Source organism: Nitrospirota bacterium (assembly GCA_015233895.1).
Lineage (GTDB): Bacteria > Nitrospirota > Thermodesulfovibrionia > Thermodesulfovibrionales > Magnetobacteriaceae > Magnetomonas.
On the sequence record JADFXG010000002.1, the window covers coordinates 1 to 57,671 of the forward strand.

Below are 57,671 nucleotides of genomic sequence, written 5' to 3' on the forward strand. Positions count from 1 at the left end.
CTCATTGTGTCATGCCTCCTTTTTGTTATAACTGATAATATAATTCAGTTAGGCAGTTTCTGAAAATATACTTTCCAAAAAATGCTCTCTAATTAGACTTCATGACACAGTTTTTTGAACACTCTCTCCGAATTTGGCGGTGAAATCCCTCAATGGCGTTTGTCTTATAGGTAAGAGTTCGGATTTCCTGAGGATACTTGAAATAGTTTGAAAGCAATTGTAAAATCGTTCTTATTTTCTTTTCTTAGGTCTCTTTTTTATTATAAGTTTTGAAGCCACAACATCACTGTCTTTTAGCCCTGACAGTACCTCGGTCTTTTGTTGTCCGCGTATTCCAATTTTTACATCTGCCTTTTCTATTGCGCCGCCTGTTTTTACCAAATATACCACATACTTGCCGTCCTCATACTTCACTGAGCCATTTGGCACTGTTAGTACGTTTTGCTTTGTCTCAGTCACAATTTTAACGTGAGTTGTCATCTCTGGCCTCAACAATGTTGCAGTTTCTTTAGGTAGCATCACAATTGCCTGAAAATACACGATATTATCCTTAACCAGCGGCTGAGGGTCTATCCTGTCTATTGTTCCTTTAAAGGTTTTATCAGGATACGTGTCCACTGTAAATTCCGCTTCAAGCCCTTTTCGTATGCGCCCGATGTCGGTCTCATCCACGTATATCCACATGTCAAGTTTTCCCGGGGAGAGCACCGTAACAAGGTTTGCCACCTGTAAGCCTGTCACAACGGTCTCCCCCTCCTGACCGCTTACCTCCGTAACTACGCCATCTATCGGTGAGATTATGTTTGTGTAGGAAAGCCTAATCTCAGCCCTTTGCAAACTGTGCTTAAGCAAAGCCAAATCGCCTTCCGCTACCTTTATGTCTCCAACACACTCTATCTTTGTACGCTTTCGAGTATCACTTGATTTAGCCGCATCCAAATCTGCCTGAATAAACTCGGATTTTGCCCTGTCATAATCATTTTTGGCAATGTAGCCCTTCTCAAGCAGCGCCTCTTGCCGCTCATACTGCAACTTAGCCAGATCGGACTTTGCCCTCTTTTGCTTAAAATCGTCGTTTGCCTCATTCATTTTTTGCGGGTAACTTTCCCTGAGTTTCGTTAGAGTTGCCTGTACCTTTGCTATGTTCATCTGCAACTCCTCTATCTCTTTCTTTGTATCTCTGTCGTCTATTTTGGCTATCAACTCGCCCTTTTTTACCTCACGTCCTACACGGGCATACATTGAGATAATCTCACCTGTAGTTCTTGCGCCTATCTTTACAACAGCACCCACCTGCGGCTTGATTATTCCTGTTTGCACTACTACATTTTCTAAAGATGAACGCTCTGCTTTAGCTGTTTCAAGTACTTCATACCATGAGGGAGGCTGCCAGATTATCCAGATTAATATTGATACGAAAACGGCAAGGACACTAACCGAGAGCTTCTTATGTGTTTTTATCCAGCCTTTGTATTTCAAAGTTCTTTAAAGCCTCCTCCATAGCTCTCTTTAGCGGGATTTTATGGGAGACGGCAACCCGTTTGCAATCCTCATACTCAGGGGATACCGTGATAACACGGCCATCATGCCCAATGGCTGTCTTTACTTTAATGTAACCGTATGGGGTAATCACCATCTTCATTTCCCGTTTCAATACTCGCCGTGAAAGTTCCCAGCTCCTAAGTCCAAACGTTGTAGTTTCGGCAAATATTATATCGCTTAAGGTATTTTCTATGCTATGAGAGCATATCACTGTAAGCTTTGTCGCTGGCCGGCTTTTTTTCATTACTATTGGAGTGAAATACACATCAAGCGCTCCGGCATCAAAGAGTCTTTCCATCAGGTAGCCATAAATCTCTCCTGGCATGTCATCTATATTACTCTCAATGACAAGCACCCTCTCTCCTATATTATTTTCATGCGTCTCCCCAACAAAAACACGTAAAACATTTGGTCTGCTGGAGAGATCCTTTTCGCCACAACCATACCCTACTGAGGTAACAGTCATATCCGGCATCGGTGTAAATCCATTGGCCATCGTCTTTGCTATTGCTGCCCCGGTTGGTGTGGATAGTTCCATATCATCACAATCGGAGTATATAGGGACTCCCTTTAAAAGCTCTGCCGTTACCGGAGCAGGCACCGGCAGCGTTCCATGTGAGGTCATAACAGTGCCCCCTCCCACGTTTATTTTGGAAAACCGGATTTCCTCAACTCCAAGGTACTGAATCCCTGCAACAAAACTCGTTATGTCAACCATACAATCAACTGCTCCAAGCTCGTGCAAGTGCACCTCATCATACGATTTACCGTGCACTTTTCCCTCAGCTTTAAAAAGGGATTCAAAGATGGTCAGCGACCTATTTCTTATATTATCAGAAAGTGTGGAATTTCGGTAGATTTCGTTTATGTCACCCCATGTTCTTTCGGCTCCGGTTTCAACAGTCCGGACGTCAAACTTAACCCCCCTTATGCCGCCTCTCATAATAGGCCTTGACGTAATCTCAAATTCCTGCAATGGAAGCCCTTTTAATGTGCCACTAAGATACTCTGTCGGCACACCGGCATCTATCAGAGCGCCGCTTAGCATATCCCCGCTGACACCGGACTTACACTCTATATAACAAGTTTTCATAGTGACTCCTTCGTGGCATATTATAACACATTGGGAATGTATCGGAATAGTTTCATGTGGCGGTGTAGGGTTATTGATGCTTTTTTAGCATGTCATTATGAAGAGATTAAGCGAAAAACCACAGTAGGGCAGAGAAAACCATTACAATAGTCTCTCTACCCCAAAAAAAGGTGGCAATGTTTATTCTTTAGGTGGAATCTCTATGAAACTTCCGCCAAAATACGTAAATATCAGAGTTCCGGCATCCACAAGCTCGCGCAATGCAGCCTTTACCTCATCCTTTTCTATCCCTTGATCTGCCGAGACTTTCTTAAGAATGTCGGTCTGTTTCAGCTTCTTTTTGCCGGTTGAGTCTTCTACCAGTTTATATACTATCTTTTTTAATTCCTCTTTATCCATAGACACCTCAACAATTATTTTTTTGTAACGAAAGGGAAGGAAAATATTCCCTTCCCTTTCAGTTCGCTATTTCAATCTGATTGTTAACTAAATTCTACGTCCACTTAAATGCTGCTGAAGTTCTGAATGTCTGACGCGCAAATGTGAAATCGTCAATATGCTGGATTTTGAATTCAAGGCCGGTCTCTTTAAAGAAACTCTCCCACCCGATTCTATCTACCCATTCGCCGACTCTCTCGTGCTTTTTTGCGCCCTTTATGTAGGCATTTAAGATAGTCTTAACGGCGGCAACAACCTTTGGCCACCTCGGCGGCTCATTAGGTATCCAGGGCACAGCAAGACGTGAAAACTTAGGTGCTGACCTAAGATTTGATACTTTACCGCCTACAACTATGGCTACGCCATCGTTTTCCGCATCAGATATCGGCATTGCAGGGCAAACTGAGTAACAGTTACCGCAGTACATGCACTTTTCAAGTTTTATCTTTACGCTCTTTTTAGACGGGTCAGGGCTTATGGCGCTTGTCGGACATGCACCGATTGTGGAGGGAATTTCACAAGCGTTTTTAAGGTTTTCATGGTCTATTCTTGGCGGAGTCTTGTGAACTCCCACGAGGGCTATGTCTGAACAGTGTACGGCTCCGCACATGTTAACACAACATGCTACGGCAAGTCTTACTCTGTTTTGAAGCTCTTTAGTGGTAAAGTACTCATGCAGCTCATCCATGAGAGCTTTAACAAGGCCGGATGCGTCAGTAGCCGCTGAATGGCAGTGAACCCATCCCTGAGTGTGAACAACGTTACTGATTCTTGGCCCGATACCGCCCAGCATGTAACCTCTTGATGTTAAGTCAGCCATAAGAGCCTTTGCTTTTTCCTCGGTGGTTGCAAAAAATTCAACGTTGTTCCTTGAGGTAAAGCGAAGGAAGCCGTCTGAGTGTTTCTTTGCTACTTCACAGTACTCTCTTATTGTAGTAGTGGCTATAAGTCTTGGGGAGGCCACTCTTACGGTGTAGATTTTATCGCCGCTCTCTGACACATGGACCATAAGTCCTGCGTTGATTATCTCGTGATATTTCCATTTGCCATAGTTTTTCTTTATTACTGGATGCAAAAACTTTTCATAATGGGGTGGGCCTATGTCTGTCTGTCTGTCTGGTATTGCTGACATAATTATTAACTCCTCCTTAATTTATAATTAAAGTTTTACTTACTTTTTCAAACATTAAAAGCTGTTGTTATTTAGCCAGATCTTCCTCTGACCAGAAGAAAAATGGATCACGTCTTGGCTCTTTAACCATAGCAGGGTGAGGATCAAGACCAACCTCTTTCAGGAATTTCGGGAACGATACTCTTTCGATAAGCTCACCGATTCTCTCACGGTTTTTACCATTTTCATCCCACCATTCCCATATCTTGTCAATCAGGTCGTAAAACTCCTTATACGGTGGCTCCATCTTTATAAAGGGAACGATTACCCACGACATAAGTGCTCCGGTTACGATAGGTGCCTTGCTTCCCAGAAGAAGAGTTGCTCCCTTTTCGGTTCCGGGTCTCAGAGCCTTAGGCATTCTGGCTAAACAGTGCATACATCTGTTGCACTGAGAATTATTAATCAATAACTCGTTGCCGTTAAAAGACATACATTCGGTCGGACACATGTCAATAACTTCGGACTGTATGTTCATTTTCTTGGAATACTCTTTCACCTCGGCCTGATCTATGCGAATATCGCCTTTCCACGTACCAATAATTGACATGTCAGCTCTGGCTATAGAAGCTATACAGTCAACGGGACAGCCTGCCGCTTTGAACTTAAACTTATACGGGAAAGCCGGCCTGTGCATTTCGTCCTGATAGTGCTGAGTTATATCATTGGTTATTGCCATTGTGTCAATGTTTGCCCACTCACAACGGGACATACCGAGACAGCAGCTCGGTGTTCTCATAGCTGAACCGGAACCGCCCAAATCCCACCCTCTGGATGAAACCTCAGCAAAAAACGGCTCAAGATACTCTGTACGGGTTCCAAGCATAACCATATCGCCAGTGGAACCATGCATATTAGTTAGTCCTGAACCATACTTATCCCAAAGATCACAGATCTCTTTTAACGAATCAGCCTCATAGTAAAACCCTGACGGGCTGTTTATTCTTACAGTGTGGAAATGGGCAACGCCCGGGAACTTGGCCGGTATATCTGAATACCTTCCGATAACTCCTCCGCCGTAACCTCTTACTCCAACTATTCCACCATGCTTCCAGTGGGTTACCTTCTCCTTGTAACACAGCTCAGTATGCCCCAAGAGATCTGATGCCATGCTTGCCAGATCTTCCGGCTGTCCTGTCAGGGCTGCTGCTTTTTCTATTTCCGTTACAAAACTCGGGAAAGCTCCCTTTTTGAGCTCATCCAGTAACGGTGTTTCGTACTTCTTACCCATAATTACCTCCTGCTATGATGTTTATTAATGTGAAAGAGATTCCTTTATAAAACCCCTTTGCGTCAATAACCCATTTTCAAACAATCGCCAAACTTTATTAAATATAGCGCCTGTTGGTCAAATAAAAAATACTAATAATTCTATAAGCTACATCTATAGTCACAGTTTCCACCAGAACCTACCTGTTTATAACATTTTTTCAAACACCGCTTGTGACTATAACTCGTGTGTCTGTTCACCCCCTTTCATAATCTCAATCGCTATAATAAAATATTTTCAGATATTATACAACAATGCACAAAAAAATTTCTTTTTACAAATAAAAATTTTTTGTTTATTTTTTCGATTTGTAAGGCTAAGGAAAAAAAAGGCCGCTGACCCTTGCTTTTGACAAATGATTTATTATTGATGGGGTCAAAAAAGTGAAATAAACAATGTTTTTTCAATAATTCAAGACTTCTGGGAGAATGCTATAATAATTTGAAAATAGGATCAAGGCAAACCATATCGAAAGAAAAAATGTAGTTCTTCTTTGAATATCGGTTGACTGTATAAAGACCTGCAGCTATGTGTTTAAAGCGTAAGGAGGAAGTTTTCAAAATCAGCCGACAGCTTTTCCCAGTGATAATCGCAAGCCCACTGTCTGCCTGTGCGGCCAAGAGTGTGTCTTAATTCTGTGTCTTTTATTAAATTTATAATTTGTGCTGCCAAACTTTTATAATCCCCGCTTTTAAACGAAACACAGAGACCGGCTTTAACCGCAGCCTCAAGTTCCTCAATATCACTTACTACTACAGCCCTGCCAGCCGCTAATGCCTCTGTAACTGTTATTGGCTGCACCTCATACTGTGAGGGCAACACAACAATAAAAGCATTGCTTAAATACTCAAGCTTTTGCTCTTTTTCCACCCATCCGGGAAGTGAAATATTCTTTCTGATTTTTTCGTCTAATCCTGAAAGTATGGTGTTGAGTTTTTCCATGTCTCTGCCATCCCCTGCTATTACTAATTTAATCTCAGGGTAAGACTTGTAAACATCCTCATAGGCTTTGATAAGCAAGTCAAGCCTCTTCGTGTGAATATCAATACGTCCCAGATATAAAATATAGCTATCCTCACCCATAGGGGCTTTTAAAAGCGTTTCATCAATACCGTTAGGGATAACTGCCATATTTATATCTTTCGGCAAATTAAGTCTCCTTGCAGTTACAGCATTGACAAGTATAAGGTTTTTATAGAGTTTTGGGAAAATGTGTTCAAACACGAAAAGTGTAAGAGCATAAATTGGGTTATATTTTCCGAAATACCGCCATCCGGTAAACCCCTGAATTTGAGCTACTAAAGGGCGTTTTCTGTAAGAGTACAAAAATGTTGGAATCGCAGGTGAAAACTCCTCTATTATTACGTCATACTTATGGCCGTTTAGCCGCACATAGATGGAGGCAAAGAGCGCATAAGAAAGAAGCGCCACAGTGAGGCTATTGCTTTCTATTCCGCAGAAAACATGCTTTATTCCATTGATAACACCGTCTTTAGCGCCCTTATATTTTTTGCAAAGCAGTGTGATGTCATGCCGCTTACCTATAAACTTGTATAACTCATAGGCCCTTACGCCAACCCCTCCGATTCCAAAATAATCCCCTTTACTTTCATACAGTAAATGCAGTATTTTCAAAACATGCCACCCCAAAATGTTTTATTCTCAGATATTTCCGTCATTTCTTATTATTTTGGTGTACTGTTTCATTATCTAACAATATGATACTCCTTTTTCTCAGATAATGCATGGCTGGTTCAGAACCGAGGCTGGCTGCCTTTTTCATATCTGCAAGAGCCTTTTCATCGTCTGCTTTTTTAGCATAAGACTCGGCACGGTAGTAGTAAGCCTCTGCACTGTCCGGCATTAACTCTATTGTTTTGGTAAAATCAGCAATAGCCTTATCATACTCTCCTTTTTCCTTATAAAAAGTGGCCCGATAGAAGTAAGCCTCAGCATACTTTGGATTTATCACTATTGCATTAGTAAAATCAATAATAGCCTTATCTATATCCCCTTTGCTTTGAAATAAAGATGCCCGATAAAAGTATGCTACGGCATCCTTTGGGTTTGCCTCAATTGCTTTGGTATAATCAGCTATTGCCGCATCCTTATCCTTGGTGGTTGCAGTTTTATTATCGGTAGTTGCGGCCTTATCATCGGTGGTTGCAGTTTTGCCATCACCTTCTCTGTCGTAGAAGGAACAGCCACTACTCACATACTGAACAGTATTTTTTTCTTTTGGCTCCTCAGGGGGATGATTATTTGTGCCAATTACAATTAACACCACAAAGACAGCCACTGCGGCTATGGTGGCTACCAGTAAGGGGAGTTTGCTCTTTACGTCTGCTTTGCTTATAACTTTACTCTCAGAGTGAATATTTATTTCATTGCTGTTTTCGCCAGTTTTACCCTTTGCGTTGTCTGTTATATCATGATGATGAGTGTACATTCGTCTGAAGTAGCTATCACCATAATCAGAATTTAATTCAACAGCACTTTTATAGTCTGCCATAGCCTTGTCTTTACGTTCTTGTTTGAGATAGACTAACCCACGGTTAAAATACGCCAAAGCGTAATCAGGGTCTAACTCTATAGCCTTGGTATAATCAGCGACGGCTCTTTTTCGGTTTCCCCTTGCTGCATAAGCATCAGCTCGATTTACATAAGAAATAGTAAACGATGGATCCATTTCAATGGCTTTGGTGTAGCTTTCAATCGCTTTATCGTAATCGCCATCCGTGTAGTGCATATTTCCGGCGTGGTTGTATTTCTCAGCATCTTTTTTTAAGAAATCAAAGAAACCCATTCCATTACCCTCACTGAATTCTTACGTACAATCTGCAATTTTGCATGTGATACAATTGCCACAGATTGGGTATTTATAACCATGTTGACTAAGCTTTCTATGCGCCAATGTAATACCCATCTCCTTAACCAGCCTCCTTTTGGCAAATACATCCACCCCTTGCCAATATTGCGGTCTAAACGGGTTATTTGAATAATAGCACATCCAAAAAATAAAATCAATTGCACATAGCTTTCATTCTAATACCGAGTTGCAATCTAAATTATAATATAAAGGAGGAGATTACGACGTCGCTACGCTCCTCGTAATGACAGATAGGGATGCTCATGTATAGCCTCACGCCGTCATTGCGAACCGCCACAGGGGGTCAGGGGAATCCCCTCAGGGGAGAGCAATCTCCTCTTTTGAGCGCAACTTGGTATAAGGCTTTGTCAAAGCCGTCTAAACTACGTTGTTTTTGATTGTATATGTAGGTTGTGCTCTTTGCAGAACTAAGGTATAGTTTAGCGCAATAAAACAATGCTGCTTGTAACTGTAATCACAAGCTCATAACCCCCTCAGAACGTATCAGAGCCGCATCATTTCATGAAGTTTTAAAACAGCCTTTACTGAAAAGGCTGTTCTCTTTCCATCTGTTCTATTTTTTCAACCTTTTCCTTACATTCCACACAGTGTACCGCATAGGGAAGCACTTTTAATCTCCCCTCGCTAATTTCCTGTCCGCAGTCCTCACATATGCCGTACGTGCCGTTGTGGATTTTCCTTAAAGCCTCATCTATCTTATTTAACTTCAACTTGTGGTGATGAAGTTTCTGTAAAATAATATCCTCTGTCACATCAACAACCGACCAGTCACCATCGTCAAGGGCCGCATCTATTAACTGTCTTTCATCACCCTTTACGAAATTAGAAATCTCCGTTTTAGCCTCCATAATGAGTGACTGTCTCTCTTCTAGGAGAATCTTTTTGACTCTTTTAAGTTTTTCTGCTCTTTCGTTCTCCATGCTGCCCCCCTCTTTGGTGTCTTGACTCATTCTTTTGGTGGCTCCTCATTGACTTTGTCACTCACACCCTCTTTAAAGACCTCCACTATGCTCTTTACCTGTATTGATGCACCTTTGAGAGCCTTCTGAATGTCAGGAAGCTTTGCATCTTCCACCTTTAGCATAAAATTACTTTGCAACGCTACACCTCCATTATTTCTTTTTCCTTGTGGGATGTTATATCATCAATTTGTTTAATAAAGGAATCAGTCAATTTCTGATTCTCAGCCTGAGAGCGCTTTGTCTCATCCTCACTGATGTGCTGGTCTTTTTCCAGTTTCTTTAACTCTTCATTAATGTCACGCCGGATGTTTCTGATTGATACCTTTGCCTCTTCAGCTTTTTTCTTTATCACCTTTACCAGTTGTTTTCTTCTTTCCTCAGTAAGCGGCGGAATCTTTATTCTGACCATCTTACCGTCATTTCCAGGCGTTAAATCGAGATCGGACTTCAGTATCGCCTTTTCAATCATGGGGATTACTTTTTGCTCCCACGGTTGAATGGAAATCGTCTGAGGGTCAGGCACTCCGAGGGTTGCCACCTTATGCAGTGCCGTAGGAGTTCCATAGTAGTCAACCATTATACCATCAACCAGCCCAAGCGAAGCACGTCCAGTTCTCACTCCGGCATAATCCTTCTTTAAATGGCCTATCACTCCCGCCATTTTTTCATCAGCCTTCTTTTCTAACTCTTTTAACATTACACTGACCCTCCTACAAGAGTACCAACTTTATCGCCAAGGACAGCTCTTTTTAAAGCCCCCTGATTTTTTAAATCAAGCACTATTATTGGCAGTTCATTATCCTTGCACAGGGTTATGGCTGTTAAATCCATAACCTTCAAACCCTGACTAATCACATCTGCATAAGGTATTGTATCATATTTTTTGGCATTTGGGTCCTTTACCGGGTCTGCAGTGTAAACGCCATCCACTTTTGTTGCCTTTATTATTATGTCAGAGTTTATTTCCATCGCCCGAAGGGCTGCCGCCGTATCTGTGGTAAAGTATGGATTACCGGTACCGGCTGCAAAAATCACCACCCTGCCCTTTTCCAGATGCCGTATAGCTTTTCTCCTTATGTAAGGCTCTGCAAGCTCCCGCATCTCTATTGCAGACTGTACGCGTGTGGGAATTTCTATTTTTTCAAGGGCATTTTGAATTGCCAAAGCGTTTATTACAGTTGCAAGCATACCCATATAGTCAGCAGTTGCACGGTCTATACCCTCTACGGAGGCTTGCACGCCTCTAAAAATATTTCCGCCCCCAATTACAATTGCCACATCTATCTTTAAATCATATATTGCCTTAATCTCATGCGCCACATAGAGCACAGTTTGAGAGGATATGCCAAAGCTACCCTCGCCAAGGAGTGCTTCACCGCTAAGCTTTACCAGTACCCTGTTATATTTAGCCGTCTGTTCCATTATTCTTCTGCCGGCTCTCCGGTGGCAATTGTCTCACCAAGTTGAAATCTCACAAAGCGCCGTACTACTATATTTTCGCCAAGCTTTGCAATTTTTTCCACGAGGAGATCATTGATGGTTTTTTTCTGGTCAGGGTCTTTTACAAATATCTGCTTTAGAAGGCACCGCTCGGAATAAAATTTTTCAAGCTTACCCTCCACTATTTTATCCACAACGTTGGCAGGCTTGTTTGCGACCTGTGCCTTGTATATTTCCCGCTCTCTCTCTATTACCTCTGCCGATATTTCTGCCGTGTCTATGTAATCGGGGCTTGACGCCGCTATGTGCATTGCTATGTCTTTGGCAAGCTCTTTATAGTCATCAGTTTTGGCAACAAAATCGGTTTCGCAGTTAAGCTCTATCATCACTCCTATTTTATCCATATGGATGTATGAGTAGATTACGCCCTCTGAGGCTTTCCTGCCGGATTTCTTTGCTGCCGTGGCCAAGCCTCTTTTTCTGAGCACATCGAGCGCTTTCTCGAAATCCCCTCCGGCCTCCGTCAGCGCCTTCTTACAATCCATCATACCGGCTCCGGTTTTCTCTCTTAAATCTTTAACAAGGCTGGCTGATATTTCCATAGCTATCTTACTCCCTCCCTTCTTCTGCTTCATCCTGCATGATTTTTTCCTCTATCTTGACATCCTCTGCCTGTTCCACCAGCTCCTTGTTCAACATGGCCTTACCCTCTAAGATTGCATCCGCTATCTTTGACGTAACAAGTTTAACTGCCCTTATGGCATCGTCATTACCAGGTACTACGTAATCTATAAGGTCAGGGTCACAATTTGTATCCACTATTGATACAACCGGTAAGGAGAGTTTTCTTGCCTCCATTACGGCTATGTTTTCACGTCTTGGGTCAACAACAAACACAGCGCCGGGAATCTTTTTCATGTCCTTGATTCCGCCCAGATTTTTCTGGAGTTTCATACGGATTTTTTCCAGTGCTGCCACCTCTTTTTTTGGCAGTACGTCAAAGGTTCCGTCCGCTTTCATTGTCTCTATTTTTTTGAGTTTTTCGATACTCTTTTTGATTGTTATAAAGTTAGTGAGCATTCCGCCAAGCCATCTCTGGTTTATGTAATAAGCACCAGATCTTGCCGCCTCCTCCGCTATTGCATCCTGTGCCTGCTTTTTTGTGCCCACAAACAGAACGTCCTTACCTGTAGATGCGACATCTTTTACAAAATTATAGGCCTCCTCCATTCCCTTCACAGTCTTTTGCAGGTCTATTATGTAGATTCCGTTTCTCTCCCCAAAAATGAACTTCTTCATCTTAGGGTTCCATCTCTTTACCTGATGGCCAAAATGTACTCCGGCCTCAAGAAGTTCCTTCATTGATACTACCATACGCGGCTAACCTCCTAAACAACGGTTTTTTTCCTCCGCCAGAATTTTTCGTGCCCTCTCTGAAAGAGAGGGAAACCACCGAAAAACTTTCTCACTTTTACAACCTCTCCGGCGTGCGTTCTAAATCTAAATAACTTAACATATCTATTATTGGTTTTTCAATAGGAGTAAGATTTTTTTCAGATTGAGAAGATATTTTAGACATCTTTATCACTTTTTACACAAATATATGATAAATAAAAGTTAAATAAAAATAAGCAGTTAAATAAATAAAAAAGGAGAATTTTATGGGAAAAGGAGACAATTATATTCAAGATCCAAAAACAGGCAAATTCAACGGAAGCACTAAAAGCAGCAATAATAGCACTAATGCTTCAAAAGGTCAGAAAGGTTCAAGAAAAAGTACGTCTGATAATACAACTTCTAATAAACCAACAACTACAACTGAATATGTACCTCCAAAATTAGGAATGCCAGCGATAAGAACCGGTGTAGGAGGTCGATAAATTTGCAGAGAACAATTTAACAATTCCTTGTTAAGCAACCTTCCTTCATTGGAGTAATCTGTTGGATTGCTCCAATGGGGAAAAGTATACAATATAATAATGCTGTTAAAGTTTCAAAAAGTTGAAAAAAGCTAATTTAATAATATAATATTGTAGTATGGAAGTTCACAAGTGAATAAATTATTATACAGGTGAAAGAGATTCTAAAGAATAAATATTATTTCCTGCTATCCCTTTTAATAGTCTATTTCGTGACAGACGTTTCGTTTATAATCAAAGAAAAACTCCCAATAATTGACGATTACCTTTATGGCAGGCGATTTCCAACTAAAAGCAAGGGTACTACTCCAGTACTGATTGTCGCTATTGATGACGAAACGGTTAAGCGCTATGATTATGTACGTCCTATGTATGCCGATGTAATTGAGGGGATTCTTAAAGGAAAACCAAAAGTACTGGCTATTGATAATTTTTTTTGCCGTATAAGAGATTTAAAAGAAGATCTGAAACTTATAAAGATATTTGAAAATGCTGAATCCAACATAGTGCTTGCTTATTTCAGTCAAGAATTAGACAGCTTTTTATTACGACAAATTAATCCCGAAACACATGAACGTATTTATAAAAACAATAACAAGGTTACTATTGCAAACGTATCAATAGCGATCCCTTCAGAAAACAATGAAATAACTGCCTTTGTTCTAAACCCTGATTATTTTAGTTACGAACAGTATCTGCCTTTTCCTTTGGAGGTGGTAAGTAAATATGTTGGAGGTGCGGTTTATGTCCCGTATGCAGATGCTGGTTTTGACTTTAACACGGCTGGAATAAGACATTGTAAACTTGGCGATATGATGATACCTTCTATGTACGAAAGCATCCCTGACTATTACACTTTTATTAACTATACGGACAGGGAGTTTCCCTCGATACCACTTTGGAGGGTTAACGAGACGGATTCAACGGTTTTCAAAGACAAAATAGTGTTAATAGGGGCAAGTGCACCATTAGCCGGCGATATATTGTCAAGTCCTGTTTCTAAAAAAATACCAGGAGTTTACATCCTTGCCCATGCAATAGACATGTTACTTAACAGGAATTTTATTACCCCTGTAGAGTTAAAACACCAAAAAGTGATGACATTTTTAGCGGCTTTCGTAATTTCCATAATATCATTAACTTTAAAAAGATTACCGGCTTTTTTTGTAACCATTTTTTCCATAATAGTGATAAAGCTTTTAACGGATATTCTGTTTTACCATTATTTGTTATACATGTATTTTGCGCCTTTTTTGTTTGCCATCCTCATTACACATCTAATCGTTATAATTTATACAAACTCGTTAAAATCAGCCTCTTAGGAGTTTGGCTTATAATTAAAACACAAAATTGTAATATCATCGGACTGCACCGCATCGGTTGTAAACTCGGAAAGTTTGGCGACAACATCTTCTACAATGGTTTTTGACGATTTCCCCTGGTTTTTACTGAGCACCGCGATGAGTCTGTCATCGTCAAAAATCTTATTTTCCGTGTCCATAGCCTCAGTCACACCGTCTGTGTAGAGGAAAATGGCATCTCCTTCGGAAAATGTTATCTTATCAGAGTTGTACTCTGACTCCTCCATAATGCCGGCGGGAATACCATCGCTAATCTTAAGCAGTTTGACTTCTCCTGAGTTGTCAATCAGGTAGGGAGGATTATGTCCGCCGTTACTGTAAGAGCATACACCGGTTTTCGTATCTATAATTCCAAGGAACAGTGTTACAAACATAGATTTTTCATTATTTCTGCATAAATCGTTATTGACTACACGGAGGATTTGACCAGTATCTGAATAGATTTTTGCAACAGCACGAATAAGTGTTTTTGTAACGGCCATAAAGAAGGCCGCAGGAACTCCCTTGTCAGTTACATCCCCAATTACAAAGCAAAGGAGAGTATCGTTAATGAAAAAGAAATCATACAGGTCACCGCCAACCTCTTTTGCCGGCTGCATGAAAGCATACAGGTCCACTCCATGTTCCTTGATGTCTGAGAAATTTACAGGCAGCAAACCCATCTGGATATCTCTGGCCAGTTTCATAGCTTCCTGGATTTTATGTTTTTCTATGTTTTCAAAAGCCATAGAGATGTTGTTACAGAATATTTCCACCATGTTTTTGTCTATCTCATTGAGTTGTCTGTGACTGTGTATATAGACCATGTTGTAGGAGTTAGTTTTATTTTTAAAATAGACCACACATGAGTTTTCGGTAAATATGTTTGTTTGCTCTGCCTCAGCACGAAGAAGGAGTTCAAACTCAGCGGGTTCCAACACTTCTTTTGCCGGCTTACCAATTTGCTGTCCATACACACCAGTACCCTTAACTATGGTGATGGCTTTTGAACTCTTGTTAGCAACAAAGGATGAGTCTATGTGATACACTGAACCCTCGTCAAGCCTTAACAGTGAAGTCAGTTGAGTTAAAATACCTGATATGAAATCATCCATTGACTGAACTTCAAAAAGAGTTGGAAATGCGGCTATAATCTGTTCAAGTCCTCTTTTTGTACCATCTATGGTAACAAGATTTCTATAGTCACGCAAAGCAGAGACCATAGTGGTAAACAGTTTTTGTTTGGTAAGTTCATTTTTTGACTTATAGTCGTTGATTTCGTATTGCATGATGACCTTGTCCTCGGGGGCCTGCCCCGGTTGGCCGGTTCTCAGAATTATACGAAGGAGATTATTATTTAGTGTATTACGAATATGTTTTACGACCTGAAGACCAGCGTCATCGGTTTCCATAACGACATCAAGCAGCATAACAGCAGAGTCAGGATTGTTTTCGATAAGGGTTTTTGCCTCAGTGCCGGAGTAGGCCTGTAAAAAAGCGATCTCTTTGTCATCAAACACAACATCCATTAAACTAAGAATAGTCGCATCATGCACACCAGGCTCGTCATCAACTATAATGACTTTCCACTTATCTTTAGCTCTTTTTGCCCCTGGCTCACCCTCTGCCTCTTCAACAAATAAGTCATCAAGGTCATCAACAGGCTCTTTTGTATCATCTGACAAACTATTTGTGTCCATTTATATCTCCTTAACAGAAGTGTATCTGAAATATCAGTTTTTTGTCAAAGTGACAAAAAAGTCTTGACTTTTTTCCAGGTATATGATAAGCTTAATCGCTGCGTTAATAAAATACCATAGTAACATTGGCAAAACTCTCAGTTGATGAGATAAAAAAGAGATCTAAAGGAGGAATCAGTGTCGAAAAAAATAACGGGACATTTTGACGATTTAATTGAGATGGCATCAGAGTTTGTACAAAAGCAAAAGGGAGTGTGGGACCACACAGCATGGACTAATTTTCTTGCCGAAGCAAAGACTATGGGCTATGAGGTAAACGATGAGTTAAAGTCATATCTTGGCACCTTACTTGACTCCATGAAGAGAGTTTACAATGCCGCTGCTGCCACAGAAAGTATCACTAAGCTTATGTCAAGCATGGCGGAAAACACAGTTGATTTCATGAAAAAGACAAAAGGTGTATGGGATCATGACGGCTGGCAGAGCTACCTTAAGGACATTCAGAAAAAGGGTCTGGATTTAAATGACGAGACAACCAAGTACCTCGGTGGCGTGTTGGAGGCATCCAAGGATCTTTATGCATTTCCACCAATTGCCAGCAAAATGATGGCAAAGGCTACTAAGAAGTCTAAAGAAGCCTAAAGACACAGCGGTAGCAGCATAGGTGGCTTTTACAGTTAACGAGAGGGGCCGATAAAAGATGTGTGGTCGTTAAGCAGAGGAAGATTGATATTATGTTATCTATTAGGATAGTTAAAACAGCCGTATGTTTTTTGCTGTTGTCGGTGCTTTTGGTAAGTTGTGGGTTTATTTCAGACGGCCCCTCCGGTTGGGCAGTGAACAATATTAAGCTTCCTGTAGCTAAGGGCCCAGCCTCAAGCGGGTATAAAGAGGGCTTAGCTTGTATTTATGCTGCATTTGGTATGATTTCTATTGGGGACGCCTCAATAGAAAGCGCTACAAGACAGGGCGGCATAAAAGAAATATATACCATTGATACAACTGCGCAGAGCTTCTTTGGCGTTTACACCAGACAATGCACAGTTATTGTAGGAAATTAGAACAAGGTATATATAGCAAATTAATGAAAAGGTTATAACGGCAATGGCAGGGTAGAGAGTGCTGGGTAATGGGCGTTGTACGTCTTACTCTCTCCGGTCTCTGTCATTTGATGTGGTGGTGCAACTAAAACATTTACGATAATTAGTTCGTTACGTATCGCTTAGGATGGCCTTTTTGATACAGTCTGCAAAACGCTGTCTAAGTTCAGGGTCATTGATTACGGCGGTTATTTCCTCAATGTATTCTTTGTCGCTTTCTTTTAAAACTTTTGGCAGGCTTTTTGGGTTCTCTTCCATTATAACTTCAGGAATGTCTCTGACCCGGAACTTTATTTCACTTATTTTGAATTCCTGTAGTTTTGAAATCATCATCCCTCTGTAGAAATGCAGCTCTTTAAGCCAAAGCTCCGATGATACATCTACAGTGAGACGGCCACTTTGAAAGAATACTGGCCGTGTGTTATCGGCAACAGTGCCTTTAAACACCACACCCCATTTGTTTTTTATTCTCTCTAAAGTAAAGCCATCCTGTATTCCAAGATCACTACAAAGAGACTCCAACAAAGAGGCGGATGTTATCATTTAATTGTAATGGTTATATCGCTTTTGTAACAAATCCGGAACGTAAACACCTTGTACACACTACCACTCTTCTGGGGCCTTTACTGGTTATAGCTTTTACTTTCTGAAGGTTAGGTTTAAACCATCTCTTGGTTCTGTTATTCGCATGACTGACGTTGTTCCCAACGGTTTTTGCCTTACCACAAACTGTGCAGGTTGCCAACTTTACATCCTCCTTAAATATTTCTTCGCTCTTTTCTTATATTACTCTTATGTAATCTGTGTATTATAACACAGAAAGAGTATATAAATTCAAGTGCGCTTGATTTTTTGTGTTTAATATGTGTGAAGTAAATGTAATTTCACTAAACAGTTGTTTAAGAGACAGTATAAGAGAAATACTTGGACTCGTAAGTATTCCCGCTTGTATCATAAATTATTTCAAAATAATAGTAGGTTCCTGTTTCAGCCGCATATGGAACATAGATATCCAGATTGCTTGCAGAAAATGTCTGTCCTGATAATATAGTTTGTCCACTGGTTTGAGTCAGCCAGGTGCCGCTTGGTGTGTAAATATAAGCATACATAGAATAGGTAGAGTTTGTATTATTGGTAATGGTTGAGGAAAACGGCCCCAAATTACCCCCACGAGATACTGTTGTTGTCGTTGGTGATGTAATCGTATGCGTCAGTGATGATGTGGATGACGATAATGAACCGGTATAAATATATCCAGGATAAACTCCGGCAGCAAGTTTATTCCCGTCTGACGATGAAGTTATTGTTCGCCAATTTCTGCTACCGGCACTCGATTGAGCACTCCATGTAGCACCTGAGTCTGTTGAGGTATAGATATAGCCACCATAAACTGAAGCAGCGAGTTTGGAGCCATCTGATGAGGACGCTATTCCATACCAATATCCGCTGCCGGCACCTGTTTGCTCAGTCCATGTAACACCTGAATCTGTCGATGTATAGATATAACCATAATAAGCTCCAGCAGCAAGTTTATTCCCATCTGATGAGGACGCTATTACTTGCCAGTTTCTTTTACCGGCACCTGTTCTTTGAGTCCAGGTAACGCCAGAATCTGTTGAGGTATAAATATAGTCACCTGAAATATTAAAATCCTGAAAAACCACAGCAGCGAGTTTGGAGCCATCTGATGAGGACGCTATTCCATACCAATATCTTCTGCCTGCGCTCGTTTGCACTGTCCATGTAACACCTGAATCTGTTGAGGCGTATATAAACCCACCCTCGCTATTAGTATCCTCATAATTAGTCAAAGCCGCGAGTTTGGAGCCATCTGATGAGGACGCCATATTATACCAATATCTTCTACCTGCCCCGGTTTGTATAGTCCATGTAGAGCCGGAGTTTGTTGAGGTATAAATATACCCACCATAACCAATACCATAAATATCAGCAGCAGCGAGTTTTGAACCATCTGATGAGGACGCTATTGACCACCAACTTCCGCTACCGGCGCTCGTTCTCTCTGTCCATGTAGAGCCAGAGTCTGTTGAGGTATAGATATACCCACTATTAGTAGATCCGGCAGCTAGTTTTGAACCATCTGATGAGGACGCTATTACTTGCCAATTTCTGCTGCCAGCACCTGTTTGAGCAGTCCAGGTCCATCCGGCATGGGATAGTGTTGGTAACAGCACTGTCAGCATTATAACCAATACCAACAAAAAGCTTAAAACCCTATTTGATTTAAAGACAACTGCCATATTTCGCCTCTTAAAAATCGTGATTGACGTTCATCACTTGTTTTAATACTTTACTTTAGGCAATCTACTTGTCCCAGTTTCTTACCGCATCCGCTCTCTGGGAAGTCCGGTTAGCATCTCCTGAATACGCTCAACATCAGGATTTACTTATATCACGGTTTCCATCAAGGCTATAGTTTATAATTTTTTAAAGAAAAAAGTAAAGCTGATTATTTCCCCGTGTGTTTCTCATTAAACAGGAGATCACCGCTTAAATTAAAACAAAGCGCTGTAAGGGCAATAGCAAGCCCCGGGAAAATTACCATCCACGGCTCAGAGAGCAGATACGCTCTGTTTTCGCTTATCATGTTGCCCCAGCTTGGAATCGGAGGCTGAGGCCCAAGCCCAAGAAAACTTAACGATGCCTCTGTCAGAATGTAGCCACTGAATTTTAATCCAAACATTGCTATCGCAATCGGCAGACACTGAGGCAGCACATAAAAGGCTATAATACGTCCATTACCTGCGCCTATTGAGCGTGCCGCCTCTATGTATGGCATTTCTTTTATCTTTAACACCTGTCCCCTTACGAGTCTTGCAAAAGCCGCCCACCCCACTATTGATATTGCAGCCATCACAGTGAAAACATTCGGCGGCAACAGCACGGAAATTCCTATAGCTAATAAAAGAGATGGGAAAGAAAGCGTGAGATCCACTATAGCCATTAAGACTGTATCCAGCACACCGCCAAAAAACCCTGAGACTAATCCCACAAAAAACCCTATTGACAATGCTGCTGCTGCTGCAATAAATGAGACTCCAAGGGAAATCCGCCCGCCGTACAGTATGCGGCATAAGACATCGCGTCCTAAGCTGTCTGTGCCGCATGGGTGCTTAAGTGTCGGGCCCTCTTTGATACCCTCTAAATTTATCTTAACCGGATCATATGGAGTTAAAAATCCGGCAAATACCACGGCCAACACTATAACAGATAGAATCACTAAAGGGATTGATTTCACCGTAAGACTCATTACACCCTGACCCTTGGATCAACGTACCGGTAAATAATATCCACTGCTGCATTGATAAAAACGAAAACAAAAGTGCCGGTTATTATACAACCCAACACAACTGGATAGTCCCGTTTTAAGATGCCATCAACCGTAAAACGCCCAATACCGTCCCAGCCAAAAATCGTCTCTGTCAACACAGCGCCATTTAGAAAACTTGCAAAGTCAAGCCCTATCACAGTTATAACCGGTATCAGAGTGTTTTTAAGTATGTGAACAAAGTTAATTCTGAAAGCAGTTAACCCTTTTGCTTTCAACACCTTCACAAATGGCATGTCAATGGTTTCGATAACGGATGCACGTGTGATTCTGGAAATACTGGAAATCACAGGCAGCGACAATGTTATGGCAGGGAGAATCAGGAATTTTAGACCGCCCGTGCCAGAGGGTGGAAGGAGTTTTAGTTTTAAACTTAGAATTAACATTAAAATCAACCCACTCCAAAACACAGGCATACTCATACCGGTTAGAGAGAGTGTGGAAAGCAGTCTGTCAGGCAACCTGCCGTAGTTAAGACCTGCGATAAACCCAAAGAGGATTCCCAAAACTGTTGCCAAAAACACGGCAGAGGCAGCAAGAGCAAGCGTGTTTGGAAGTTTTTTTAGTATCTCATCTAGTACGTCACGGTTTGAATAGTAGGAGCGGCCAAGATTGCCCCTGAAAATAAGACTCACATACCCTGCATACTGAAGAATAACCGGCCTGTCAACTCCCAGAGAGGCTCGTATCCGCTGTAAATCCTCCGGTTTTGCATGCTGACCGACAAGCCCTTCGGCTGGGTCACCGGGGAGCATGTTTATTAGCAAAAACGTAATAAGGGTTATCCCAAAAACCAACAAAACCACAACAGCCGCTTTTTTTATCATAAACCTAAACATATCCCAAACCCATCCTGAAAACAATTATACCATACTCGCTAAATCCGACGTACTTCCTCTACATACTATGCACGGAAACATTAATTTGTTGCACATCAAAAACTAAACCTTTTTCACCCCTCCGGTGTCTAATGTGTGCATGTGTTAACTGCGGATGTCCAAACGCATTATGTAAATAAGTTTTTTGTTGGTATTTTCAAGTTTGAAACAGTGGCAAGGGGGTTAAAACCATGAAATGTAATGTCCTGATTGTGGAGGATGAGTACATAATAGCATACGATTTAAAAATGAGTCTGATGTCGTTAGGTTATGCAGTAGTGGGTGTGGCAAATAACGCACATGATGCTGTCACTTTTGTAAAGACTACCTCGGTAGATATAGTTTTAATGGATGTAATACTTTCTGGTGAGTTTAGCGGGTTGGATGCAGCAAGAGAAATATATCATAAATATAAAATCCCTGTGGTTTATGTGACAGGATGCTCAGGCAATGATATATTCAGAAGCACAATAGAAACTGAACCATTTGGTTATCTTATTAAACCATATACTGAAAAGGAACTCTTTGCATCTATAGAAATTGCAAAAAATAAAAATGAGAAGATATAGTATCTTGTGAAAACCATCAATTTCAGTAAAGATTAACCCTGAGAATTTGTGTTAGTATATACATACTTTTGTTTTGTAGCTTATTTACTAAGATATTAAAAAGGAGTGGGTTATGAAAAGGTTATTATTCTTAATGTTTATACTGCTTATTATGGCATTAAGCGGATGTGGCGGAGGCCCCATAACAGCAGGGTCAACAACATCATCAACAACGACATCCGTGGCACCTTCTGCGGATAACTATACATGGACAGCTCAAACCAGTGCCGGCAGCAGGAACTGGGACTCAATAGCATCATCATCGGACGGAGCCTCACTTGCCGCTTCAGTTTATGGCGGATATATTTATACTTCGACAAATTCCGGTTCCACATGGAGTGTAAAAAGTGCTGCCGGAAGCAGATATTGGTACTCAATAGCGTCATCATCAAACGGGACTGCACTTGCCGCTGCAGTTTATGGCGGATATATATATACCTCTACAGATTCTGGTTCCACATGGACAGCTCAAACCAGTGCCGGCAGCAGAAGCTGGTACTCAATAGCGTCATCATCGGACGGAACAAAACTTGCTGCTGTCGATTATGGCGGATATATTTACGCCTCAACAAATTCCGGCTCCTCATGGACAGCACAAACCTCCGGTGGTATCGAAAACTGGAAATCAATAACATCATCATCGGATGCAACAGTACTTGCTGCGACAGTTTATGGCGGATATATTTATATATCGACAAATTCCGGCTCTACATGGACAGCACAAACAAACGCTGGCACTGGAAATTGGCATTCTATCGCAACATCACCGGATGGAACAGCGTTCGCTGCAACAGTTTATGGCGGATATATTTATACATCAAAAGATTCAGGTTCTACGTGGATAACTCAAACAAATGCCGGCAGCAGAAACTGGTATTCAATCGTGTTATCATCATACGGAACAAAATTCGCTGCTGTTGATTATGGCGGATATATTTATACTGGTATTTCAAACTATTAGCAAGCCGCTTTCATTTGTCTGACACACGTTTGCTTTGTGCTTACTTCTGAATTAGAATCAGAATAATACTACTACGCCAAACAAGCTTTATAAACGGTGCTGTTTTAATCATAGATAAAACTAAACCTTTCTATGCTCTTCTGTGTCTAATGCTTAGATGATAAAGTTAGCAGTTATGAAACACGATGTCCCCTGTCAGGGGTCAAATCAACAAGTGGAGGTAATATGAAAAGGAAAGTAATCAGTATTTTGGTAATGTTGTATTTTGTAATTTTTGCAATGGCTGGCAGTGCCTTAGCTCATACTGACGATGAGGGTAAAAACACCGATAAAAAGTCAGACAAGAAAGAGATGTGGAAAAAGCACAAAGCCATGATGCAAGCAAAGATTGTCAAGGCGCTTGAGCTGGATAAAGAAACCTCTGAAAAGCTTACAGCAATTCTTGACAATTACGGTAAAAAAAGGCATGAGCTTAGACATTCCTTTAAGAGTAATTTTAAAGAGCTAAAAGAAGCTGTAAACAAAAAAGATGAAGCCGCAATGAAAGATATTCTGGATAAAATTGACGAGGCTCATAAAGAACTAAAAACTCTGATGGAATCAGAAAAGGGTGAGATTAATGCTCTTTTGACAGTTCCACAGCAGGCCAAATACGCGCTCGTTAAGGCTGATTTCTTTAAACATATGAAAAAAATGATGTCCGAAAAACATAATATGAAGAAGGACAATCCTAAGTAGCCGCTGTTTCTTCTTTGAGAAGAAATATCCTTTAAGTATATCCAGCAAGGCTAAATAAACTCAAAATACCAGCAGTTAAAAATAAAAGGGTGGAACAAGGGGGGATTTTTCCCCCTGAACCATCTCTTCACTTTCTATTACACCTAAATTTTAACTCTCCAGTTGGTGCCATCAGGTTTATCCTCAAGTATTATGCCCTTTTCCTCAAGCCCTTTTCTTATTTCATCAGCTTTAGCAAAATCTTTTTCTTTTCTGGCTTTTTGCCGCTCACTTATTAGTTTTTCAATTGAGTCCTCTGTAACTTCTATTTTCCTTGTCCTTATAACAGAACGGTACCAGTCCTCCGGTGTTTTTTGAAAGATATTTAAAACGGCTTTTATCTCATTAAGTGTGTTCAGAGCAAGGGTTATCAGCTGATTAGCTCGGCTGCCGGATGGTTTTTTATCAAGGTAACGGTTAATTTCACGAATCAGCTCAAATACGTGGCCAACTGCAAGAGCGCTGTTAAGGTCATCGTCCATTGCCTCATTAAAGTTGGTTTTTGTTACTAAAATAAAACTATTAAAATCCTCTTCAATGCCGGATGGTTTTTCCTTTTTTGAAGGAGAATTTAAAAACTCGGAAACTCGTGACACTGTGCAATAGTACCTGTCTATAGAGGCTTCGGTTTGGGTAAGCTGAGCTGGTGAAAACTCTATAGGACTTCTGTAGTGGGTTGAAATCATAAAGACCCTTAAGACCTCAGCATCAAAGTCAGCAAGAATGTCACGGATTGTAAAAAAATTATTGAGTGATTTTGACATTTTTTCTTTGTCTATTGTTATAAAACCATTGTGAACCCAGCAGTTAACAAAAGGTTTACCGCTAAAAGCCTCAGACTGGGCAATTTCGTTTTCATGATGAGGAAAGATTAAATCTGCGCCACCTCCGTGAATATCAAATGTTGTCCCCAGGTATTTCATAGACATAGCGCTGCATTCAATGTGCCAACCAGGGCGGCCTGGGCCCCACGGACTTTCCCATGAGGGCTCATCAGGTTTTGAGGCTTTCCACAGTGCAAAGTCCATAGGATTTCGCTTTTTCTCATTTACAGCAACACGCGCCCCTGCCTCCATTGTGTCCAAATCACGCTTTGAAAGACTACCGTAACCAGAAAACTTCTCAACTTCAAAATAGACATCCCCGTCCATCTCATACGCATACCCTTTGTCTATCAATCCGGATATTATTGCCTTAATCTCTTCTATATGCTCTGTGGCTTTTGGTTCAATATCGGCACTCCTGACACCCAGTGCCGCCATGTCCTCGTGGTAAGCCTGTGTGAACCTCTCCGTTACCTCTTTCCATGGAATACCAAGCTCTTTTGCTCTGGCTATGATTTTGTCGTCTATATCGGTAAAGTTTTTAACAAACGTAACACTAAATCCACTGTACTTCAAATATCTGCTGAGAACGTCAAACACTATGGCGCTTCGAGCGTGTCCGGCATGACAAAGGTCATAGACCGTAACCCCGCAAACGTATATGTTTATCCGGTTTCCGTCTATCGGTACGAGTGGTTCTTTTTTACCGGTTTTTGTGTTATAGAGTTTCATGTTTTCCCAATCCCATCGTTTTTTGATTCAAGCTTTTTTTGGAGTTCATTAATTAACTGCTCCATATTGTAAAGTCTCCTTTCTACCGGATCGGGCAAATAGTTGTGGTCAAGGGCATCCGTTAATTCAGTTTCAATGTGCTGTTTGTCTTTAACAATTTTACCGGGCACTCCAACCACTATGCTGTGCGCTGGCACTGAGTTTAACACAACGGAGTTTGCTCCGATTTTAACGAAATCTCCTATCTCTATTGGCCCAAGCACTTTTGCTCCTGCGCCCACTACCACGTATTTGCCAAGGGTCGGATGACGCTTTCCCCGCTCCTTACCGGTTCCTCCCAAAGTCACACCCTGATAAATCAGACACCCCTCCCCTATCTCAGTTGTCTCTCCAACTACTACCCCCATACCATGATCTATTACAAATCCGGGGGCAATACGAGCTGCCGGATGGATCTCAACTCCCGTCAGAAATCTCCCTGCCGTGGATATAAACCGCGCTAACAGTACTGGCCCTGAGTTATATAACCTGTGGACTATCCTGTAGATGACTACTGCGTGAAATCCTGAGTGATTTAAAATTACATCTAAAACACCCTTAACGGCAGGGTCCTTTTGCAACAGCGACTTAAAGTCTTCTTTTATTTCAAGAAAAATGTTCATCTATAAGTGTTCAGAGCGTCCATAACTTATGCACAGTTTTTATTATAACAGAGACCCCTGATAAAAGAGTACGGAGTTAACAAAATGGTTGCGGTTAAAATCTGCTATTGCAGATCTATTATAAATTTTTAGGATTGAAAGATTTTAAACTATCTGTAAGCATTCCTTCTATGGTCAATCTTTACAATTAAAATTAAAGACTCAATTTGTATTGTTTTATAAATTATTCTATAATCGCCAACTCTTATAGATTTTAGTTCCTTAAATTTACCTTTTAACTGCTTTCCTGTTTCACTATTATTTTTTAAATTATCAATTGTATCTATAATTTTTATTCTCTCTGCTTTTGGAACTTTAGATAATGACTTATAAGCTTCCCTCTCAATCTTTATTGAGTAACTCATCCTTAACCGACTCCCAATTCAGATACTCAGAATTTGGGTTATTAAGAATTTCAAAAGCACTATCAAAATCTGCTATTTCCTCAAGATAATACTCGATAGCTTCCTGTATTATCAGGCTTTTTGAGCTATTTGTATTTTTAGCTAAATTATCAAGTTTTTGCAACAAAATGGAATCAATGCTAACCGATACAGGCTCTAAAGTTACCGTCATACATACCTCCTTTACTCGCGTTGTTGTTTAAATATACAACACTAAAAGTCAACTGTCAAGCTAATGATGAGCTTCTCTATCCGTGGGTTTTAAACAACTCCAAGCGCAGTAAGTGCTTTTTTATGAATACTCTCATTGGCGGAGGCAAGGATTGTATTTGATTTTTTAACTCCGATTTCTATGTCTTCAATGGGCTGGTTTCTTATGTCGGTTACAATCCCTCCCGCCTCTTTAACCAAAAGATAACCTGCGGCATAGTCAAAAGTTCTTGACATGGACGGAGTCACAAAGACACTAACCGCTCCCATGGATAGATACGCAAGGTTTAACGCTGTAGCTCCAAAACAACGCGTTCTGTAACATAGTGAAAACAAAGGCAAAAGCACAGATAGGTCTTTGCCAGGGTTCTGAGACTCATATAAGATAACACTGACATCATCTCCGGGGCGGGTCATGACGGGTCTGCCGTTTAGGTATGCGCCCTGCCCTTTAAGAGCCCAAAATTCGTCTCCGCTAATCAGGTTTATTATATAGCCCATTACAACACTGCCAACCTTGTCGCCCTCAAGCACGGCTATTGAGGTACAAAACATGGGGAGGCCGGTTACAGCATTTTTAGATCCGTCAATGGGATCAATTAGAATCCGCAAGCCTCCGCCGTTTATTTCCTTTTTCCCGATTTCCTCAGAAATTACGGTAAACGCTCCCCCCAGACTCTCTAAATGTGTGATTATTATGTCCTCTGCTTTTTCATCCATTTTGAAAGTCTTATCGCCGCCTGCTCCTACCTTAAGGACATCTTCAGAGCCCTCAGCAAACCTGTACAATGGTACCATCTCAAGAAGCGCCTTGCCTATCGCCCTTAAGTCACTTATCTCCAAATTGTAAAAATTCATTTTATCTGTAATTCCCAACCTCAACAAATATCCCAAAATCTCTTTCCTTGATAGCAGCTATTACAGCCTGTAGTTCGTCTTTTTTCTTCCCCTTGATTCTGACTGTATCTCCCTGAATCTCAGCGTTAACCTTTAGTTTCATATCCTTAACAAGTTTAACCACCTCTTTGGCTTTTTCTATAGGGATACCCTGTTGAAAATTGGCAACCTGCCGCACACTGCCCCCTGCAGCCTGTTCCACCTTGCCGTAACTAATCGTTTTCAGCACCACATTACGCTTGACAAGTTTGGACTCCAGAATATCCTTAACGCTGTTTAGTTTAAACTCGTCATCAGATGCAATTGTCAAAACCTGTTTACCCTTATCCAGTTCAATCGTGCTCTTGCTGCCCTTAAAGTCAAAACGCTGGGATATTTCCTTTAACGCCTGATTTATAGCGTTTAACACCTCTTGCATGTCCACCTTGCAGCCAACATCAAATGAATACTCATCAGCCATTTGTCTTACCTCCGTTTAAATTATATTATCGAAAGTCAGTCCTTTTAGTGTCGCGGCCCTTTATCCTTAATGGCTAACTCAAGATTCATCCGCGCCGGCATAAAGTTAGGATCAATAGTGAGAGCTTTCTTAAATGCCTCCACAGCTTCTTTGAAAGAGTTCTCATCATCACCGATGTTTAAAACAGCAACACCATAACCGTTATAGGCCAAAGCACTTTTGGGATTTAACTCTATTGCTTTCTTATAGATATTTGCAGCATCATGCGGCTTTTTTAGCGTAAAAAGCACATTACCAAGGTTTACATAAGCCTCAAAAAATGTTGGATTGAGGGTAATCGCCTCGCGCAGGTGCGGCAAACTTTCGTTAAATCTGCCTGCCTGAGCCAAAGATGCCCCCAAGCTGTTATGGGCTATGAAATTATCCTTTGTAACTGAAACCGCATGGTCAAAGAGCGTTATCGTGTTTTTCCAATAACTTGTTTGCCGGTACGATAAAAGTGATAAGACCAGAATCACAGATACGGACAATAAGTACACTGCATATTTTTTAAGTTTATTTTCAAAAAAAGTATCTGGCCACATCATAACGAGAATTATAAAAATACCAATGTATGGGATGTACGTGTATCTGTCTGCCATAGCCTGCGGGCCTACCTGTATGAAACCAATGACCGGAAGCAGAGTTATAACAAACCAAAACCACCCTGTAAAGATAAAAGGTTTCGGTTTAAATGACTTATAGCCAAACAATGTAAACACCGCAAAAGCAGAAATAAGCAGCATTAGAACGAGGGACAGCACAGCTTTTGTAGTTGAAAGATTAAAAGAAAATTGGTACATGGCAGCCAGATTTATAGGCACGAATGCTATCTGCAAGTAGCTGAGGTATGAGATAAGGACATTTTTGAGACGGGTTCCCACAGATATCATCTCTACCGGAGCAAGTGTACCAACTGCCCTTTGTGCAAAAAAAGTAAAGATTGAGGTCGCAACAGAAAAGGCCAAAAAAGGTATTTTTTCTATAATTAATCGCAAGACATTGCCTTTGTTAAGCCTGCCAAATGGCCAGACATCTAACAGTAGAACAATTACAGGAAACGTTATAGCCATAGGCTTAGACATTAAGGAACATGCAAACGCAAACAGAACAATTAAATAACGCTTAACTGAGGGCGCTGTCACATAGTGGTTATAGGCAAGTAATGACAAAAACCAAAAAAAAGCATAAAGAACATCCTTTCTCTCCGACACCCATGCCACTGATTCCACATGAGCCGGATGCACTGCAAACAATGCAGCAATTATAGCGGCCTTGTTACGCAACCCAGTGATTTTTTCAAATACAAAAAACACCAGCACAGTGTTTAACACGTGTAAAATTAAACTTGTAATGTGATGTCCGCCAGGATTCATGCCGTAAATCGTACAATCAAAAAGATGGGTAATCCATGTAAGCGGCTGCCAGTAGTCGGAGGACGATGTGGAAAACGCCCATTTTATTGCCGCAAGTGACAGCCCCTTTTGCACAAAAGCGTTTTCCGTTACATACTTTGTATCATCAAAATTAACAAAATCAAAAGATCTGACCTGAAAAAAAACAAGAAAAGATAACGTGGCTATAAAAAAAACAATTATATCTGTGGAATTAAATATGTTTAGCCATTTGTATTCCTCCGCTTTATCGTTTAACGGACGATTCACCTGACTTTTCCCTGTGGCAGGATATTTATTTTTTTTCTTTTTGTCTTTAACTTTCATCAGAACACCTTATCAAAAAACGCAGATTCTTAACTTTGAAACCTCCTGGTACAAGGCAAATTATTCTATAACTATTTTCGCTAAATGTCAAGCAAAGAGCGGTCAATGTAATCATCATAACTATCCCGGTAACGAATCATTGTTCATCGTTTAGGGTTCGTCCGGTAATCTTTAAAAACAGGTCTTCAAGGTTTGAGTTTCTGATAAAATATTGCCCCACATTAACTGGTTTTGCAGCGGACTCAAGAGCTTTCAGGTCATCGCTATAGAGATTTATGACCTCACGGGAGGCATCTTTTCTGTAAGTAGTCCCGCGGAGGATGCTTTCCACATCTTTAACAACGCTACTGTCATGAATCTCAAGTACATACTTTTCCAGCGTGTCGTCAAGAAGCTTTTTGGGATTACCCTCTATCATTTTTCGTCCGCTGTGCATGATTATCAGTTTGTCGCTAATCTGAAACGCCTCCTCCATGTAGTGTGTGGTCAAAACTATTGTGATGTTTCTTCTTTTCATCTGGCGGAGTTTATCCCATATAAGGTGGCGCACCTGTGGGTCAAGTCCGGTTGTGGGTTCATCAAGAATCAGAAGGCGCGGGTTATTAATCAGAGCGCGGGCAATCATAAGGCGTCTTTTCATACCGCCGGAAAGCTCCCGGATTCGCGATTTACCCTTTTCAGAAAGCTCCATTACCTCAAGCAGCTCTTCAATACGCGCTCGCGCCGCCTTGCGTGGAATACCGTAAAAACCGGCAAATATCAGCAGATTTTCTATAACGTTCATTTCAACATCCAGGTTGTCGTCTTGCGGGACAACACCGGACAGATATTTTATCTCAAGAGGGTTTTGGCGGGGATCATACCCAAGCACATTTAGCACCGTGTCAGGACAGTTGTCGCAACCAGCCTTACCGTAAATCATTTTCATCATAGTGGTTTTACCGGCCCCGTTTGGGCCAAGGAGGGCAAAGCAGATTGACTCCTCAACGTCAAAACTTAAGCCATCTACCGCCTTAACCCTGCCAAAACTCTTATGCACATTCCTTACACTTATCACCATAGTAAGTGTTGATTATACCAAAAGGTAGTATGATAAGGGAAAGGGTTTTGCCCATAACGTCATGGACTTGCTACTATACCTAATGCCTCTGACAGGTCAGTAACAGGTTTTTGGCAGGCATTCCCTGTACAAATATAAATGGCGGGTTTACCATCAATGTCATTCATATCCGCTGTATAATCTGTGGGATTGTCTCTCTCGGTATCAGTGGATTTAAGTACAAACACAGAGTTGGGCAGAAAATGTTGTCCCAGTATCTTAAGCACTTTTAGTGCCTCATCAGTATTGCCTGCAACAACGATTTCATTTCTTTTACCAAGGGCTAATCCCGCAGCCAAAATAAAAAAAGTGTATGCTGCCGGATGTTCACTTATCTTGCCGTAAAAGGCATCTATGAACTTATGAGCTTTTTGTTCGAGTGTATGGGAGGCGGTTAAGCGGCAAAGTTTTAGCATATTATAGAGGGAAATGGAATTACCAGATGGCTGTGCAGCGTCATAGAGTTCCTTTTGGCGTGCTATCAAAGTCTCAGAAGTCTTACTTGTAAAGTAAAATCCGGATGCCTCATCATCCCAGAAATTATCCAAAATAAAATCCATATATTTCCCGGCTTTGGTAAGAAAGGTTGATTCAAAAGTGGTTTCATAAAGCTCAATGAGTGCCCATGTTAAAGCTGCGTAGTCATTAATGGTGGAATCTATGGCACTGTGGCCGTCTCTGAAGCGGTGATACAATGCGCCTGTTTCAGTAGCCATAGCAGTTTCTATAAATAAAACTGCGTCCTTTGCCGCCTTTATGAAACTATCATCATTAAAAGCACGTCCGGCTATTGCTAATGCTGCAGCCATCAGGCCGTTTAAATCTGTAAGTATTTTATCATCCTTACCGGGGGGTATTCTTTTAATTCGTTCGTTGTAGAGTTTCTTAACAGCGCTTTCAAGCAGGTCAGATTCGGCCTGAGTGCCGGGAGTCTTTACCATATAAAGAATATTAAAACCATTTAAAGCGCCTGTTAATTCGTCAACAAAATTCCCTTCCACTTTAACATTAAAGAACTCTGTAACGATTTTAGATTCATCAGGACTTAACAAGTTTATAATATCATCATAGCGCCAGAGATAAAAAAAGCCCTCCTGTCCCTGGCTTTCAGCGTCCTCGGCACAGTAAAAGGCGCCGTCGGAGCTGCGCATATCTCTTAAGACATAAGTCAGGATTTCACGGGCGGTTTTCTCATAAAATGGATTTCTTGTTACCTGATAAGCCTCCGTATAAGCCATAGCCAAAAGTGCCTGGTCATAGAGCATTTTTTCAAAGTGAGGGACATGCCAGCGGCTATCTGTGCTGTAGCGGTGAAAACCATGCCCTATGTGATCATACATTCCACCCAGGCGCATAGCATACAGAGTCTTTTCAACCATATGAAGGGCAGATTTAGTACCAGTCTCAAAATAGTATCTCAGTAAAAATAAAATATTATGGGGGGTTGGAAATTTCGGAGCGTGTGAAAATCCGCCATTTTCATTGTCAAAACTTGTCTCAAGTGCCTGATAGGTTTTAGCGGTTAATTCACTGCTCGTAGTATTATCTCTATATGAATGATGAGCTGGCTCGTTGAGTTTTTCAGTGATTTTTTCAGCTATACTTAAGAGGTCGGAACGTTTTAGTCTCCAGATGTTTTTAATTTGCGGGATAAGCTCTAACATTCCCGGTGTTGAGCCTCTCCCTGTCTTTGGGATATACGTAGCGGCATAAAATGGTCTGCCGTTAGGAAACATCATAATCGTAAGGGGCCAACCTCCTCTTCCTGTTATCATCTGGCAAACTGTCATATAAATGTTGTCTATATCAGGACGCTCCTCCCTGTCTAACTTTATGGAAATAAACGTGTCATTGAGAAGCTTTGCCACCCCGACATCTTCAAAACTCTCCCGTTTCATCACATGGCACCAGTGGCAAGTGGAGTACCCAATCGAAAGAAAAACAGGTTTATCCTCCTCCTTTGCCTTACTAAAAGCCGCCTCAGACCAAGGGTACCAGTTAACAGGGTTTTCAGCGTGTTGAAGCAAATAGGGACTCTTCTCATCCTTTAAGTTGTTCATTTTCCCCCATCTCCACTTGTTTAGCTCAGACTTTAAGTATCTGAGGTGTTCACTAATATTATAAAACAAATGTTTTTAAGTTAATTCTTTTTTTCCAACAAACTTTCGAGGTTTCTTTTTCTATTCTACTAGCCATTTTGACATTATCTTCTCTGCCTCATCTTGTGAATAAATACATCCTTCAGATACATCACTCATGCCTTTTTCAATTTTTTGAAGTACATAAAGATGATATTGTATGTCCTCAAAAGAGCAGTCCTCCGGTAACTGATTAATAAGGCTTACAATTTCCTGTTTTGGAGTCAGCATGGTCTATCCCCTTTCTCCTTATTACTACCACCACTACAATTTTATCTTTTGGGTGACATATTCATCAGGAATCTGATGATTTGTACTAATGCGCCTTTAACCGTTGTGACTTCACTGGTCAGTCCTGTGAGTTTTCCTTCTAAGGTGGACTGCACGTCTTTTGTCTGAGTTTTTACGATTGATAAATCGTTGGAGAGTGATGAGAGTGAGTCTAATTTATTTTCAAGGCCGATTAGAATTCCACTGTTTATGCTTGCTATTTTTTCGTAATCTATCCTTTCAACAGTGAACTTTTCGTAATCTATCTTTTCGTATTCATTTGTTGATTGAACTCTTTGGCTTGCTGCAAGGAAATTTCCTAAAACCGAGACAACATCCCCCATCTGTTTTGAAAGCTCAGTGAGCTTTTCCTCTATTACAGTTGTGTGTTCAGTAGTGTTGATTACAGGCATTGATGAGCTGACAGGAGCGCTCTTACCGGCACCAGAGGCAAGAAGAGCGTTTAACACTGATACCATATTTCCGGTCTGTTTTGAAAGCACAGAGAGTTTATTTTCTAAGCCTGTCTGATTATTCTCAATCCGGTTAATTACTGATGGAATCTCTCTGAGGGCTGAGGCAAGAGGTACCAATAACTTTTCAAAATCCCTCATAGAGCCTTTGCTGACATCGGCTATTTTTTCGTAATCTATAGTCTCAAAATTCAGTTTTGACAGCTCAGCTTTATTTATACCGCCCTTTTGAGCTGCTCCCACAGCAAGAAGCCCCTTTAAGGCTGACAGCATCTCCACAGTGTGTTTTGAAAGCCCGCTGAGTTTACCCTCCACTGCCGCCTGATTTTTCTCAAGCCGGCCTATAAGCGATGGAATGTCTCTAAGAGCAACTGTTAGCGGCACAAACCGGCGTTCAAAGTCCTGCAAGGCATCCCTGTTGGCATTGGTTATTTTGTCGTAGTCTGTTTTCTGAGCGCCAATATTAACAGTGGCGGCAAGCAGAGTGCTAAGAGCCTTTGAAATCCCTGCTATTTGCTTTGAGAGATTGGAAAGCGCCGATTCATTAACAGCATGGCCTATATCAGAGTCTCCTCTAAGTGATGGGGCAGCGTCCCGTGAGACTGATAAAAACGCAGCCAGCCTCTTTTCAAATTCTCTCAGCGTTTCTTTTGTGACATCAGAGATTTTTTCGTAATCTATTTTATCGTGCTCTCTTCTTACATAGTTTATTGCCGGCAGACTCTCTCCTTGTCCATCTGCATTTTGACGGCTGCTAAGAGACTCTAAAACATCCATTAACTGCTCAGACAGTGTGGTTATCTTTTCCTCAATACCAGCCTGATTTTTCTCAAGCTGTTTCTTAAGCATCGATAAGTCACGGAGGATTGTTGAAAACACATCATATTTGGTTTCAAATTCTTTAAAGTTCTTCTTGCCAGAACTAAGGATTCTCTCAATGTCTTTTATCTTTAAATCCAATCTGCCTTTTGTATTTAACTTTACAGCTCTTCTAAAAACAGGACCAACTGAACCCTTTGGCTTCAACACGGTAACAGCATCCGCTGCCTTTGAAACAAGACCCGCAGTAGTGTCATAGACATTTACAATGGCTGAGCCGCTTGCATTTAACGCTTTTGCCAATCCGCCTGCTACAAGCGATCTTCTTTCTGATGTATCATCCATTAACTCCTCCACTCTATAATAACGCTGCTATTCATGTTTTTCCACTACTTCCCCTGTGTCTGTATTGAGCCCAGAAGCCTGATAACATTTATAAGGGCGTCTTTAAATGTTGTCATTTCCGCTGAAAGCCCAGATAGTTTTTCTTCAATATCGCTCTGATGCTGCACAAAAGCGTTCCTCATTGGTGGAATTCCGGATATAAATGACGATACATCATCCAGCCGCTTTTCAAAGTCTTTCAGGGTTTCTTTTGTGGCATCAGCTATTTTTTCGTAATCTATCGCTTCGTAGTCAGTCTTTTGGGCGCTTTGTTTAAGCTCAAATAGCTCTGCTGAAAGAGTTGACAGCTTGGCTTCAATATCGCTCTGATGCTGCACAAAAGCGTTCCTCATTGGTGGAATTCCGGAGATAAATAATGATACATCATCCAGCCGCTTTTCAAAGTCTTTCAGAGTTTCTTTTGTGGCATCGGTGATTTTTTCGTAGTCTATCTTCTCATAATCAATAGCTTCATGGTCTGTTTTTTGTGTACTCTGTTTAAGCTCAGAGAGCTGCTCTGCAAGTGTTGAAAGTTTGGCCTCTATATCGCTTTGGTGCTGTACAAAAGCGTTCCTCATAGGCGGAATTCCTGAGATAAATGCAGATACCGCATCAAGCCGCTTTTCAAAGTCTTTCAGAGTTTCTTTTGTGGCATCGGTGATTTTTTCGTAGTCTATCTTTTCATAATCAATAGCTTCATAGTCTGTTTTTTGTGCACTTTGTTTAAGCTCAGAGAGCTGCTCTGAAAGTGTTGATAGTTTGGCTTCTATATCGCTTTGGTGCTGTACAAAAGCGTTCCTCATTGGCGGAATTCCTGAGATAAACGCCGACACTGCCTCAAGCCGCTTTTCAAAGTCTTTCATCGTTTCCTTATTGGTATCAGCGATTTTTTCATAATCTATTTTCTCTTGTACAGTCATTTCATGGTCAGGCTTCTTTTCTGCGTTTTGTTTAAGCTCAGAGAGCTGCTCTGCAAGTGTTGAAAGTTTCTCTTCTATATCACTCTGGTGCTGTACAAAAGCATTCCTCATAGGCGGAATTTCTGAGATAAATGCAGATACCGCATCCAGCCGCTTTTCAAAGTCTTTCAATGTTTCTTTTGTGGCATCGGTGATTTTTTCATAATCTATCTTTTCATAACCAATAGCTTCTCTGTCGGTTTTTTGTGCGCCTTGTTTAAGCTCAGAGAGCTGCTCTGCAAGGCTCAAAAACATACCCTCTATATCGCTTTGATGCTGCACAAAGGCGTTTCTCATAGGTGGGATTCCGGTTATAAACGCCGACACTGCCTCAAGCCGCTTTTCGAAATCCTTCATCGTTTCCTTGTTGGTATCAGCGATTTTTTCGTAATCTATTTTCTCTTGTACAGTCATTTCATGTCCAGCCTTATGTATGTTTTGTTTAAGTTCGGAAATCATAGTTTCAAGGTGTGACAATTTCCCCTCTATATCAAGTTGGTGCTTTTCAAAAGTATTCCTCATAGGTGGGATTCCGGTTATAAATAAGGAAACTGCCTCAAGCCGCTTTTCAAAATCCTTCATCATTTCCTTCGTAGCAATGGCTCCTGTAAAAGTCCCAAGTTTAGAGGCAAAGTCAACAGTAAGCGCATTTTTCAACTCAGCAACTATCTCCAGAAAAGTTTCTTTAACCTTAGCATGAGTTTTACCTACGCTATCTGTCAGTTCATCTTTAATTGACTCTCTTATGCCATCATAAATCTTGTCAAAAGCCCCTGCCCCTGCGCCTACAGTATTAGTGATGGCTGCTATATCTTGCTGTAAAGTCGCATACTCCTGACTCTTTGTCTCTCTGACATTAGAGATAGCATTTTTTGTTTCCATTTCAAGTCTTCTCAGAATGTTTTTTAGATTCTCCTGAATGCCCTCAACAAATTCTCCCAATAAGCCGTGAATAAATGACTCAACTCCCTCGTTATCTGTTATTACCAATTCCGCTCTCTTTATTTCAGCAACTCCGGCAGTGACCTTTTTAAGCTCATCCTGTATGGCTTTGACGGCTTGTGTAACAGAGGTATCGTCAGATTTCCCACCTTTCCTTAGCAGCAATATAATCACTATTACAAACAGTAACACCACAGTTAACAGCAAAAGCAGCCACTGATTGCTTTGCACAGATGTCTTCAATGGCGAATCAACAACAGTCTCTTCTTTGGGTTTAGACTCAACAGCGGCATGAGGTGTGCTCTCAGGTGTCTGGACATTGGCTGCAGGTATTATGAATTCTTTCTTTAACTCGATGTCCTGTCCCTGATGCTTCAATTTAACAATACACACGTGTTTACCAGTCGGCCCTGAGTAGTTGTAATCTATCAAATATTTAATCCGCTTAGGAATGAAAATAGTTCGCGAAAGAGTCTGAATCTCCTCAAAGCCTGGATTTACCAGCAAAGTGCCTTTTGTCAGTTTTGTAATGTTGTCAAGGGGCTCAAAGTAATGCCGGCTGTTGCCAAAAATCATCACATTGACAGGAATATGAGGTTTTTTAATTTCTTTCATGAGAGTTTCAATCGGTATATCGCTATCTTCATCTTTAGCATCAGTAATAACAAGCATAGATGTCTTTGCCGTTTTAGATTTTTCGGCTAATTTAATTCCCTCTGAAATGCCGCTATAAAGCAGTGTTTTTTTCTCAAGAGCTGTTAGTGAATCTATTTTACTTGTGAGAACAGATTTATCATCAGAGAGATTCTCAATAACTTTTACATAGTTACCAAAAGTCAAAAGAGTCGCATAGTTACCATCGCTAAAAGGAGCCAGCAGGTAGGATGCGTATTTTTTTGCATTTGCAATCGGAATCCCGTTCATGCTTCTGCTGACATCTATTGCCAAAATAAGCGACGTGGACTCATCGTTAACCGATGTTATAGAAAAATCACCAATTGTTTGGCCATCTACGGTAATACTGACGTTTTCCTTTTTTAACGGAACATCAGTTTCGTTAGAGACCACTACAGCCGCAACTTTAGCAAAATCTCTGACCTTTACATCGTTTAATTCAAAAGGAGCTTTCTTAGGATTGGTAGCACCAACAGAGGCAACCACAACTGATACAACTAATACTAACAACACTGCAACTATTGCAGTAAGAACCACCCTCTTTTTCATTTTTATGCTCCACTAAAAGAAACTACAGGGTCAATTAATCATCCGCCAAAACCACAGTTTCAACCGGAGGACTCCGCCAATTTTCTCCCCCCTGCGTAACGTAAAGTATAAACTTTAAGCCCTGTATTTATCAACCAGCGCCACAACCCATTGAAGAAATAATTAATAAATTTCAGTCTATATGATAGTTGTGCATTATTTTAGATAATGAAACTTTACTTTCCACCTCTTTAAAAGCCTTATGTACCTGTTTTAAAATAACATCGTATTCAGTAAACTTTGGCATGATGAGTTTCTTTTTTCTCTCAACTGAGTTTAAAGCATTCTGGATTTCATTAAACTTTGCAACCACTATTTCCTTGTCATCCCTTACCTGAGAAAGCTCATCCCTGAGATGGTTTTTAACGCCAACAGTGTTTTGTAAATCCTCTTCCACTATTTTTATATTTCCCTTATAACGGTTTATCTCCTCAATAATGCGATCCTTTTTGCTGTGTAAATCATCTATAGCACTGCCATAACCCTCCACCCTGGATTGCTCACGCTCAAACTCCTCTTTCGTCCTCTTTATGATAACTTCAAGTCCCTCGGTCTGTCCGGTAAGCGCTCTCAGCCTTTCTTTTAAAACAGCGTTTACTTTAGTCAGCTCTTCTTTACTTTTAGCAAGAATCTTTAGCTCGTCTATAAGTTCATGAACCTCTTCAAACACACTCTTTTCGGAATACATATCATCCATCAGTTCGTCCATGGCTCTTTCACCTAACCCTGAGTCTCATCGTAGCCAGCAAACTTTGCATCCATGCAGTCACGGTATTTCTTTTGTAAATCAGCTATTTTACCCAGATTGATAATCCTCTCGCCCTCCAAAACATTCACCCGGCGCACTGAAGACTCTAACTTACCGGCAAATCTTTCCAGCTTTGACTCTAAAAATCCAATGTCGCCAACAAGGTCAGCCTTTTCGCTCTCAAGCTCTGAAATCCGCATCTTTGCCAACTCAAGCTCTTTAACAGCCCTTTCAGTTTTCACTTTTAAGTCATGAATTGAAACCTGTGCTGCGTTTCTTTCATTAACCATATACTCCACCTCGGCCATCAACTGGCTCTTGGCCGGAGTTTCCTCACGCATTTGCTCAATCAGCGCCTCACGCTCCGCTTTTTCAAGCCTGAGCTCTGATATTACACCTTTTGCGCTTTCAATATCACGCACCAGTGCCGCATTGATGGAAAGCACCTCGTTTAACTCTGCCTCCATTTTTACCAAAGAGACCACTATTTCCTTTACCGTGTTCCCAATGTTAGGTGAGGCTATATCTTCATTAAGCAGCTTGAATATGTTTAACTCTTTCGTCTTAAAAAATCTCTTTGCTACCGGACTCATTAAAGCGTCCCCGCCATTTTCAACAGTTACATCATTACTGTGGGCATCTGTTTCGCTCCTCTGCTCTGGCTCCTCTGACAAGTATAAGTTCTCCATGGTTTCACCTTTTATAATATTTTATTTTAAAATTTCTCTCCACTGTCCTTATCCCTGAGTGAAGACCTTGCAATGCGTCGGCAGTCCACTTAAGCCGTTCGTGAAGAAACTCCAGGTCTTTGTGCTTGCTTGAAATCTTTTGTTCTGCCTCTTCTGTCTTATCTTTGAAAGTCTCAATCTCCCCTTTTGTAAAATCAAGCTCTATGAGGCTTGCACCTATGTCGTTTATTTCTTTGTTGAGTTTATCCGATAACGTATTGTACTTTTCCATCAACTTAACCTTTTCTGACTCTAAGAACTTTATTTCAGAAGCTAATCTGTTTTCCTCAGAAAGCGGCGGCAGGTTTTTCCTCTTTATCGCTTTAATCTTCTCGTCGTACTTTTTAGCCTCTTTCTCTTTTACTAAAACCTCATATTCAAGTTTTTTGATTTCCTTTTCCATATTGTAGTTCATGTCTTCAAGAGTCTCAACCTCTTTAGCAAGTTCCTTCTTCTCACTGCCAAGGCTTTCCGAATAAGCGTTTAGCTCCTCCTGATTTTCAAGGATTTTAGCTATTGCGGCATCCCGGATACTCTCAGAGCTGAAATAACCGTCATCAGACATTATGTCGTAGTTCTCTTCATCCATATCCATCCTACATACCCTCTCCTGAAGTCTCTGATTGTTCGGCAGCTTTCACTGAAGCACCATTAGAAACCGATTCGGCCACTAACGGGGACAACTCCAGCGTCTTTACCCCCTGCCACCATCTCCTTAACTTATCTATCTCCGATGCAAGCACATCCCCTGTGAGATCAACATTGAAAGACACATACTCGCCGGTTATTGTATTTATGGCTTCAAGCGCCTTTTCCCGTATGTCGCGTGATTCATCGGTAAGAGTGCGAATAAGGGGTGAGACGGCTGACTTGTCTTTTATCGTTGAGAGGGCTGTTATGGCCGACTTTTTGACTCCCTCATCTCTGTCGTGAAGCGCTTGTACAAGGGCTGGAACAGTGTCTGAGGAGTCTCTCCAGCCAAGGAATGTGGCCGCTGTTTTTCTGACCTCCTGGTGTTCATCCTTAAGTGCATTTAGCAGCACCGGAATTGCGTTATCGTCTCCGGCAAGCTTGTAAAGCCCCCGCAAAGCTCCCACTCTCACTCTGAAATTTGAAAACCTCGCAGCCTCTTTTAAAAACGGGATAGCAGAAGTGTCGTCCAGATTTATAAGCGCATTTATTATGTCTGAAATAAGGTATGGATTTTTGTAGCCTGCAGCCTCTATCAGTATTGGCACGGCTGCCTTAAACCCAAAGCGTCCAAGCTCAGACACCGCCATTATCTTTATTTCCATCTCAGAGTCAAGAATGTCCCCGGCAATTTTAGCAAATATCTCCCGTTCAGAGTCCGTTAAAAACTCCTTGCTCCTTATTGCACGCTGTATGGCTGCCTCTACGGAGGCCGCTACTTTGCTCTCATCCGGTTTACCTTTTTTATTTAACGAGCTGGTTGCAGATTTTGATTGGTGTCTCTGCGCCTCTTCCTGGTTTTCAAGCTCTTTGAGCTCTGCCTGTCGGGTTTTTAACCGCTCTATCTCACGTTCGTAGTCTTTAACCTGTCTGACAATCGCCCCTATGCTTTCCGATTCGGCATCCTCTCCCTCAGCACTAAGTCTCCCGACCTCAGCGTAGAGTTTCTTTACTTTACCCTCGTAATCTTTAATTTTAGCATCAAGGCTCTTTTTCTCACCCGGCTTTGTAAGTCTCAGAGAAGAGAACATATTGTCCGGAAACTTTGGCAGAGCTGGCATTCTGGGCGTAATGTTGACCACAGAGTTTGCCGCTTTTGAGACAAGGTCTGCCGTTGTGTCGTACATGTTTAAAATAGCAGAGCCGCTTGCGTTTAACGCCCTTGCAAACCCATCAAGTATAGATGATTTCCCTTGTGTTGATTTATCGTCCATTTAGTATATACCTCCCTTACCTGAGATTCAATAACAGTTTCAACGCCATGAAAATTAACAGAAAAGCTATAATCTTTTTTATAACTTCACCATTGGTACGTTTTGCAGCCTTTGCGCCAAAAAGAGCGCCCAGTATTGTTCCAACTCCTATAAATATAGCGTAATCAAAGTCTATTGTGTGAAACCCTATAAAGGCCAGCACGCCAAAGAAACTGGTTATCACTATAATGAAGTGGCTGGTAGCGGCAGCAACGTGTATCGGTATGCCAATAAAGCCCATCAGCGGCACGTGCAGAAGGCCTCCGCCTATTCCCAAAAGCCCCGAAAGAATACCTACTATAAAACTTCCGCCAAACCCGACTGAAAGATCCGGCGCATACGTGTGCGTTTGCCCATATGAGTCGTAAAGCACTCGTTTTTTGGGACGCTCCAGGTTTTTTTCACAAATCAGCGAAAAATCCTCCATAAATATCATACTGTAGGAAAGCGCTATTAATAAAACAGAAAATATTACAGAAAACACAAGAAAATTCAACGCTTGTGTCAGAAACGCTCCTATTATCACACCCACAACAGCTATCACTGAAAACTTCACTCCAAGCTCGTAATCTATTCGTTTTTGATCTATATAGGAAAACGTACCGGAAAGCGCATTTAAAAACACCACCGCAGTAGAAGTACCTATTGCGTGCTGTGGCGTAAACTTATAAAAAATCAACAGAATCGGCACCAGTAAAAATCCGCCGCCAGCCCCTATCATTGTGCCTAAAAATCCCACAAAAACCCCAACTACCACTACCTTAAGCACATCCAGAAATCCGTCAAGCGTCAGGTGCTGAGGCACCACAAGCACCCTCGCACAGCCCGTGATAAGCATGATGAGCACAATAACCGCTGCTAATTTTAGTATCGTCTTTCTCAAGGCTGTAATAACTCACCAAAAATATTTTTTATATCTAAAAGACAACTCTCATACCTATCCAATATGGATTTCAGAGCCTTATGGTTAAGCTGCAAAAACTCCTCTATTGGCACACTAAACTCTGTCAGCCGCTCTGTTACCCCTATTTCAAGCTCCCTGAGAGAGACCTCCTCTTTAAAAACCCTAAGCTCCTCCTGTTTTGCGTTATGTTCGTTTACGGTTTTTTCATAATCAGAGCCTACCATGCTGTATTGTTTTATCTGAAGTTCGGTTTGTTCAATTTTCTCTTCCTCTTCAGCCTTTGTGCTTTCAAGTACCGCGATTGCTTCTGTCATTGAATCCTTATTCGACAGGAGTTGTGCAACCGCCTTTTGTAACTCCTCTATAGTTTCATAGCCGGTTATCTCAGCTATCTCCTGTTCAAGATGTTCTTTCTTTGTAGTAAAGTTTATGCGCCCTTGCTCAGCCTTATCACGTACTACCGTCCGTGCTGAAAGTATCTCTGCGCTTTTTGTTATTTCTTTGATAGCCGTGTCGGCTGCTTTTTGAATTTCAGTTGTCGCTCTTTGTGCCTCATCCTTATACCGCTGTAGTTCTTTCATATTCTCAAAAGCCGGTATTACGGATTTTTGAAAGGCAAGGATTTCACGTAATTGTGCTGTTTCAGCGGTTAGCTCATCAAACCTCTTTTGGGTCTCTGAAACTATATTTTCAGTACGGGTTTTCTCAGCAGATATTTTTTCGTGTGTCTGCTTAAGATGTTTAGCTTTGCCCTCAGATATGCTGACCTCTTTCTTAAGATTAAAAATCATAGCATCACGGTCTATCAGCTCAGCGGCCTTCTGTTCAATATTAGAAAACTTTTCTATCTCCCGGTCTAAGTACTCTTTTTCTTTGGTAAGATGTGCAATTTGGCCATTCATCTCCGTGGAAAGCCTGTCGTGCTCTTTCAGGGATTTCACGGTTTCTTTGTTTTTAAGCTCTGCTCTTTCAATTCGCTCCTTATAGTAGTCCAGTTCTTTGGTAATTTCATGTATCTCGGCTTCTAAGTTAGCCTTACGCATTTTATGAACAACATTTTCGCCAAAAATCCCTATCAGCCGATGAATATCCTCTTTTGTATAGGTTATGTCCTGTTCCACGAACTTCCCCATAGTTATATCCTCAATATATTTATAGTTTCTTCAAACAGCTTTTCCATCGTCTCTATTTCAGCCTCTATGTACTTATTTTCCTGAAAATACGACTTAATCCCTTTAAAGACCCCCTCGTTGTCTCTGATAATTAACTCGATTCTCGCCTTTTCACGGTTCAGAGCGCCTATCTCATTGATAAAATCCTTCAACTCTCTTTTCAGATTTTCTGTCTGAAGTTTCTTCTCTTTGTTTTTTGCTTTTTCAGCTTCTAACTTAGATGTTAACTCCTCTTGTGTACTGTTCAGTGATTCAAGTGAGAACTCTATCGCCCTCTTTTTGGCTGCAAGCTCCGTTAATTCTGTTAATAAGGTCTCCTGCTGCTCAATATACTCCTTAGACTCCTGACGCTTTTTCTCTAAAGATGCTAACTCTTTGGTTAATGACTCCACAGTGCTTCTAAGCTCAGGTAATATACTTTCGTCTTCACTAATTTTTGCATTAACTGAAGTTGTCTCTTCAACTATATTGGCTTGTTTTTCAGTCAGAGCTTGAAGCTCCTTTTCCATCTCTGCTTTCTTAACAAATATATCCGAAACATTTTTGATTTCTGAAATCTCAGAGGTAAGCGTGGCTTCCTCTTTCTCTAAGCCCGCAATATCTGACTTAAATGTCTCCAAACGCTCGGCACCATAAGATATTACCTCGCCAAAACTGCTAATCTCAGCTTCATAGGTTTCTATGGATTTAACTGCATTTTCTGACCGTTCTTTTAACTCCCGTATTTCAGTCTCTTGTCTTGCATACTCCTCAGCAACCTTGCTCATAGAACCAATGGAGGACAGCCTCTTTCTATAGATAAACACATCGGTTTGAAGAGACTTAACCAGCTTTTCACGGGAGGAATTTTCCACCACAGCTTCTTTTATGCGTGTCTGTCCATTTTCATTATCAGCTATCAGGCTCAGGAGCTTTGCCATCAAGTCCTTTAGCTTAGCCTTGTACATGACACGATCCTGTATGAGCTCATCAGCCTCTTTTGAAAACATCTCAATATTCTGAAATTTTATCTGGTTTTGATTTTCCATGTTATATGCCCTGCATTAGCTTTTCCCATTGATCCTGAAGGCGGTTTAATTTCTCCTCAATGTTTTTCTTTTCCTCAAGTGCGGAGGAGAGCTCGGCCTCAGCGGTGGTAAGTTTGTGTGTTAAATCTTTAATCGTATTTTCAAGCCCCTCGACCTTTGATGTATCCATTATTACAGCTTTTAATTCCTTTTTCAGCTTTTCATTTTCCAGCTCAAGGCGCTGAACCTGCTGTCCTTTTATAATGGTAATTATATTTTGCAGATTTTCATCAGACTGAGTCCTTACAGAAGCAAACACATTCCTCTTTTCATTTAAAACTGTCTCCATGTTTGTCACGGTATCGGCAAGCTTTTCCAGAAGAGCCAGCCTGTGGCTGTCATCCAAGGTTTTTATCTTAGTCTTTAATGCAGTTGCAGTATCCGACATTTCTCTCTCTCTCCCTGTTCCGTTAATTTCTGTTTTACACAGTTTAACCACTACTATTTAACCCCCGGAGTAGTCTTTGCCCTTACCACGGACTCAAAAACCGGCATTTCCTTAAATCTGAAAACGAGGTTAAATATATTACCCGGAAACATCTTTAATCTTGAGTTGTAATAGCTTGACACTTTGTTATAGGCAATTCTCATTTCCACTATTTTTGTCTCCGTGTCGGATAGCTCCTTTAGCAAAAGAGTGTATGCCTCGGAGGACTTAAGGATTGGATAGGCCTCAGCCACCGCTTGAAATTTAGACAGCACAGAAAGATCATCAGCCTTAAGCCCCTTAAGCTCTATCGTCTTGTCCAGGGATTTTACGGCAGCCCTTACGTCTGAGACATGGGTAAACACATTCTGCTCATAGTTCATGTACTTATTGGCTGTTGCAACAAGATTGGGAATCAGATCGTTTCTCCTTTGCAACTGCGCCTCTATCTGAGCTCTTTCCATTACCACATTGAAGTAGTTTATTGTAAATGTATTGTAGTAATACACGGCTGCGGAAATAACAGCCATTGTAAGAGCAAAAATGGCTGTCTTAATAGCTGCCGGCTGCCGGCTCCACAGAGCCGCATATATTCTGCTAAGGCCATGTTTGTTTTTTAAAGCGATGTTTGGAGCTTGCTCTATAAGTCCAAGCTCCGACGCATACACTTTCTTCAGTATCTGATTAATCTGATCTCTGTCGTTCATATTAGCCCTTGACGGTTATAAACATGGGCTGCCCTGACCTGATTATATCCAGCACAAACCCCTCCTTAACATTCACATCTCCGGTAATACCTACAAAAGAGAACATATCAGAAACCGGCTTATTGTTTATCGCGGTTATTATGTCGCCTTTGATAACTCCGGCTGCTTTCAGCACCCCTCCGGCATCGGAAACATAGACACCGTTTTTAACATAAGCTGAAAGAGGCGGCTTAATCGGCTCAACCTCCGTTCCTAACCAATCAAACTCTTTTATCGGTTTTGTCGCCTGTGTCATTTTAGGGAGAAACGGCGGCTCAGGGATTGTCTTCATAGTCAATGTTTTTCTCGTATCTCCGGTTGCAACTGTTAAATCAAACTTAGCACCTGCCGGTTTGCCCGCTAAGATGGTTTTAAACTCAGCAACATTAGCAAGACGCCTGCCATCCACCCGAAGGATAACATCACCGCGCTTAAGCCCTGCCGCCTCAGCAGGCGTTCCGGGATACACTTTATCCACAAGCAGGCCGCCCCTGTGCGGAAGGTTAAAGTGCGTTGCTATGACTGAGTCCACATCAAGCAAGAGTGCGCCAAAGAAGGGCTGAGTTGCCTGAGTATCTTGTTGCAAAGCTGCCGGAACTGCACCTTGGTTCTGTTTGTTGGGTTGAACCGCCAACCTGCCGCCTCCGCCAAACTGGCACAACTGCGGGTGACAGTCAAGGCACTTGCCTCTGTAGGGATGCGGCGGTGTTATCATCATGCCACTTGGAAGCTTATAGGAATTTCCTACCTGCTTGCCTTGCTTTGCCCATGCCACCATTTGGCCTCCAACCTGAGGCACTATGTCATTAAAATCCACCACTCCTGCCACAAGCTGAGAGGCCTCACTTACAGGAATAGCAAACCCAACACCTGTAAAACCTCCCGATGGGGAATAAATGGCATTACTTATCGCTATAACCTCGCCGGCAACGTTAACCAGAGGGCCTCCGCTGCTGCCCTTATTCAAAGCAGCATCCGTCTGAAACAACCCGTCGTACACCCTGCCGCCTACCGTAATGGAGCGGTTTTTGCTGCTGATTATTCCAACACTTACACTATAATCAAACCCAAACGGGCTGCCAAGCGCTATAACAACATCGCCTGTACGCACAGCATTAGAGTCACCCAAATCAGCGTGGGCAAAAGGCCCCTCGCCATCTAATCTAAGAAGCGCTAAATCGGCATCCTTGTTTACATTTACAACCTTAAGTTTATACTCTTTTCCGCCTCCGGGCAAATACACAGTGCCTTTCATCGTCTTTGCGCCATCTATCACGTGGTAACTTGTAAGCACATAGCCTGTAGGCTCAACAATTACACCAGAGCCTACCCGTGTATAAGTCAAGGGCTGCTGAATAGCGACAAGCTCAGGCACCTGAAACGCCACAGGAGTCTGAGGATTAGGCTCCAACACCACGTCTATGCTGATAACTGCCGGTCTGACCTTGTCTATGATATCATGATAACTGGTCTGCACCTGCCCCACAGGCTCCGTCAGTGCCACTCTGTCATAGGGGCTGGACTTTTTCAGCTTTACCATCTTAGAGACATCATCTGTTTCGAGGATATTTCTGACAATACCCCCCTCCTTGTAACTTTCGTAAAAAGCCCACGCTAACGTCAGTACTGCTAGTAGTACAAGGGTCCAAATCCACGGTCTGAAACTCTTAGGGCAGCTTGCACGCGGCTGCTCAAAACCGTTGCGGTTGTTGTTTCTGTATTTGCTCTCACTTGTGTCTGCCATGACCCTTATCTCCTATCTGTCGTTTCTGCCAGCATCATTGTTATCGCCGTTTTTCTCCATCATCTTAGCCTTAAGTCCAGTGTTTCTGATGCCTGCCATCAGGGCTACAATTCCGCCGACAATTAACAATATCGGCATAACCGCTAAAACCACATCCATCACATACCACTTGTACTTTACCACTCCCCACAGCCCTAAACAAATTGCTATCAAACCCATCACTATACTTGTCATAACTGTACGCTCCTTTTATTCGAGGTTGCATTCAATCGCCTAACTTCGTTAGCTTCGTCAAAAGCTCCTCAACGTACTAAAAGTACGCCTGCGTCGCTTTCTCATTGCCGCCTCGTTATGCTTCTGACTGCAACCTCGTAATTATTTATTAATATTTATTTAAATCCTTTTCCTTCAAGCTCAAGCGCTTTTTTGAAATACTTCAGTGCCTCCTCCCTCTGCCCCCTGCCCTCATACGCAAGCCCTATGCTCTGGTATGCCTTTATGAAGTTTGGGTTTAAGGAAATCGCATGTTGATACGCCTCTATTGATTTATCAAACTCAGACATGCTGTCATGCACAAGCCCTAGTTTGTAATATGCTTCTGCAAAAGACGGGTCTAATTTTATTGACTCACTATATGCGGTCAAAGCCTTTGCATACTCATCAATCATGTAGTAGGAGGTGCCAAGGTGAAAGAAACACTGGGCATCCGAGCGGTTTAGCACGGCAGCACGGCTAAGCATTTCTATAGCCTCGTTAGGGAGTCCCACATATACGAAAGCCTTACCAAGTTTAATGAGGGTCTCCAGATGCGTGCTGTCAACCTCCAGCACCTTTTTGTATGACTTTATAGCTCCCTCATAGTCGCCCCTTTGCTGCATCTTATCACCAGCTGAGATGTAAATATCTATTGCATCGGCGGGGTTTAACTGTGTCACATCGTTATAGACATTAATCATACCATCAAGTAGTCTTTTGCTGTTTGTGAATACAGTTTTCATAATTATCTTAAACTCGCTCAAATCCGGGTTTATTTTCAATTTCTTTATTGTATCTCTCATATATCTCCTCGTTTTATAATGTTGTATGTCCAATTATTATTAAAAGAACCCACACGATAAACATAAACTGCTGGGTATGAAGCAGCTTCATTTTGTTATACATCTGCGATGGTTTTCCCCAGTGCATGATGCCTCCCACCACACAAAGCCAAACTGTGACTAACATCGAGGTCTGAAGCAAAAAATTCCGCTCATCGGCATTATGGCCGTGAATGAAAGTCAGCAAAAGCCCCACAAGGTTCAGAGTTATATGCAGGTCAAGGTACGTGCGAAAGAATCTGGTTATCTCCGGAGACTGTCCTACAAGTTTTTTAGTAAGTACCTTTGCCGGATAGTAGGCATTTGCCACAATAAAAGCCACGGCTGCCAGCAACCCTAAAAAGTCGTTACTTATTCTCATGTAAGTTTCCACCACCTGGTTATAGGCACTGTTTTGACAAATACTTCATCAATACCCTCCACCTTATGTAAGACCATATTCCTGACATATCCCACAAGCTCCTGAGTCTCAAGCACAGTCTTAGAACTTAACACCTCAATCTCAAGCTCAACCGAGCACTTCTGTCCCATACACCGTGACCTTATTCCTTTGACGCCTTCAATGCCCTTTATTGACATACAGGTATTGGAAATATCCTGCAGGATGTCCTTATCCACGGCTACATCAATGAGGCCGTTTACTCCTTTCATAAACATCTCAACACTGATGTGAAATACAAACACAGCCACAACAAGAGCCGCTATCGTGTCAGCATACACATAGCCAAGCTTAGAGCCGATAAGCCCAGCTAACACGGCAACTGAGGTAAGACTGTCTGCTTTGCTCTCAGCGGCGTCAGCTAAAAGAGCCGGAGAGTTTAACTGCGTTGCCGCACACGTGTTGGAGGTGTACATCAACCAACCGTACAGCAAAGACAGCAAAGTTGCCGCTATGGCGGCATTTTCCGGTATCGGCCTTGTTCCTGTCTTAAAACTATGCAGAGCGTCTATTAAAATTAATACGGCACAGATAAATATAAACACGCTGGCCGACATCGTACTTAGATACTCAACCTTACCATGCCCAAAGGGATGCCCCTCGTCTTTTGGTTTACCTGCTATCTTTAACGCTATCAACACAAACACTGACGATATTGTGTCCGCTATCGAATGCACACCGTCTGCCATAAGCCCCTGGCTGTTCGTTGTCAGCCCCACCATAAACTTAAATATGGACATCGTAAAATTCCCGACAACACTCAGGCGCGGAGACCACTTACCGCAATACTCGCACTCTGGATATTTCATGCGACAGCGCTCCTTCTATAATAACTATTTACTTTAAAAGAGGAGATTGCGACGTCGCTAACGCTCCTCGCAATGACAGATAGGGAAAAGAACGAGATTACTACGTCGCTGTCGCTCCTCGTAATGACGGATAAGAAAACTCTGCCTCGAGCCGTCGTTGGACAATCCGCAAAGCTTCGAGCCGTCGTTGGACAATCCGCAAAGCTTCGAGCCGTCATTGGACAATCCGCAAAGCTTCGAGCCGTCATTGGACAATCCGCAAAGCTTCGAGCCGTCATTGCGAACCCCCGCAGGGGGTGTGGCAATCTCCGCTTTTCAAAACCAATTAACATACTTTTACAAACATCCTAATCAACCATTGGGACATGCTCTGCTCCCTCCTCCGATTTATAAAACTGCTTCTCATGAAAACCAAGATTTTTGGCAAAAATATTATAAGGAAACAGATATATATAATCATTGTACTCATAGACGGCCACGTTGTAGTTAGTTCTGGCATAGGCAATACGCTTTTCGGTAGCTGCCATTATATCCATTAGATACAAGAAAGGCCCTTTAGCCATAAGCTCCGGAGATCTCTCACCAAGGTAAGAAAGCACGCTTAAGAGACGCACTATTTCGCTCTTTGTCTGCTCCTGAGCCGCATAGTTTGTGCCGGTTCTGAGCAACCCGTTTAATTCAACCAAAAGGTTAAACAGTTTGTTCTCTGTCTCCATATACATATTGGCAGCCTTCCCGGCGCTTTCCAGCACTTGCAGCCGCCTCTGTTCTTCAGACTTGAGGTTATTTGCCGATATATCGTAAATATGCTCCTCATCCACCAACTGATTGTAGATAAACGCATGGACCAGAGACTTATAAAGCAAAAATATACCGACAAATGCTAAAAAATACTTTACGCTCAGATATTTTGATCTTAATTTTTTACTTATCATCTTTCCAGCTTATCTGTATGTTATCATTATCCCACACACTGAAATACTTCCGGGCATGGTTGCCAACTGTCATAGTTGACACCAGATTAAAGGATGCGCCAAGAGGCACGCCTATAAATGGTATAAATCTGTAGTATTTCTTTAAAAGCCTTGGTATAAGCCGCTCAGCAAACTCCACCGTGGCTACCTCAACACCCCTGTTGATGTAACTTTTTGCAATCTCATCCACGGCAGTTCTTAGCACTGAGGCAGCAGTGGCCTTAAAGGCCTGGCTTGAACCGGAAAACCCCAGCAGTGCCAGCGTTATTGCCTTTAGCTCATCCTCACCAAGTTCTACTCCGTACGCTGCTGATATGGCAAAACAGAGCTCTATCTGAATTCTTAACACCAGTGCTAAATCCACAAGAGAACCTGCAAGTACTGTCCCAATCGTCCCAATAATAGGGATTGTCATAGGAAGGGTCGTAAGCCCCCCAATCCCTGCCGCCTTATAAGCCGCCTTTTTCATAAGATTACCGGAAACGGTATAAGATAAATACTTTTGCGGTTTATCACCGCCCATTTTTAGATCAAACTCATCAATAAGTGCATTGACATCACTTTTAATGCTGGGCAGATGCGTGCCACTCAAAGTCAGCACCTTATCAAACCATTCGTATTTATCAGCCATGCCTTACCAAAACTCCCTAAAAGGCCTCTATGCCCATATTTATACCGCTTATGTTGCCTATCTTAGACTTTAACGTGTTTTCCACCTGCGCTCCTATCAGATAACCCTTATCAAGTGTATGGCTCTGATCCACTTTGATAATCATATCCACCCATATCCCGTGCCCAACCTTTCTGGCATTTACGCGCGCTACACGCCTTACGCCCGGCACAAGCATAGCAGTCATTTCCATCTCCTTGAGCACATTTTTGGGCAGCGACGAATCCATTATCCCTTTAAACGAATCGTTTAACATTCCGGCACTAAGCCTTATTAAATCCAACGTCTCTATCACTGCCACAAGCGGATCAACAAAGTAAAATCCATACCGTGAAAGCAGCACAGCACATGCTACAAATGCTGATGATACTGCATCTGAGTGATTATGTTTGGCGTTGGCTATAACTGCCGGACTTTTCAACTTTTCTCCCACACAGTACAGGTATGAGGAAAGTTTATAATTAGCTATCATTGAAATAATCGCAGCAAACAGAGCTATAAGCTTTGGCTTATAAACATGGCCAAGGTACGCATTCCAAATATCCTTTACCGAGTGAATCAATAAAAACAGAGTGCCTATGATGATAAGTATGCTTATCAGAAAAATTGAAACGTACTCTATCTTACCATGGCCATACGGATGCCCCTCATCGGCAGGTTTACCAGATACCTGAACACCGATAAAGACAACAAGGGAGGTCAAAAAATCCTTAAAAGAATACAAGGAATCAGCAAGGACGGCCTTACTTCCGCTAATAAAACCAACTACTGCCTTAAAAATGGCAAGAAAAAGATTGGCACTCACAGCAGTCCAACCGGCTGCCTTAGAGCAGTTGTAACACTCCGGATAGACTATATTATTTTGTGGCAGTTCGTGCATAATCCCCTGTTTCTGTGCGGACACGGTGTGCCCCATTTTATTGACGGCGGAGGTATGGGGAGAGCATCCCCTGCGTCCATGCCAAGAGTGCTTGTGTTTTTCGCTGACTTTGAAATAGAGTGGCATTTGTCACACGGGCCGTAGTAGCCATGCGGACTTCTCGACGTTGAAAATATCATGGGAGCCGCCTCCATCTGAGCCACGCCAAGCGCCTCAGACGACTTCACCGGTATTTTAATATCACCATTTTTCCTGTAAACTGTGACAACTGCCTCGTTTTTCATTGCAATCGCAGCAGTTGCCGCCTTAAACGAATGTAAGTCACTAACCGGCACATCGTTAACTGCCGAAATTACATCTCCTGCGTATATGCCCGATGCTGCGGCAAGGAGTGTCACCTCATCTATCAACACGCCAGTAACGTTTTGTGGTATGCCGTTAGCCTGTGCTAACTGCGGCGTAAGCGGCACAGCCTCAAGCCCAATCCAGTGTCCCTCTTGCAGAATTTTTTCAAGCAAGGCGGCATTTACCGCTGAGGGTGTGGTCTGCGTAGTGGTTGAGTTATCCGGGTTAACCGTCCAAAACATGTCTTTTGGGTCAACTTGCCAGCCGACTGCGGGTTTAGCAGAGTCTGTGCCCTGAGTGTCGGAGGGAGCGGACTGGTTATTGTAAGCAGGCCCATAGTTGTTAGCTCCCGGCACTGCATTAGGGTCCATCAAATCACCCTGACGATTTACAGGACGATTTAGGGCCGCAAGCGCCGGACTAACAGCGTTTTGCCGTACGTTTTTTATTAGTTCCTCCTCGTTCCTTTCCTTGCCCATAAATTTCTCCGGGCTAAAGATCAAAAGGTATCCGGCTGTAACCACTATAAGCAGCACGAGGATAAAGTTAATTGATTTCCACAAGTTTTTCACTCTTATGACTCCGCAGCCTTAGGCTCCAGCATCGCATCCAACTTTTCCCTTACTTTGTTCTTTAACTTTTCAAGAAAAGTCGGATTATTGCGCTTTACCACCTCATACGCTATCGCTCCGGCAAACACTCCAAGAAATATACCTATCATAGCCTTAGCCATTGTCGTTACCTCCTGTTAAGTATTTCTCTTCTGCCACTACCAGCTTTCCTCTGGCTTTACATCAGAATCTGGCTTTACATCAGAGTCGGACTCTGAGCCGGTTTCGCTGGCCTCTTCATTTGCCGTCTCTGTACTTTCTTCTGATGTGTCAACAACCGGCACTTGCTCCTCATCTGCGGCGCTGCCGGCAGTCTCCTCAGAAACAGGTACATCCCCGGGGACACTTACCGGCTCTTCTACCACAGGTGTTGTTACCTCAGACACTGCCTCAGCCTCTTCAGTGTGTGGCTCTGACGCCTCAGGCGCTGCCTCATGAACCGGCTTACAGCATGTTGGATAGAGCCTCTCTTGTCTTTCCTTTATTAGCTCGTTTAGTATCTCGTCATTATCCTTAAGTTGCCGCAGATACCCTGAGGCCTCTTTATCGCTATACAGGTCAGATAGTATCTGCCCCTCGTAAATCCTCTTACCAAGCAAAGTCAGGAGTTTTTCATTTTCTTTCTTTAAACGGCGTATATCATAGGAGATGATAACCCCTCTTGCCGAGCCTCGTCCGGCCCCTGCTGATGCCTTTGCAGCTGTGCTTGTTGCCTTAGCAAATGATTGCCCTGTTACTTTTGCCCCCTCGGCTATTGTTTTACCCATTGAAGCAAAGAAGCCGCCGATTTTAGAAACAGTCTCAGGATTTGTAGAAGCATCTACGGTGGCGGTAGTAGCCTTTGCGATTGCTTTACCCGCTTTGGATAACATATCCCCAAATCCAATGGATTCTGCGGCATCAACTGTAGCTTTTGCTGTTACGGTTGTGGCCTTAGCAATTGCCTTACCTGAAATCACAGCTCCCTCTGCCACAGTTTTACCCATTGATACAAAGAAGTCACCCATTCCCTCAGTCATACTTACAGCATAGTCGCCGAGGTGTTCCATCACATACCTGAAATCTCTATGTTCAACGTCTTCATCGAATCTCTTATTCTTTACTGTCTCTTCAGTAGTGGTCCGTTGATCGTCCGTGGGAGCCTCTGCCTCAGGTGCTTCAGTTTCTTGTGCCGATATCGGCTCCTCTGTTATTTCCTCAGTTGGCGCCGGCTCTTCAGCTTTTACCTCAGTTGCTGCTACAGGCTCCTCGGCTTTTTCCTCTGCCGCTACAGGCTTCTCTGTTATTTCCTCAGTTGGCGCCGGATCTACTGTAGTTTCCCCAGATACTGCCGTAGTGTCTTCTGCACTCACATCCTGAGGTTCTACAGGTATCTCATCCTCCACAGGGTTCACATCGGTATCTGCGTTTTCTTCTGCATTTACACTGTCATCGTTGTGCTCTTCAGTCATAACTGCCTCCACACCACTTTTTTTGTCATTCTTTCGTTTTCTTGGCATTTTATATCTCCGTTTCTTTCCGTTTTTTCAACTTTTCCTGCATCCTTTTTATTAACCAAAAAGACGCTATAGTTATGGTAGCTCCAAGTGCTGCGCTAAAAATTATAATCAAACTTAAATTAAAGTGGAAAGGATTTCCAAAGAAGACTTTAACCGGTACCTCCCTTTGATTCTGGTCAAGGAACACGACCACAAGAAATATCGAGATAGAAATCGGCAGAAATTTTAGTAATAAGAAATCTCTCATCGTGGCTCAGACCGACACGTTCATTACGCTGTGATAGAGTACATACAAGTTCTTAGACGTACATATGTATGTATGTATGTATAAGTGTCTCCTTACAGCACATGTCTTTGCCAAACCTCCCTAAACGGTGTTTTAGTTAATATTAATACTTATTTTTTCTTACTGCCTATCTCGTTCCAATACTCCTCGGGCATGTCTTTACAGAGCATCAGTGCGCCGTTTGCACCCGCAAAAAGAGTTTCCTCAATTCGGGTAACTTTGCCGTAGCCGAGATTTTTTTTCATATAATCTTCTATTTCTTTTTTAAGCCCCGCTATCTGGCTGCCGCCACCGGCTAAATACACATTTTCTTTGAGAATTCCCTGAAACTCCGGATCAAACGTAGCGATGAGTTTTTTTATCCCCTCGACTATCTCCGGCACTACCTCTCTGCAGGCCATCTTTAGCTCATTTGTAACATCATGCCGTTCCGGTTTGCCTTTTACTGGAATCTCTATAAAAATACTGTCGCCGTGTTCAGATATATTAGCGTTTTCCTCTTTAAATCTCTTTACCATATTTACTGTAAAATTAGCGTCTCCGTGCTTTTTCATAATCAGGTCGTAAAACACCGAATCAACGTAGTCACCTGCTTTAGTCGTTGTAATTTGGTCCTCATCGGAGGGCATTGTGCCGTGCATTCTGCATAGATCCACGGTGCCTGCCCCAATGTCAACAATAAGAACATTATTAAGCAGATTAAGCCCATAAGCAACCGCAAACGGCTCAGACACTATCATCACATCATCAAGAATTCCTGAGGCTATTTCAAGCAGCACTTTTTTGTTTTTTCTGCTAGCCATAGCTGGAGCACCAAGCACTCCTCTTACTATAAAGTCACCTTCAACATCGGTGCTGCCCTCTTTCGCTATCTCTATCAGATGCCTCAAAAGCTCCTTTGCCGCATCTATGGACTTCTGGTACTCTACATCTTTTTCCGTGAGCTCATCTGTGTATTTAAGCATTCCCTTATCAAATGGTCTGTAAAGCGTAACTGCCATCTTATTTCTCAATGCGTCATCGCCAAAGGCAATGTCTTTGCCAAGCAGCTTTTTTGATATCGCATCTTTAGGAAACCCCACATAGCTTGATACAAAAGTCCTTATACCGTTATCGCAGGCTATAACGCTTCTGGATGTCCCCAAATCTATTCCGACGTTTAACACATGTCTGTCAGACATTAACTTTCTCCTGTATGTTTTTTCTGAAACATTGTCTCTAATTTATACATTATTTCATCTCCGACCGCAGTTCTACATTTTCCATAACGATACTTTTCAAAAATGATTTCTTGGCATCCGCAAGTCTCCTCTTAGGTTGCTCAGCCGATTTAATCCTTCTATCCAGCTGTATTCCGTGGCTTTCTATATAAGCAAGGCGTTTCTCTATTGCCTCAAGACGCTGTTCTATGTTAGTGAGGCGCATACTCCGTCTGTTAATCAGTTTTTCTAAGTAGAGCAGGATTTCCTTAATCTCTTTGGATGCTTTACCTGTTAAGTCTTTAACAGGCTGCATGATGCTCTTAACTGGAGCAGCTATGCCTTTAATAGGAACGACGATTTTAGATATTGGAGCACCTACCGCTTTGCCCCCTCTTACCACATAACTATACACTACCAGCACAGAGTATTCCATAGAGGCGTATGTATAAAGCCAGGATTCGTTTAGTATCTCAACACTGCCGGAGACAGATGAATCCACCAGTTTTTTCAAATCCCCGCAATCCACTTTCATTTTCGGCAATTTCATATAACCTCCTTAAGTAATCCACCAATAATCCACCGTTTTTATACTTCTAAATACTACTCTTAAAGACACCTAAGCAAACTTGACCAGCAATACTACTAAAAACAAAAAAATAAAGTCAAGCAAATTTTAGTTAATTAATAATTTTAATTTATAAGTACCGTATCTATGCAATCAAGCAGTAAAACATAAACCGATAGTTAGAGTCAAGTATTTATTTTGCAAAACTTAGTACATTAGCTATAATGTCGGCAAAAGACGTAAGAACCTCCTCATCGGCAACGTCTCTTTTGTGTCCCTCACGCACATATATACAAATTACGCCAAAGAGCTTGTTTGCCACAACTATGGGCACACAGTAATGGCCATGCGGCGAAGCATCTTGATTTAAATAAATATTTTTTTAGCCAAAATATTTGGGAAAAACGACTATTTGAAAAAAACTAAATGTTGCAGCTTATCTGACAAGACCCAACATTTTGGAGAGAACATCGAGTGCGCGATTATTAGTTAAGATTATTGTGAAAAAAAGTATCAGGAAGTATAACTTCATCTCAAGGCGAACACTTTTAAATTCAGCATACACATTTTTAAACTCACCTTCTAGTCTGGCAATATCAGCCTTTGTATTACCTTCTAGTCTGGCAATATCGGCTTTTATATCACCCTCCAGTCTGGCAATATCGGCTTTTATGCTGCTCTCCAGCTTGACAATATTACCCTCCAGTCTGGCAATTTCATCTTTTGTTGCAAGTTCCAGTTTGGCAATATTACCCTCCAGTCTGGCAATTTCATCTTTTGTAGCAAGTTCCAGCTTGACAAACTCTGCTTTCGTAGCAAGCTCTAGTCTGGCAAATTCAGCTTTTGTACTGCTCTCCAGCTTGATAATATCGGATTTTGTAGCAAGTTCTAGCTTGATAATTTCGGCCTTTGTACTACCTTCAAGCCTGACAATATCGGCTTTTGTAGCAAGCTCATTAGACAACTCATCTTTAACTTCAGATTTATTTAACCTGGTGGCCTCAGAAAGATCCCGTAACGCCTCTGCTATCTCCTTTGCCGC

The 57,671-nt window shown here is 41.8% G+C and carries 63 protein-coding genes (1 of these 63 running past the window's edge); 7 read left to right on the forward strand and 56 right to left on the reverse strand.

Features of this window, described 5'->3' with window-relative positions; genetic code table 11:
• Positions 1 to 231: 231 nt before the first annotated feature.
• From HQK88_02125 to rpsB, 13 genes are all read right to left on the reverse strand, one after another.
• Complete coding sequence (locus tag HQK88_02125; protein MBF0615595.1) at positions 232 to 1,479, reverse strand: efflux RND transporter periplasmic adaptor subunit; 1,248 nt, start codon at positions 1,477 to 1,479, stop codon at positions 232 to 234.
• Positions 1,448 to 2,635 (reverse strand): nickel pincer cofactor biosynthesis protein LarC, encoded by a 1,188-nt coding sequence (gene larC, locus HQK88_02130; GenBank protein ID MBF0615596.1) that lies wholly within the window; start codon positions 2,633 to 2,635, stop codon positions 1,448 to 1,450. Before larC ends, HQK88_02125 begins: the two co-directional genes overlap by 32 nt.
• A gap of 180 nt (positions 2,636 to 2,815) precedes the next feature.
• Positions 2,816 to 3,034 (reverse strand): hypothetical protein, encoded by a 219-nt coding sequence (locus HQK88_02135; protein MBF0615597.1) that lies wholly within the window; start codon positions 3,032 to 3,034, stop codon positions 2,816 to 2,818.
• A 94-nt stretch (positions 3,035 to 3,128) separates the two neighbouring features.
• Positions 3,129 to 4,205 carry a dissimilatory-type sulfite reductase subunit beta gene (dsrB, locus tag HQK88_02140; protein MBF0615598.1) on the reverse strand — a complete coding sequence of 359 codons (1,077 nt, stop codon included), beginning with the start codon at positions 4,203 to 4,205 and terminating at the stop codon, positions 3,129 to 3,131.
• 67 nt (positions 4,206 to 4,272) lie between these two features.
• The gene (gene dsrA / locus HQK88_02145; GenBank protein ID MBF0615599.1) at positions 4,273 to 5,475 is read right to left on the reverse strand and encodes a dissimilatory-type sulfite reductase subunit alpha; all 1,203 of its coding nucleotides are present in this window, start codon (positions 5,473 to 5,475) and stop codon (positions 4,273 to 4,275) included.
• A gap of 573 nt (positions 5,476 to 6,048) precedes the next feature.
• Positions 6,049 to 7,149 carry a glycosyltransferase family 4 protein gene (locus HQK88_02150; GenBank protein ID MBF0615600.1) on the reverse strand — a complete coding sequence of 367 codons (1,101 nt, stop codon included), beginning with the start codon at positions 7,147 to 7,149 and terminating at the stop codon, positions 6,049 to 6,051.
• Positions 7,150 to 7,189: 40 nt separating this feature from the next.
• Positions 7,190 to 8,320 carry a tetratricopeptide repeat protein gene (locus HQK88_02155; protein MBF0615601.1) on the reverse strand — a complete coding sequence of 377 codons (1,131 nt, stop codon included), beginning with the start codon at positions 8,318 to 8,320 and terminating at the stop codon, positions 7,190 to 7,192.
• Positions 8,321 to 8,925: 605 nt separating this feature from the next.
• A complete protein-coding gene (locus HQK88_02160) occupies positions 8,926 to 9,324 on the reverse strand; it encodes a TraR/DksA family transcriptional regulator (GenBank protein ID MBF0615602.1) in 399 nt (132 codons plus the stop codon).
• Positions 9,325 to 9,350: 26 nt separating this feature from the next.
• Positions 9,351 to 9,503: a hypothetical protein gene (locus HQK88_02165; protein MBF0615603.1), complete on the reverse strand. Its 153-nt coding sequence runs from the start codon at positions 9,501 to 9,503 to the stop codon at positions 9,351 to 9,353.
• A 2-nt stretch (positions 9,504 to 9,505) separates the two neighbouring features.
• Positions 9,506 to 10,063, reverse strand: a complete 558-nt coding sequence (gene frr / locus HQK88_02170; GenBank protein MBF0615604.1) for a ribosome recycling factor — start codon at positions 10,061 to 10,063, stop codon at positions 9,506 to 9,508.
• Complete coding sequence (locus tag HQK88_02175; GenBank protein ID MBF0615605.1) at positions 10,063 to 10,788, reverse strand: UMP kinase; 726 nt, start codon at positions 10,786 to 10,788, stop codon at positions 10,063 to 10,065. Before HQK88_02175 ends, frr begins: the two co-directional genes overlap by 1 nt.
• Positions 10,788 to 11,408: a translation elongation factor Ts gene (gene tsf, locus HQK88_02180; GenBank protein MBF0615606.1), complete on the reverse strand. Its 621-nt coding sequence runs from the start codon at positions 11,406 to 11,408 to the stop codon at positions 10,788 to 10,790. Before tsf ends, HQK88_02175 begins: the two co-directional genes overlap by 1 nt.
• A 7-nt stretch (positions 11,409 to 11,415) precedes the next feature.
• Complete coding sequence (gene rpsB, locus HQK88_02185) at positions 11,416 to 12,180, reverse strand: 30S ribosomal protein S2 (GenBank protein ID MBF0615607.1); 765 nt, start codon at positions 12,178 to 12,180, stop codon at positions 11,416 to 11,418.
• 287 nt (positions 12,181 to 12,467) lie between these two features.
• Here rpsB and HQK88_02190 point away from each other — a divergent pair, with 287 nt between their 5' ends.
• Together HQK88_02190 and HQK88_02195 are read left to right on the forward strand one after the other, a co-directional pair.
• Positions 12,468 to 12,686, forward strand: a complete 219-nt coding sequence (locus HQK88_02190; protein MBF0615608.1) for a hypothetical protein — start codon at positions 12,468 to 12,470, stop codon at positions 12,684 to 12,686.
• Between the two features lie 251 nt (positions 12,687 to 12,937).
• Entirely contained in the window at positions 12,938 to 14,047 is a 1,110-nt protein-coding gene (locus HQK88_02195; protein ID MBF0615609.1) for a CHASE2 domain-containing protein, read from the forward strand.
• Here the strand turns inward: HQK88_02195 and HQK88_02200 are convergent.
• Positions 14,044 to 15,765 (reverse strand): SpoIIE family protein phosphatase, encoded by a 1,722-nt coding sequence (locus tag HQK88_02200; protein MBF0615610.1) that lies wholly within the window; start codon positions 15,763 to 15,765, stop codon positions 14,044 to 14,046. The genes HQK88_02195 and HQK88_02200 overlap by 4 nt on opposite strands.
• 177 nt (positions 15,766 to 15,942) lie before the next feature.
• On the opposite strand from HQK88_02200, the gene HQK88_02205 reads away from it, so the two are divergent.
• Both HQK88_02205 and HQK88_02210 read left to right on the forward strand, forming a co-directional pair.
• Positions 15,943 to 16,407: a hypothetical protein gene (locus HQK88_02205; GenBank protein ID MBF0615611.1), complete on the forward strand. Its 465-nt coding sequence runs from the start codon at positions 15,943 to 15,945 to the stop codon at positions 16,405 to 16,407.
• 92 nt (positions 16,408 to 16,499) lie between these two features.
• Positions 16,500 to 16,826, forward strand: coding sequence for a hypothetical protein (locus HQK88_02210; GenBank protein MBF0615612.1), 327 nt, complete (start codon positions 16,500 to 16,502; stop codon positions 16,824 to 16,826).
• Between the two features lie 150 nt (positions 16,827 to 16,976).
• On the opposite strand, the gene HQK88_02215 is transcribed toward HQK88_02210, so the two are convergent.
• From HQK88_02215 to HQK88_02235, 5 genes are all read right to left on the reverse strand, one after another.
• On the reverse strand, positions 16,977 to 17,408 hold the full coding sequence (locus HQK88_02215; GenBank protein MBF0615613.1) for a DUF721 domain-containing protein: 432 nt from the start codon (positions 17,406 to 17,408) through the stop codon (positions 16,977 to 16,979).
• A 13-nt stretch (positions 17,409 to 17,421) separates the two neighbouring features.
• The gene (locus HQK88_02220; GenBank protein ID MBF0615614.1) at positions 17,422 to 17,610 is read right to left on the reverse strand and encodes a 50S ribosomal protein L28; all 189 of its coding nucleotides are present in this window, start codon (positions 17,608 to 17,610) and stop codon (positions 17,422 to 17,424) included.
• Positions 17,611 to 17,764: 154 nt separating this feature from the next.
• On the reverse strand, positions 17,765 to 19,126 hold the full coding sequence (locus HQK88_02225) for a hypothetical protein (protein ID MBF0615615.1): 1,362 nt from the start codon (positions 19,124 to 19,126) through the stop codon (positions 17,765 to 17,767).
• 209 nt (positions 19,127 to 19,335) lie between these two features.
• A complete protein-coding gene (locus HQK88_02230; GenBank protein MBF0615616.1) occupies positions 19,336 to 20,124 on the reverse strand; it encodes an ABC transporter permease in 789 nt (262 codons plus the stop codon).
• A gap of 11 nt (positions 20,125 to 20,135) precedes the next feature.
• On the reverse strand, positions 20,136 to 21,053 hold the full coding sequence (locus HQK88_02235; GenBank protein MBF0615617.1) for an ABC transporter permease: 918 nt from the start codon (positions 21,051 to 21,053) through the stop codon (positions 20,136 to 20,138).
• Between the two features lie 230 nt (positions 21,054 to 21,283).
• Between HQK88_02235 and HQK88_02240 the strand changes: the two genes are divergently transcribed.
• The 3 genes from HQK88_02240 (at position 21,284) to HQK88_02250 (ending at position 23,399) form a co-directional block, all read left to right on the forward strand.
• Entirely contained in the window at positions 21,284 to 21,661 is a 378-nt protein-coding gene (locus tag HQK88_02240) for a response regulator (protein ID MBF0615618.1), read from the forward strand.
• Between the two features lie 112 nt (positions 21,662 to 21,773).
• Complete coding sequence (locus HQK88_02245; GenBank protein MBF0615619.1) at positions 21,774 to 22,661, forward strand: hypothetical protein; 888 nt, start codon at positions 21,774 to 21,776, stop codon at positions 22,659 to 22,661.
• Between the two features lie 225 nt (positions 22,662 to 22,886).
• Positions 22,887 to 23,399, forward strand: coding sequence for a hypothetical protein (locus HQK88_02250; GenBank protein MBF0615620.1), 513 nt, complete (start codon positions 22,887 to 22,889; stop codon positions 23,397 to 23,399).
• Between the two features lie 143 nt (positions 23,400 to 23,542).
• Here HQK88_02250 and HQK88_02255 read toward each other — a convergent pair whose 3' ends face one another.
• The 37 genes from HQK88_02255 to HQK88_02435 form a co-directional block, all read right to left on the reverse strand.
• Positions 23,543 to 24,994 carry a cysteine--tRNA ligase gene (locus tag HQK88_02255; protein MBF0615621.1) on the reverse strand — a complete coding sequence of 484 codons (1,452 nt, stop codon included), beginning with the start codon at positions 24,992 to 24,994 and terminating at the stop codon, positions 23,543 to 23,545.
• The gene (gene cysE / locus HQK88_02260) at positions 24,991 to 25,650 is read right to left on the reverse strand and encodes a serine O-acetyltransferase (protein ID MBF0615622.1); all 660 of its coding nucleotides are present in this window, start codon (positions 25,648 to 25,650) and stop codon (positions 24,991 to 24,993) included. Before cysE ends, HQK88_02255 begins: the two co-directional genes overlap by 4 nt.
• A 155-nt stretch (positions 25,651 to 25,805) precedes the next feature.
• On the reverse strand, positions 25,806 to 26,060 hold the full coding sequence (locus HQK88_02265) for a type II toxin-antitoxin system RelE/ParE family toxin (protein MBF0615623.1): 255 nt from the start codon (positions 26,058 to 26,060) through the stop codon (positions 25,806 to 25,808).
• Entirely contained in the window at positions 26,038 to 26,271 is a 234-nt protein-coding gene (locus tag HQK88_02270) for a ribbon-helix-helix domain-containing protein (protein ID MBF0615624.1), read from the reverse strand. Before HQK88_02270 ends, HQK88_02265 begins: the two co-directional genes overlap by 23 nt.
• An 89-nt stretch (positions 26,272 to 26,360) precedes the next feature.
• Positions 26,361 to 27,167 carry an inositol monophosphatase gene (locus tag HQK88_02275; protein MBF0615625.1) on the reverse strand — a complete coding sequence of 269 codons (807 nt, stop codon included), beginning with the start codon at positions 27,165 to 27,167 and terminating at the stop codon, positions 26,361 to 26,363.
• A 1-nt stretch (position 27,168) separates the two neighbouring features.
• The gene (locus HQK88_02280) at positions 27,169 to 27,666 is read right to left on the reverse strand and encodes a YajQ family cyclic di-GMP-binding protein (GenBank protein ID MBF0615626.1); all 498 of its coding nucleotides are present in this window, start codon (positions 27,664 to 27,666) and stop codon (positions 27,169 to 27,171) included.
• 44 nt (positions 27,667 to 27,710) lie between these two features.
• Entirely contained in the window at positions 27,711 to 29,426 is a 1,716-nt protein-coding gene (locus HQK88_02285; GenBank protein ID MBF0615627.1) for a tetratricopeptide repeat protein, read from the reverse strand.
• Positions 29,427 to 29,562: 136 nt separating this feature from the next.
• Complete coding sequence (locus HQK88_02290) at positions 29,563 to 30,486, reverse strand: ATP-binding cassette domain-containing protein (protein ID MBF0615628.1); 924 nt, start codon at positions 30,484 to 30,486, stop codon at positions 29,563 to 29,565.
• 59 nt (positions 30,487 to 30,545) lie between these two features.
• Entirely contained in the window at positions 30,546 to 32,585 is a 2,040-nt protein-coding gene (locus HQK88_02295) for a thioredoxin domain-containing protein (GenBank protein ID MBF0615629.1), read from the reverse strand.
• A gap of 120 nt (positions 32,586 to 32,705) precedes the next feature.
• Complete coding sequence (locus HQK88_02300; protein ID MBF0615630.1) at positions 32,706 to 32,894, reverse strand: hypothetical protein; 189 nt, start codon at positions 32,892 to 32,894, stop codon at positions 32,706 to 32,708.
• Positions 32,895 to 32,935: 41 nt separating this feature from the next.
• On the reverse strand, positions 32,936 to 34,570 hold the full coding sequence (locus HQK88_02305; protein ID MBF0615631.1) for a hypothetical protein: 1,635 nt from the start codon (positions 34,568 to 34,570) through the stop codon (positions 32,936 to 32,938).
• Between the two features lie 44 nt (positions 34,571 to 34,614).
• Complete coding sequence (locus HQK88_02310; protein ID MBF0615632.1) at positions 34,615 to 37,734, reverse strand: VWA domain-containing protein; 3,120 nt, start codon at positions 37,732 to 37,734, stop codon at positions 34,615 to 34,617.
• 172 nt (positions 37,735 to 37,906) lie between these two features.
• Positions 37,907 to 38,482 (reverse strand): hypothetical protein, encoded by a 576-nt coding sequence (locus tag HQK88_02315; protein MBF0615633.1) that lies wholly within the window; start codon positions 38,480 to 38,482, stop codon positions 37,907 to 37,909.
• An 11-nt stretch (positions 38,483 to 38,493) separates the two neighbouring features.
• Complete coding sequence (locus HQK88_02320; GenBank protein ID MBF0615634.1) at positions 38,494 to 39,210, reverse strand: hypothetical protein; 717 nt, start codon at positions 39,208 to 39,210, stop codon at positions 38,494 to 38,496.
• A 4-nt stretch (positions 39,211 to 39,214) separates the two neighbouring features.
• Positions 39,215 to 39,844 carry a hypothetical protein gene (locus HQK88_02325; protein MBF0615635.1) on the reverse strand — a complete coding sequence of 210 codons (630 nt, stop codon included), beginning with the start codon at positions 39,842 to 39,844 and terminating at the stop codon, positions 39,215 to 39,217.
• Between the two features lies 1 nt (position 39,845).
• Complete coding sequence (locus HQK88_02330; protein MBF0615636.1) at positions 39,846 to 41,153, reverse strand: HEAT repeat domain-containing protein; 1,308 nt, start codon at positions 41,151 to 41,153, stop codon at positions 39,846 to 39,848.
• Between the two features lie 16 nt (positions 41,154 to 41,169).
• Positions 41,170 to 42,075 carry a sulfite exporter TauE/SafE family protein gene (locus HQK88_02335; GenBank protein ID MBF0615637.1) on the reverse strand — a complete coding sequence of 302 codons (906 nt, stop codon included), beginning with the start codon at positions 42,073 to 42,075 and terminating at the stop codon, positions 41,170 to 41,172.
• Entirely contained in the window at positions 42,072 to 43,229 is a 1,158-nt protein-coding gene (locus HQK88_02340; protein ID MBF0615638.1) for a hypothetical protein, read from the reverse strand. The genes HQK88_02335 and HQK88_02340 overlap by 4 nt, the downstream gene beginning before the upstream one ends.
• A 2-nt stretch (positions 43,230 to 43,231) precedes the next feature.
• A complete protein-coding gene (locus HQK88_02345; GenBank protein ID MBF0615639.1) occupies positions 43,232 to 44,296 on the reverse strand; it encodes a hypothetical protein in 1,065 nt (354 codons plus the stop codon).
• A 1-nt stretch (position 44,297) separates the two neighbouring features.
• The gene (locus HQK88_02350; GenBank protein MBF0615640.1) at positions 44,298 to 44,774 is read right to left on the reverse strand and encodes a hypothetical protein; all 477 of its coding nucleotides are present in this window, start codon (positions 44,772 to 44,774) and stop codon (positions 44,298 to 44,300) included.
• Positions 44,775 to 44,776: 2 nt separating this feature from the next.
• A complete protein-coding gene (locus HQK88_02355; GenBank protein MBF0615641.1) occupies positions 44,777 to 45,469 on the reverse strand; it encodes a LemA family protein in 693 nt (230 codons plus the stop codon).
• A gap of 1 nt (position 45,470) precedes the next feature.
• Entirely contained in the window at positions 45,471 to 47,252 is a 1,782-nt protein-coding gene (locus HQK88_02360) for a trypsin-like peptidase domain-containing protein (protein MBF0615642.1), read from the reverse strand.
• 12 nt (positions 47,253 to 47,264) lie between these two features.
• Entirely contained in the window at positions 47,265 to 47,486 is a 222-nt protein-coding gene (locus tag HQK88_02365) for a hypothetical protein (GenBank protein MBF0615643.1), read from the reverse strand.
• Positions 47,487 to 47,641: 155 nt separating this feature from the next.
• A complete protein-coding gene (locus HQK88_02370; protein MBF0615644.1) occupies positions 47,642 to 48,310 on the reverse strand; it encodes a tetratricopeptide repeat protein in 669 nt (222 codons plus the stop codon).
• A 13-nt stretch (positions 48,311 to 48,323) separates the two neighbouring features.
• Positions 48,324 to 48,710 (reverse strand): hypothetical protein, encoded by a 387-nt coding sequence (locus HQK88_02375; protein ID MBF0615645.1) that lies wholly within the window; start codon positions 48,708 to 48,710, stop codon positions 48,324 to 48,326.
• Positions 48,707 to 49,597: a cation transporter gene (locus tag HQK88_02380; protein ID MBF0615646.1), complete on the reverse strand. Its 891-nt coding sequence runs from the start codon at positions 49,595 to 49,597 to the stop codon at positions 48,707 to 48,709. Before HQK88_02380 ends, HQK88_02375 begins: the two co-directional genes overlap by 4 nt.
• Before the next feature lie 347 nt (positions 49,598 to 49,944).
• On the reverse strand, positions 49,945 to 50,532 hold the full coding sequence (locus HQK88_02385; GenBank protein ID MBF0615647.1) for a LemA family protein: 588 nt from the start codon (positions 50,530 to 50,532) through the stop codon (positions 49,945 to 49,947).
• Entirely contained in the window at positions 50,522 to 51,202 is a 681-nt protein-coding gene (locus HQK88_02390) for an EcsC family protein (GenBank protein MBF0615648.1), read from the reverse strand. Before HQK88_02390 ends, HQK88_02385 begins: the two co-directional genes overlap by 11 nt.
• A gap of 16 nt (positions 51,203 to 51,218) precedes the next feature.
• Positions 51,219 to 52,121 carry a magnetosome biogenesis CDF transporter MamM gene (gene mamM / locus HQK88_02395; GenBank protein MBF0615649.1) on the reverse strand — a complete coding sequence of 301 codons (903 nt, stop codon included), beginning with the start codon at positions 52,119 to 52,121 and terminating at the stop codon, positions 51,219 to 51,221.
• Positions 52,094 to 53,038 (reverse strand): PDZ domain-containing protein, encoded by a 945-nt coding sequence (locus tag HQK88_02400; GenBank protein ID MBF0615650.1) that lies wholly within the window; start codon positions 53,036 to 53,038, stop codon positions 52,094 to 52,096. The genes mamM and HQK88_02400 overlap by 28 nt, the downstream gene beginning before the upstream one ends.
• A 2-nt stretch (positions 53,039 to 53,040) precedes the next feature.
• Entirely contained in the window at positions 53,041 to 53,199 is a 159-nt protein-coding gene (locus tag HQK88_02405) for a hypothetical protein (GenBank protein MBF0615651.1), read from the reverse strand.
• Positions 53,200 to 53,235: 36 nt separating this feature from the next.
• Positions 53,236 to 54,576 carry a hypothetical protein gene (locus tag HQK88_02410; GenBank protein MBF0615652.1) on the reverse strand — a complete coding sequence of 447 codons (1,341 nt, stop codon included), beginning with the start codon at positions 54,574 to 54,576 and terminating at the stop codon, positions 53,236 to 53,238.
• 1 nt (position 54,577) lies between these two features.
• A complete protein-coding gene (locus HQK88_02415) occupies positions 54,578 to 54,823 on the reverse strand; it encodes a LapA family protein (GenBank protein ID MBF0615653.1) in 246 nt (81 codons plus the stop codon).
• Between the two features lie 149 nt (positions 54,824 to 54,972).
• Positions 54,973 to 56,043: a rod shape-determining protein gene (locus HQK88_02420; GenBank protein ID MBF0615654.1), complete on the reverse strand. Its 1,071-nt coding sequence runs from the start codon at positions 56,041 to 56,043 to the stop codon at positions 54,973 to 54,975.
• A gap of 49 nt (positions 56,044 to 56,092) precedes the next feature.
• On the reverse strand, positions 56,093 to 56,611 hold the full coding sequence (locus tag HQK88_02425; protein ID MBF0615655.1) for a hypothetical protein: 519 nt from the start codon (positions 56,609 to 56,611) through the stop codon (positions 56,093 to 56,095).
• A 211-nt stretch (positions 56,612 to 56,822) separates the two neighbouring features.
• Positions 56,823 to 56,963 (reverse strand): hypothetical protein, encoded by a 141-nt coding sequence (locus HQK88_02430; GenBank protein MBF0615656.1) that lies wholly within the window; start codon positions 56,961 to 56,963, stop codon positions 56,823 to 56,825.
• A gap of 102 nt (positions 56,964 to 57,065) precedes the next feature.
• Positions 57,066 to 57,671, reverse strand: the 3' portion of a protein-coding gene (locus HQK88_02435; GenBank protein MBF0615657.1) for a hypothetical protein. Its footprint extends 66 nt past the window's final position; only the last 606 of its 672 coding nucleotides appear in the window; the start codon falls outside the window, past its right edge; its stop codon occupies positions 57,066 to 57,068.

What these genes read in the sequence shown, in the direction of transcription:
- larC (MBF0615596.1), bottom strand. Translation starts at nt 2,635, where the DNA reads ATGAAAACTTGTTATATAGAGTGTAAGTCCGGTGTCAGCGGGGATATG.
- HQK88_02135 (MBF0615597.1), bottom strand. Translation starts at nt 3,034, where the DNA reads ATGGATAAAGAGGAATTAAAAAAGATAGTATATAAACTGGTAGAAGAC.
- dsrB (MBF0615598.1), bottom strand. Translation starts at nt 4,205, where the DNA reads ATGTCAGCAATACCAGACAGACAGACAGACATAGGCCCACCCCATTAT.
- dsrA (MBF0615599.1), bottom strand. Translation starts at nt 5,475, where the DNA reads ATGGGTAAGAAGTACGAAACACCGTTACTGGATGAGCTCAAAAAGGGA.
- HQK88_02155 (MBF0615601.1), bottom strand. Translation starts at nt 8,320, where the DNA reads ATGGGTTTCTTTGATTTCTTAAAAAAAGATGCTGAGAAATACAACCAC.
- HQK88_02160 (MBF0615602.1), bottom strand. Translation starts at nt 9,324, where the DNA reads ATGGAGAACGAAAGAGCAGAAAAACTTAAAAGAGTCAAAAAGATTCTC.
- frr (MBF0615604.1), bottom strand. Translation starts at nt 10,063, where the DNA reads ATGTTAAAAGAGTTAGAAAAGAAGGCTGATGAAAAAATGGCGGGAGTG.
- HQK88_02175 (MBF0615605.1), bottom strand. Translation starts at nt 10,788, where the DNA reads ATGGAACAGACGGCTAAATATAACAGGGTACTGGTAAAGCTTAGCGGT.
- tsf (MBF0615606.1), bottom strand. Translation starts at nt 11,408, where the DNA reads ATGGAAATATCAGCCAGCCTTGTTAAAGATTTAAGAGAGAAAACCGGA.
- rpsB (MBF0615607.1), bottom strand. Translation starts at nt 12,180, where the DNA reads ATGGTAGTATCAATGAAGGAACTTCTTGAGGCCGGAGTACATTTTGGC.
- HQK88_02190 (MBF0615608.1), top strand. Translation starts at nt 12,468, where the DNA reads ATGGGAAAAGGAGACAATTATATTCAAGATCCAAAAACAGGCAAATTC.
- HQK88_02200 (MBF0615610.1), bottom strand. Translation starts at nt 15,765, where the DNA reads ATGGACACAAATAGTTTGTCAGATGATACAAAAGAGCCTGTTGATGAC.
- HQK88_02210 (MBF0615612.1), top strand. Translation starts at nt 16,500, where the DNA reads ATGTTATCTATTAGGATAGTTAAAACAGCCGTATGTTTTTTGCTGTTG.
- HQK88_02215 (MBF0615613.1), bottom strand. Translation starts at nt 17,408, where the DNA reads ATGATAACATCCGCCTCTTTGTTGGAGTCTCTTTGTAGTGATCTTGGA.
- HQK88_02225 (MBF0615615.1), bottom strand. Translation starts at nt 19,126, where the DNA reads ATGGCAGTTGTCTTTAAATCAAATAGGGTTTTAAGCTTTTTGTTGGTA.
- HQK88_02235 (MBF0615617.1), bottom strand. Translation starts at nt 21,053, where the DNA reads ATGTTTAGGTTTATGATAAAAAAAGCGGCTGTTGTGGTTTTGTTGGTT.
- HQK88_02240 (MBF0615618.1), top strand. Translation starts at nt 21,284, where the DNA reads ATGAAATGTAATGTCCTGATTGTGGAGGATGAGTACATAATAGCATAC.
- HQK88_02245 (MBF0615619.1), top strand. Translation starts at nt 21,774, where the DNA reads ATGAAAAGGTTATTATTCTTAATGTTTATACTGCTTATTATGGCATTA.
- HQK88_02250 (MBF0615620.1), top strand. Translation starts at nt 22,887, where the DNA reads ATGAAAAGGAAAGTAATCAGTATTTTGGTAATGTTGTATTTTGTAATT.
- HQK88_02255 (MBF0615621.1), bottom strand. Translation starts at nt 24,994, where the DNA reads ATGAAACTCTATAACACAAAAACCGGTAAAAAAGAACCACTCGTACCG.
- HQK88_02265 (MBF0615623.1), bottom strand. Translation starts at nt 26,060, where the DNA reads ATGAGTTACTCAATAAAGATTGAGAGGGAAGCTTATAAGTCATTATCT.
- HQK88_02270 (MBF0615624.1), bottom strand. Translation starts at nt 26,271, where the DNA reads ATGACGGTAACTTTAGAGCCTGTATCGGTTAGCATTGATTCCATTTTG.
- HQK88_02275 (MBF0615625.1), bottom strand. Translation starts at nt 27,167, where the DNA reads ATGAATTTTTACAATTTGGAGATAAGTGACTTAAGGGCGATAGGCAAG.
- HQK88_02280 (MBF0615626.1), bottom strand. Translation starts at nt 27,666, where the DNA reads ATGGCTGATGAGTATTCATTTGATGTTGGCTGCAAGGTGGACATGCAA.
- HQK88_02285 (MBF0615627.1), bottom strand. Translation starts at nt 29,426, where the DNA reads ATGAAAGTTAAAGACAAAAAGAAAAAAAATAAATATCCTGCCACAGGG.
- HQK88_02290 (MBF0615628.1), bottom strand. Translation starts at nt 30,486, where the DNA reads ATGGTGATAAGTGTAAGGAATGTGCATAAGAGTTTTGGCAGGGTTAAG.
- HQK88_02295 (MBF0615629.1), bottom strand. Translation starts at nt 32,585, where the DNA reads ATGAACAACTTAAAGGATGAGAAGAGTCCCTATTTGCTTCAACACGCT.
- HQK88_02300 (MBF0615630.1), bottom strand. Translation starts at nt 32,894, where the DNA reads ATGCTGACTCCAAAACAGGAAATTGTAAGCCTTATTAATCAGTTACCG.
- HQK88_02305 (MBF0615631.1), bottom strand. Translation starts at nt 34,570, where the DNA reads ATGGATGATACATCAGAAAGAAGATCGCTTGTAGCAGGCGGATTGGCA.
- HQK88_02310 (MBF0615632.1), bottom strand. Translation starts at nt 37,734, where the DNA reads ATGAAAAAGAGGGTGGTTCTTACTGCAATAGTTGCAGTGTTGTTAGTA.
- HQK88_02315 (MBF0615633.1), bottom strand. Translation starts at nt 38,482, where the DNA reads ATGGACGAACTGATGGATGATATGTATTCCGAAAAGAGTGTGTTTGAA.
- HQK88_02320 (MBF0615634.1), bottom strand. Translation starts at nt 39,210, where the DNA reads ATGGAGAACTTATACTTGTCAGAGGAGCCAGAGCAGAGGAGCGAAACA.
- HQK88_02325 (MBF0615635.1), bottom strand. Translation starts at nt 39,844, where the DNA reads ATGGATATGGATGAAGAGAACTACGACATAATGTCTGATGACGGTTAT.
- HQK88_02330 (MBF0615636.1), bottom strand. Translation starts at nt 41,153, where the DNA reads ATGGACGATAAATCAACACAAGGGAAATCATCTATACTTGATGGGTTT.
- HQK88_02340 (MBF0615638.1), bottom strand. Translation starts at nt 43,229, where the DNA reads ATGGGGAAGTTCGTGGAACAGGACATAACCTATACAAAAGAGGATATT.
- HQK88_02345 (MBF0615639.1), bottom strand. Translation starts at nt 44,296, where the DNA reads ATGGAAAATCAAAACCAGATAAAATTTCAGAATATTGAGATGTTTTCA.
- HQK88_02355 (MBF0615641.1), bottom strand. Translation starts at nt 45,469, where the DNA reads ATGAACGACAGAGATCAGATTAATCAGATACTGAAGAAAGTGTATGCG.
- HQK88_02360 (MBF0615642.1), bottom strand. Translation starts at nt 47,252, where the DNA reads ATGGCAGACACAAGTGAGAGCAAATACAGAAACAACAACCGCAACGGT.
- HQK88_02365 (MBF0615643.1), bottom strand. Translation starts at nt 47,486, where the DNA reads ATGACAAGTATAGTGATGGGTTTGATAGCAATTTGTTTAGGGCTGTGG.
- HQK88_02370 (MBF0615644.1), bottom strand. Translation starts at nt 48,310, where the DNA reads ATGAGAGATACAATAAAGAAATTGAAAATAAACCCGGATTTGAGCGAG.
- HQK88_02375 (MBF0615645.1), bottom strand. Translation starts at nt 48,710, where the DNA reads ATGAGAATAAGTAACGACTTTTTAGGGTTGCTGGCAGCCGTGGCTTTT.
- HQK88_02380 (MBF0615646.1), bottom strand. Translation starts at nt 49,597, where the DNA reads ATGAAATATCCAGAGTGCGAGTATTGCGGTAAGTGGTCTCCGCGCCTG.
- HQK88_02385 (MBF0615647.1), bottom strand. Translation starts at nt 50,532, where the DNA reads ATGATAAGTAAAAAATTAAGATCAAAATATCTGAGCGTAAAGTATTTT.
- HQK88_02390 (MBF0615648.1), bottom strand. Translation starts at nt 51,202, where the DNA reads ATGGCTGATAAATACGAATGGTTTGATAAGGTGCTGACTTTGAGTGGC.
- mamM (MBF0615649.1), bottom strand. Translation starts at nt 52,121, where the DNA reads ATGCACGAACTGCCACAAAATAATATAGTCTATCCGGAGTGTTACAAC.
- HQK88_02405 (MBF0615651.1), bottom strand. Translation starts at nt 53,199, where the DNA reads ATGGCTAAGGCTATGATAGGTATATTTCTTGGAGTGTTTGCCGGAGCG.
- HQK88_02410 (MBF0615652.1), bottom strand. Translation starts at nt 54,576, where the DNA reads ATGCCAAGAAAACGAAAGAATGACAAAAAAAGTGGTGTGGAGGCAGTT.
- HQK88_02415 (MBF0615653.1), bottom strand. Translation starts at nt 54,823, where the DNA reads ATGAGAGATTTCTTATTACTAAAATTTCTGCCGATTTCTATCTCGATA.
- HQK88_02420 (MBF0615654.1), bottom strand. Translation starts at nt 56,043, where the DNA reads ATGTCTGACAGACATGTGTTAAACGTCGGAATAGATTTGGGGACATCC.
- HQK88_02425 (MBF0615655.1), bottom strand. Translation starts at nt 56,611, where the DNA reads ATGAAATTGCCGAAAATGAAAGTGGATTGCGGGGATTTGAAAAAACTG.